54 protein-coding genes, 2 tRNA genes and 1 pseudogene are annotated in these 49,484 nt (G+C 60.6%); 31 read left to right on the forward strand and 26 right to left on the reverse strand.

Annotation, left to right across the window (positions count from 1 at the left end; genetic code table 11):
• Positions 1-127 precede the first annotated feature (127 nt).
• The 5 genes and pseudogenes from O2S87_RS08235 to O2S87_RS08255 form a co-directional block, all read right to left on the reverse strand.
• A pseudogene (locus O2S87_RS08235) lies at positions 128-283 on the reverse strand (peroxiredoxin); the annotation flags it as partial.
• Positions 283-552 (reverse strand): glutathione S-transferase N-terminal domain-containing protein, encoded by a 270-nt coding sequence (locus O2S87_RS08240; protein ID WP_475408315.1) that lies wholly within the window; start codon positions 550-552, stop codon positions 283-285. The pseudogene O2S87_RS08235 and the gene O2S87_RS08240, both read right to left, overlap by 1 nt.
• A 158-nt stretch (positions 553-710) precedes the next feature.
• Entirely contained in the window at positions 711-1,790 is a 1,080-nt protein-coding gene (locus O2S87_RS08245; protein WP_475408316.1) for a tyrosine-type recombinase/integrase, read from the reverse strand.
• Positions 1,787-2,182, reverse strand: coding sequence for a DUF5805 domain-containing protein (locus tag O2S87_RS08250; RefSeq protein ID WP_475408317.1), 396 nt, complete (start codon positions 2,180-2,182; stop codon positions 1,787-1,789). Before O2S87_RS08250 ends, O2S87_RS08245 begins: the two co-directional genes overlap by 4 nt.
• Positions 2,183-2,535: 353 nt before the next feature.
• Entirely contained in the window at positions 2,536-3,351 is an 816-nt protein-coding gene (locus tag O2S87_RS08255; protein WP_475408318.1) for a BtpA/SgcQ family protein, read from the reverse strand.
• A 314-nt stretch (positions 3,352-3,665) separates the two neighbouring features.
• On the opposite strand from O2S87_RS08255, the gene O2S87_RS08260 reads away from it, so the two are divergent.
• Positions 3,666-3,848 (forward strand): hypothetical protein, encoded by a 183-nt coding sequence (locus tag O2S87_RS08260; RefSeq protein ID WP_475408319.1) that lies wholly within the window; start codon positions 3,666-3,668, stop codon positions 3,846-3,848.
• A 23-nt stretch (positions 3,849-3,871) separates the two neighbouring features.
• Here the strand turns inward: O2S87_RS08260 and O2S87_RS08265 are convergent, their stop codons facing one another.
• Positions 3,872-4,720 carry an eIF2B alpha/beta/delta subunit family protein gene (locus O2S87_RS08265; protein WP_475408320.1) on the reverse strand — a complete coding sequence of 283 codons (849 nt, stop codon included), beginning with the start codon at positions 4,718-4,720 and terminating at the stop codon, positions 3,872-3,874.
• Between the two features lie 199 nt (positions 4,721-4,919).
• Between O2S87_RS08265 and O2S87_RS08270 the strand changes: the two genes are divergently transcribed.
• Positions 4,920-6,512, forward strand: coding sequence for a HEAT repeat domain-containing protein (locus tag O2S87_RS08270; protein WP_475408321.1), 1,593 nt, complete (start codon positions 4,920-4,922; stop codon positions 6,510-6,512).
• Positions 6,513-6,555: 43 nt separating this feature from the next.
• Positions 6,556-6,930, forward strand: coding sequence for a DUF7969 family protein (locus O2S87_RS08275; RefSeq protein WP_475408322.1), 375 nt, complete (start codon positions 6,556-6,558; stop codon positions 6,928-6,930).
• Positions 6,931-6,949: 19 nt separating this feature from the next.
• On the opposite strand, the gene O2S87_RS08280 is transcribed toward O2S87_RS08275, so the two are convergent.
• Together O2S87_RS08280 and O2S87_RS08285 are read right to left on the reverse strand one after the other, a co-directional pair.
• The gene (locus O2S87_RS08280) at positions 6,950-8,026 is read right to left on the reverse strand and encodes a glycosyltransferase (RefSeq protein ID WP_475408323.1); all 1,077 of its coding nucleotides are present in this window, start codon (positions 8,024-8,026) and stop codon (positions 6,950-6,952) included.
• Positions 8,027-8,094: 68 nt separating this feature from the next.
• Complete coding sequence (locus tag O2S87_RS08285) at positions 8,095-9,057, reverse strand: glycosyltransferase (RefSeq protein ID WP_475408324.1); 963 nt, start codon at positions 9,055-9,057, stop codon at positions 8,095-8,097.
• Positions 9,058-9,168: 111 nt separating this feature from the next.
• Between O2S87_RS08285 and O2S87_RS08290 the strand changes: the two genes are divergently transcribed.
• Both O2S87_RS08290 and O2S87_RS08295 read left to right on the forward strand, forming a co-directional pair.
• Positions 9,169-10,542 carry a sulfatase gene (locus O2S87_RS08290; protein WP_475408325.1) on the forward strand — a complete coding sequence of 458 codons (1,374 nt, stop codon included), beginning with the start codon at positions 9,169-9,171 and terminating at the stop codon, positions 10,540-10,542.
• 3 nt (positions 10,543-10,545) lie between these two features.
• A complete protein-coding gene (locus tag O2S87_RS08295) occupies positions 10,546-11,616 on the forward strand; it encodes a lysylphosphatidylglycerol synthase transmembrane domain-containing protein (protein WP_475408326.1) in 1,071 nt (356 codons plus the stop codon).
• Between the two features lie 27 nt (positions 11,617-11,643).
• Here the strand turns inward: O2S87_RS08295 and O2S87_RS08300 are convergent, their stop codons facing one another.
• The 3 genes from O2S87_RS08300 to O2S87_RS08310 form a co-directional block, all read right to left on the reverse strand.
• Positions 11,644-13,107, reverse strand: a complete 1,464-nt coding sequence (locus tag O2S87_RS08300; RefSeq protein WP_475408327.1) for an RtcB family protein — start codon at positions 13,105-13,107, stop codon at positions 11,644-11,646.
• 112 nt (positions 13,108-13,219) lie between these two features.
• Positions 13,220-14,362: a DoxX family protein gene (locus tag O2S87_RS08305; RefSeq protein ID WP_475408328.1), complete on the reverse strand. Its 1,143-nt coding sequence runs from the start codon at positions 14,360-14,362 to the stop codon at positions 13,220-13,222.
• Positions 14,363-14,476: 114 nt separating this feature from the next.
• Entirely contained in the window at positions 14,477-14,899 is a 423-nt protein-coding gene (locus tag O2S87_RS08310) for an archease (RefSeq protein ID WP_475408329.1), read from the reverse strand.
• Positions 14,900-15,031: 132 nt separating this feature from the next.
• On the opposite strand from O2S87_RS08310, the gene O2S87_RS08315 reads away from it, so the two are divergent.
• The 9 genes from O2S87_RS08315 (at position 15,032) to O2S87_RS08355 (ending at position 21,941) form a co-directional block, all read left to right on the forward strand.
• On the forward strand, positions 15,032-15,508 hold the full coding sequence (locus O2S87_RS08315; RefSeq protein ID WP_475408368.1) for a GNAT family N-acetyltransferase: 477 nt from the start codon (positions 15,032-15,034) through the stop codon (positions 15,506-15,508).
• 81 nt (positions 15,509-15,589) lie between these two features.
• Positions 15,590-15,880, forward strand: a complete 291-nt coding sequence (locus O2S87_RS08320) for a 50S ribosomal protein L21e (protein WP_475408330.1) — start codon at positions 15,590-15,592, stop codon at positions 15,878-15,880.
• Complete coding sequence (locus O2S87_RS08325; protein WP_475408331.1) at positions 15,880-16,236, forward strand: RNA polymerase Rpb4 family protein; 357 nt, start codon at positions 15,880-15,882, stop codon at positions 16,234-16,236. Before O2S87_RS08320 ends, O2S87_RS08325 begins: the two co-directional genes overlap by 1 nt.
• Before the next feature lie 82 nt (positions 16,237-16,318).
• Positions 16,319-16,903 carry a DUF655 domain-containing protein gene (locus O2S87_RS08330; RefSeq protein WP_475408332.1) on the forward strand — a complete coding sequence of 195 codons (585 nt, stop codon included), beginning with the start codon at positions 16,319-16,321 and terminating at the stop codon, positions 16,901-16,903.
• Between the two features lie 182 nt (positions 16,904-17,085).
• Positions 17,086-17,964, forward strand: a complete 879-nt coding sequence (locus O2S87_RS08335) for a 16S ribosomal RNA methyltransferase A (protein ID WP_475408333.1) — start codon at positions 17,086-17,088, stop codon at positions 17,962-17,964.
• Between the two features lie 3 nt (positions 17,965-17,967).
• Positions 17,968-19,161, forward strand: coding sequence for a mechanosensitive ion channel family protein (locus O2S87_RS08340; RefSeq protein ID WP_475408334.1), 1,194 nt, complete (start codon positions 17,968-17,970; stop codon positions 19,159-19,161).
• Positions 19,154-19,792, forward strand: coding sequence for a HemK2/MTQ2 family protein methyltransferase (locus tag O2S87_RS08345; RefSeq protein ID WP_475408335.1), 639 nt, complete (start codon positions 19,154-19,156; stop codon positions 19,790-19,792). The genes O2S87_RS08340 and O2S87_RS08345 overlap by 8 nt, the downstream gene beginning before the upstream one ends.
• A gap of 71 nt (positions 19,793-19,863) precedes the next feature.
• Positions 19,864-20,871, forward strand: a complete 1,008-nt coding sequence (locus tag O2S87_RS08350; RefSeq protein WP_475408336.1) for a 5-methyltetrahydropteroyltriglutamate--homocysteine methyltransferase — start codon at positions 19,864-19,866, stop codon at positions 20,869-20,871.
• The gene (locus O2S87_RS08355; protein WP_475408337.1) at positions 20,868-21,941 is read left to right on the forward strand and encodes a methionine synthase; all 1,074 of its coding nucleotides are present in this window, start codon (positions 20,868-20,870) and stop codon (positions 21,939-21,941) included. The genes O2S87_RS08350 and O2S87_RS08355 overlap by 4 nt, the downstream gene beginning before the upstream one ends.
• 153 nt (positions 21,942-22,094) lie before the next feature.
• Here O2S87_RS08355 and O2S87_RS08360 read toward each other — a convergent pair whose 3' ends face one another.
• From O2S87_RS08360 to priS, 3 genes are all read right to left on the reverse strand, one after another.
• Positions 22,095-23,288 (reverse strand): Cdc6/Cdc18 family protein, encoded by a 1,194-nt coding sequence (locus O2S87_RS08360; RefSeq protein ID WP_475408338.1) that lies wholly within the window; start codon positions 23,286-23,288, stop codon positions 22,095-22,097.
• 820 nt (positions 23,289-24,108) lie between these two features.
• Positions 24,109-25,080: a DNA replication complex subunit Gins51 gene (locus O2S87_RS08365; protein ID WP_475408339.1), complete on the reverse strand. Its 972-nt coding sequence runs from the start codon at positions 25,078-25,080 to the stop codon at positions 24,109-24,111.
• Positions 25,077-26,231 (reverse strand): DNA primase small subunit PriS, encoded by a 1,155-nt coding sequence (priS, locus tag O2S87_RS08370; protein WP_475408340.1) that lies wholly within the window; start codon positions 26,229-26,231, stop codon positions 25,077-25,079. The genes O2S87_RS08365 and priS overlap by 4 nt, the downstream gene beginning before the upstream one ends.
• A gap of 224 nt (positions 26,232-26,455) precedes the next feature.
• Between priS and O2S87_RS08375 the strand changes: the two genes are divergently transcribed.
• The 5 genes from O2S87_RS08375 (at position 26,456) to O2S87_RS08395 (ending at position 28,606) form a co-directional block, all read left to right on the forward strand.
• Positions 26,456-26,965 (forward strand): YciE/YciF ferroxidase family protein, encoded by a 510-nt coding sequence (locus tag O2S87_RS08375; RefSeq protein WP_475408341.1) that lies wholly within the window; start codon positions 26,456-26,458, stop codon positions 26,963-26,965.
• Positions 26,966-27,044: 79 nt separating this feature from the next.
• Positions 27,045-27,359: a DUF5785 family protein gene (locus O2S87_RS08380; RefSeq protein ID WP_475408342.1), complete on the forward strand. Its 315-nt coding sequence runs from the start codon at positions 27,045-27,047 to the stop codon at positions 27,357-27,359.
• Positions 27,360-27,452: 93 nt separating this feature from the next.
• Positions 27,453-28,028 (forward strand): CBS domain-containing protein, encoded by a 576-nt coding sequence (locus O2S87_RS08385; RefSeq protein WP_475408343.1) that lies wholly within the window; start codon positions 27,453-27,455, stop codon positions 28,026-28,028.
• On the forward strand, positions 28,028-28,519 hold the full coding sequence (locus O2S87_RS08390) for a GNAT family N-acetyltransferase (RefSeq protein WP_475408344.1): 492 nt from the start codon (positions 28,028-28,030) through the stop codon (positions 28,517-28,519). Before O2S87_RS08385 ends, O2S87_RS08390 begins: the two co-directional genes overlap by 1 nt.
• 13 nt (positions 28,520-28,532) lie before the next feature.
• Positions 28,533-28,606: transfer RNA gene (locus tag O2S87_RS08395), tRNA-Thr, on the forward strand.
• 7 nt (positions 28,607-28,613) lie between these two features.
• Here the strand turns inward: O2S87_RS08395 and O2S87_RS08400 are convergent.
• The 5 genes from O2S87_RS08400 to O2S87_RS08420 all read right to left on the reverse strand — a co-directional run bounded on the left by O2S87_RS08400 (position 28,614) and on the right by O2S87_RS08420 (position 34,273).
• Positions 28,614-29,678, reverse strand: coding sequence for an Mrp/NBP35 family ATP-binding protein (locus tag O2S87_RS08400; RefSeq protein WP_475408345.1), 1,065 nt, complete (start codon positions 29,676-29,678; stop codon positions 28,614-28,616).
• A 74-nt stretch (positions 29,679-29,752) separates the two neighbouring features.
• On the reverse strand, positions 29,753-30,517 hold the full coding sequence (locus tag O2S87_RS08405; protein ID WP_475408346.1) for an isopentenyl phosphate kinase: 765 nt from the start codon (positions 30,515-30,517) through the stop codon (positions 29,753-29,755).
• Positions 30,518-31,534, reverse strand: coding sequence for a mevalonate kinase (gene mvk, locus O2S87_RS08410; protein ID WP_475408347.1), 1,017 nt, complete (start codon positions 31,532-31,534; stop codon positions 30,518-30,520). It abuts the gene before it with no gap.
• Positions 31,535-31,764: 230 nt separating this feature from the next.
• Positions 31,765-33,285 (reverse strand): globin-coupled sensor protein, encoded by a 1,521-nt coding sequence (locus O2S87_RS08415; protein WP_475408348.1) that lies wholly within the window; start codon positions 33,283-33,285, stop codon positions 31,765-31,767.
• A 79-nt stretch (positions 33,286-33,364) separates the two neighbouring features.
• Positions 33,365-34,273 (reverse strand): metallophosphoesterase, encoded by a 909-nt coding sequence (locus O2S87_RS08420; protein WP_475408349.1) that lies wholly within the window; start codon positions 34,271-34,273, stop codon positions 33,365-33,367.
• Here O2S87_RS08420 and O2S87_RS08425 point away from each other — a divergent pair.
• The 4 genes from O2S87_RS08425 (at position 34,251) to O2S87_RS08440 (ending at position 37,200) form a co-directional block, all read left to right on the forward strand.
• Positions 34,251-35,204: a hypothetical protein gene (locus O2S87_RS08425; protein WP_475408350.1), complete on the forward strand. Its 954-nt coding sequence runs from the start codon at positions 34,251-34,253 to the stop codon at positions 35,202-35,204. The two genes, O2S87_RS08420 and O2S87_RS08425, sit on opposite strands and share 23 nt — an antisense overlap.
• Positions 35,205-35,303: 99 nt before the next feature.
• On the forward strand, positions 35,304-36,383 hold the full coding sequence (locus O2S87_RS08430) for a phytoene/squalene synthase family protein (protein WP_475408351.1): 1,080 nt from the start codon (positions 35,304-35,306) through the stop codon (positions 36,381-36,383).
• A gap of 100 nt (positions 36,384-36,483) precedes the next feature.
• Positions 36,484-36,690 carry a DUF1918 domain-containing protein gene (locus tag O2S87_RS08435; RefSeq protein WP_475408352.1) on the forward strand — a complete coding sequence of 69 codons (207 nt, stop codon included), beginning with the start codon at positions 36,484-36,486 and terminating at the stop codon, positions 36,688-36,690.
• 78 nt (positions 36,691-36,768) lie between these two features.
• Entirely contained in the window at positions 36,769-37,200 is a 432-nt protein-coding gene (locus tag O2S87_RS08440) for an RNA-binding protein (RefSeq protein ID WP_475408353.1), read from the forward strand.
• Between the two features lie 9 nt (positions 37,201-37,209).
• Here O2S87_RS08440 and O2S87_RS08445 read toward each other — a convergent pair whose 3' ends face one another.
• The gene (locus tag O2S87_RS08445) at positions 37,210-37,773 is read right to left on the reverse strand and encodes a thioredoxin family protein (RefSeq protein WP_475408354.1); all 564 of its coding nucleotides are present in this window, start codon (positions 37,771-37,773) and stop codon (positions 37,210-37,212) included.
• 163 nt (positions 37,774-37,936) lie between these two features.
• Positions 37,937-38,845: an AEC family transporter gene (locus tag O2S87_RS08450; RefSeq protein WP_475408355.1), complete on the reverse strand. Its 909-nt coding sequence runs from the start codon at positions 38,843-38,845 to the stop codon at positions 37,937-37,939.
• A 166-nt stretch (positions 38,846-39,011) separates the two neighbouring features.
• On the opposite strand from O2S87_RS08450, the gene O2S87_RS08455 reads away from it, so the two are divergent.
• On the forward strand, positions 39,012-39,311 hold the full coding sequence (locus tag O2S87_RS08455; protein ID WP_475408356.1) for a winged helix-turn-helix transcriptional regulator: 300 nt from the start codon (positions 39,012-39,014) through the stop codon (positions 39,309-39,311).
• Between the two features lie 65 nt (positions 39,312-39,376).
• Here the strand turns inward: O2S87_RS08455 and O2S87_RS08460 are convergent, their stop codons facing one another.
• Entirely contained in the window at positions 39,377-39,802 is a 426-nt protein-coding gene (locus tag O2S87_RS08460; RefSeq protein ID WP_475408357.1) for an EamA family transporter, read from the reverse strand.
• 114 nt (positions 39,803-39,916) lie between these two features.
• On the opposite strand from O2S87_RS08460, the gene O2S87_RS08465 reads away from it, so the two are divergent.
• Both O2S87_RS08465 and O2S87_RS08470 read left to right on the forward strand, forming a co-directional pair.
• A complete protein-coding gene (locus O2S87_RS08465) occupies positions 39,917-40,405 on the forward strand; it encodes an Lrp/AsnC family transcriptional regulator (protein ID WP_475408358.1) in 489 nt (162 codons plus the stop codon).
• Positions 40,402-41,547 carry a pyridoxal phosphate-dependent aminotransferase gene (locus O2S87_RS08470; protein WP_475408359.1) on the forward strand — a complete coding sequence of 382 codons (1,146 nt, stop codon included), beginning with the start codon at positions 40,402-40,404 and terminating at the stop codon, positions 41,545-41,547. The genes O2S87_RS08465 and O2S87_RS08470 overlap by 4 nt, the downstream gene beginning before the upstream one ends.
• Before the next feature lie 100 nt (positions 41,548-41,647).
• Here O2S87_RS08470 and O2S87_RS08475 read toward each other — a convergent pair whose 3' ends face one another.
• The 3 genes from O2S87_RS08475 to guaB form a co-directional block, all read right to left on the reverse strand.
• Positions 41,648-41,926, reverse strand: a complete 279-nt coding sequence (locus O2S87_RS08475; RefSeq protein WP_475408360.1) for a hypothetical protein — start codon at positions 41,924-41,926, stop codon at positions 41,648-41,650.
• Positions 41,927-42,045: 119 nt separating this feature from the next.
• Complete coding sequence (locus O2S87_RS08480) at positions 42,046-42,648, reverse strand: HalX domain-containing protein (RefSeq protein ID WP_475408361.1); 603 nt, start codon at positions 42,646-42,648, stop codon at positions 42,046-42,048.
• A 234-nt stretch (positions 42,649-42,882) separates the two neighbouring features.
• Positions 42,883-44,373: an IMP dehydrogenase gene (gene guaB / locus O2S87_RS08485; protein ID WP_475408362.1), complete on the reverse strand. Its 1,491-nt coding sequence runs from the start codon at positions 44,371-44,373 to the stop codon at positions 42,883-42,885.
• A 301-nt stretch (positions 44,374-44,674) separates the two neighbouring features.
• Between guaB and O2S87_RS08490 the strand changes: the two genes are divergently transcribed.
• From O2S87_RS08490 to O2S87_RS08510, 5 genes are all read left to right on the forward strand, one after another.
• Positions 44,675-44,875 (forward strand): DUF8099 family protein, encoded by a 201-nt coding sequence (locus O2S87_RS08490; RefSeq protein ID WP_475408363.1) that lies wholly within the window; start codon positions 44,675-44,677, stop codon positions 44,873-44,875.
• Positions 44,876-44,881: 6 nt separating this feature from the next.
• Entirely contained in the window at positions 44,882-45,961 is a 1,080-nt protein-coding gene (locus O2S87_RS08495; protein WP_475408364.1) for a DUF5794 domain-containing protein, read from the forward strand.
• Positions 45,962-46,032: 71 nt separating this feature from the next.
• On the forward strand, positions 46,033-46,257 hold the full coding sequence (locus O2S87_RS08500) for a DUF5795 family protein (RefSeq protein WP_475408365.1): 225 nt from the start codon (positions 46,033-46,035) through the stop codon (positions 46,255-46,257).
• A gap of 79 nt (positions 46,258-46,336) precedes the next feature.
• Positions 46,337-46,515 (forward strand) — tRNA-Trp (locus tag O2S87_RS08505).
• Between the two features lie 327 nt (positions 46,516-46,842).
• The gene (locus O2S87_RS08510; RefSeq protein WP_475408366.1) at positions 46,843-47,379 is read left to right on the forward strand and encodes a GNAT family N-acetyltransferase; all 537 of its coding nucleotides are present in this window, start codon (positions 46,843-46,845) and stop codon (positions 47,377-47,379) included.
• A 148-nt stretch (positions 47,380-47,527) separates the two neighbouring features.
• On the opposite strand, the gene O2S87_RS08515 is transcribed toward O2S87_RS08510, so the two are convergent.
• The gene (locus tag O2S87_RS08515) at positions 47,528-49,027 is read right to left on the reverse strand and encodes a methyl-accepting chemotaxis protein (protein ID WP_475408367.1); all 1,500 of its coding nucleotides are present in this window, start codon (positions 49,025-49,027) and stop codon (positions 47,528-47,530) included.
• Between the last annotated feature and the right edge of the window lie 457 nt (positions 49,028-49,484).

The following is a 49,484-nucleotide window of genomic DNA, read 5'->3' on the forward strand; positions in this document are numbered from 1 at the left end:
TACACTGTCGTATTGTTGACCGCTTCGACTTCATATCGACAGAAGGCGTCCAATTGCATACAACTTTCACGGAAACTGGACGGAGAAAGCACCGAGAGTGCGATTAATTAGCGGCGCAACGAGGCAACACGAGCAGAACTGGACTGTCAGCCACGAGTTCCGAGAGGCTGGCGTCCTCCCACTGTTCGTCGGTCACCAGTGGCCGTGTGAAATCGGGTGCCCGGTCACCCTCGGCAGGATGGTCCGTTGCTGGAAGATCGACCACCTCGAAACCGAGCTCCATCAGTTGGCTCTCCCGTACGTTTTGTCGAGATACTCGACGATGTTCGCGCTTTCGGACATCGTGACACCGGTCGACTCGTCGATGATCGCCGGAACGGTTCGCGACCCACTGACGCGTTTGACGACGTTGCGGTCCGAGTGCATCGGCTCGACGAACCGCGAGTGGTAGTCCAAGTCGTACTCGTCGAGTTTGCGGACAACGCGCTCACAGAACGGACAGGCCTGGAGTCGGTACAGCGTGATCGCTGGCTCGTCAGTTGACTCGCTCATACCTGGTAATTGGTCGACGCACAAGTAAGGACTTCGCTGAGTGGGTTTTGCCCGTCCATCTTCGTACATTCACACTACTCATTCTGTATAGCGAAATGAAGTTTATTTGGTCGAAGCGAACCACGGCCAAACTTTTGTGAACAACCTTTTTCTCGAAATTATATTTGTGACGGAACCAAATTGCGATCAGATAGCGAATAGATGTTTGCTTCGTACGTCTGGCGGACTTGGTCGCCCCAGTTGTGGGTGTACGTGTCGATGATATCGTCGGCGACGTCGCCGCGGAGGTATTTCACGATTCCACGGTCACCGGTCCGCTCGCGGAGATGCGTTGTGAAAAAGTGTCGGAAGTAGTGTGGTGTGACGTTTTCGGACGCATCGCCGCCGGTTCGGTACCACCCCATCTCGCGGGCGTGAGTCGACACCACTGTTCGAACCGCACGTGGAGTGAGTCGCTCGCCCCAGTCGCCGGCGGTGTACACGAACAGCGGCTCGGCGGGCGAGGGGCTGTCGGGTCGAACCGCGAGCCACCGTTTGAGCGCCGTTTTGAGCTCTCGGTCGATCGGTATCACCGTCGACCGTTTACGCTTGTTCGAGGCGGTGCGTTCTTCGCCGTTGGTCGGTTTTCCGCGTGCCGGTTCGCTGTCGACGTAGAGCGAATCGGGCCGTGTGTCGAGCTGTGGCCGTCGAACGGTCTCGAAGGCTGCGTCGACATCCGAATCGTCGAGTGCTAGATCCCGGAGATCAAGGTTACAGAGCTCGCCGACACGCATCCCCGTTTTCAAAAGCGTGATGATCAAGACGCGGTCGAGTGGATGGTTAATCGCCGAGACGAACGCTCGCATCCGGTCGACGCTGATTTCGCGGCGCTGGGGGTCCTTCTCGATGGTTTCGTCCATCTCTTCGACGACCAACGTCATGGGGTTGGCATCGAAGACACCGACGTTGGTCATATACGCGTAAAACCGGTGGAGATAGGCGGCGTAGCTTGCAACCGTGCTGTCGGCGACCGTTCCTCGGAGACTGTGAACCCACGACATGCAATCACGGTGGGTTGCTTCTGCGGGACCGACTGTGTCCGAGGGAATACGGTCGGAATCGCCCAGAAACGACTCGAACTGTCGGAGAACGCGACCGTAGGCCTCTCGGGTTCTGGCTGTTTTCCCGTGGAACGTGAGGTCTTCGAGGAAGTAGGCGATCGGATCCTCGGGTGTGTCCGCGCTGGTGCGTTGGCTCATTGGTCGACCACCGTGTAGCCGCCCTCGCGGCCGCTATACCGAACCCGGTTTGCTTCTTGAAGCGATTCGAGCGTCTCCTCCAATCGATCCTCGAAGTTGCTCGAAAGCGAGTCGACGAGTGCGTCCCAGGACAAAACCCCATCTGAATGAAGCACGTCGAGGACCCGTGTTTCGAGGCCGCTACCCCCAGGGTCAGAGGGGTCAGAAGGCCCCTCCAGATCGGGTCTCTGTGAGTCAAGTTCGAACCCCTTTCGCCCCGCTTGTACCATTGTTCTGACATACTCGGCCTGACTCATTCCGAGCTCCTCGGCATGGTCCTTCCAGGCGGCTTTTTGATACGCCGGCACGTAGGTACTCACAGTCGACCGGCCCGTTTCGGTCTGTTCGCCCATACACTCTCGTTTTCCTACACCCACTTCAGTATGACTGTACAGCAGTTGATAAGGGATCTTATCTTCGCATATGCTAGCATTATATCGGCTTCAGAAGCAGTATATCGTCTACTATATAGTACAAATTCTGTTCTATACCATTATTTGGGTTGATATACACTAATGAGGTTGTGACAGTATCGCAACTGGTTTTCGATTTCGATGGCGATGTACGCAGGCCATCAACAGCAGACATCCGATCATCCGAGCGGTAATTTATCAGTACTCTCGTCCTCGAGTCGGATTGACTCGTCGACGATCGACGATCTGTTTTCACAAATCTCCCTAGATTCTGACAGTGATCTGTAGCTGGGTTACTTGCGTACTGCGTCGACGCGACGCATCAACCTCTCGACGCGCGACGGATCGACGGGATTCGTCGTCTGGGCGTCTTCTTTCAGGGCCGTACCGACAATAGCCCCATCTGCAATCCCGAGCAATCGGTCGACTGAGTCGGCGGTCACGCCACTACCGACGACGATCGGCGTTGAGAACCCTCTCGCATCTCGTATCTCGACCGTTCGTTCGAGCGTCCCCATATCGACACTGTGGCCCGTTTCGCGGCCGCTGACGATCAACGCGTCTGCAAGCCCGCGGTCGACGAGATCACCGATTTCAGCCCCCAGAGAGCGCTCTCGACCGAGTGGGACCGCGTGTTTGACGTCGAGGTCGGTAAAAATCTTGATCTTTGTACCGAGGCGTTTTCGGAGCCGGAGGGTTTCGTGAGCACGGCCTTCGAGTACTCCCTGATCTGTAACCATCGCTCCCGTATGGACGTTGATACGCACAAAGTCGGCCCCAACGGCAGCCGCGATCGATATCGCTGCCTCGGCGTCGTTCCGCAGAACGTTGATTCCAACGGGACAGTCGACCGCAGCGGTGACTGCCGTTGCAACCCGCGTCATCGCCGCCACAGTGTGTTTTGGGACGTGCTCGGGATAGAACGGGCTATCGCCGTAGTTCTCGATGAGGAGGCCGTCGACGGCGCTCGCGAGCCGTTTGGCATCCCTGATAGCCGCTGATTCGACTGCAGAGAGTGCTGCGGTTGACCGTGGCGATCCCGGGAGCGGATCAAGGTGAATCATTCCGATTACCGGCGTGTCGACGCCGAACAGTGTTTTGAATGTCATACCTCCTCGTTTCGAGGCCAGATATCTACATTCTCTGAATCGACTGTCAGAATAAATTTAAAATTGAATATAGTTGTGTGGTCGGCCACGAACAGATGAATCACATGCTGCTATACCGAAACCGAGGGTTGATCGACCGCTACGTCGACTACAATCCGAACAAGTAGCGAAAACAGCTTTGCTACAATTCTGTACCCATACGAAACGGTTCCGCGAACCGGCACCTGATCTTCTCGCCGTCTCGAATCGGAACTTGCCAACGAAGTAGGTACAAAAACCGGAACGGTTTTTCGTGATCCCAGAGAGAGCCATTCATGGTCGAGGTAACCGGAACGGAAATCGTCATCACCAGCCTCGCAATCATGATTCTCGGCGGACTGCTCTCGACGTTCGGCTATCTCGAAGAGGGTTTGACGGTGTTCGTCTTTATGATAATGGGACTGCTCGGCTTTCTGTTCGTTCGGACAGTTCGAGGCCGTAAATTCGATTGGCGTTAGTATTCGATAGCCAATCGGGTAGATTAGTACTCGTGAATCCCGGTTTCGGTGATTAATTTATCGATGTACTCGACCGGCGTGGCATCGTAGGCCGGGTTCTCGATGGCGATTCCCTCGACTGGTTCGAGCATGACTTCTGAGGCCGCGCGGTGCTGATTTTCGAACGCGAAGCCCTCTTCGATTACTTTCGCACCCGAGCCAACGACGACGACCGGCACGCCGAGTTCCTGGGCGGTCGCCGCAAGCGGGAGGGTTCCGATCCGGTTGTAAAGCGTCCCGTCGACGATGCAGTCCATTCCGATCACGACGCGGTCACACTCCGACAGGAAGTGGCCGAGTGCGCTGTCGACCATCAGATGCGGTTCGACCCGGTCGATAGCCGCCAACATCCGAGCGGTGCCACGACCGATGTACCGCGGTCGGGCCTCCATCACGTAGGCAGTCAGATAGTTGCCATCGAGCGCGGCGGCTTCGACAGCGGCGAGTGCAGTCGAAGAGAAGTCGTGTGTCAGAAACGTCTCGCCGTCCTCAAACGTTTCGGCGGCGTTGGCGGCCGCCCGGCGCTTGCCGGTCTCGATATCTTCAACCACTCGGTCGATCATCCCCCGGGTGAACTCCTTGGCCTCCTCGACGGTGTCGGCCACGTCGACCACCGAGCGTTCGATCGCCCAGACCGCATTGTGCAGCGACGCATGTGAGGGATTAGCGCGCCGTAGCGCGCCAGCGTTGCGCTGAAGGTCCTGTTCGAACTCCTCGACGGAGGCGTACTCTCGGCTGAGGAGCTCCGAGAGTGCCTGTGTTGCCTTGATAGCTATCAACGAGGAGCTGTGGCTCTGCATGCCTTGGATTTCCTCGACGGTTTCGTCGATCATACTCCCACCTTTTCGCGTCGGCTGAAATGTGTTCCGGGCGAGGAAGCCCTGACGAGTGTCCGATTATCAGAATTCACTGTTTACCGGGGAAGCTTTTTGAGACAGAGGTCCGTGCGATGGACAACCACAAGCAATGGCCCCAATGCCGACACCCCGACGGCCGTCCTGCAGTATCTGTGGAAACACCGTCGAGTGGAGTATGACCGAGGCCGTCCCAAATCCCGTGTGTCGGGTGTGCGACCGACGTGCTGAGACGGTCGACGGTCGGCTGGCCGAACGAGCCACCGAGCCGAACCCCGTTTTTGTCGACGGCCACCAGTGTTGGCGGCAGTATACAGTACCTACTGACAGACAGCCTAAGGGTGTCGAACACCTAACAGTTCGAGATGTGATCGGCTGCGACTCGGTTAGTGAGTGCCTACGGCGGCACACTGACGAAAATAGCGAGCCGATCAGTTGGTTCGCCCCTGGTCCGACAGGTGAGCCGGTCCAGATTCGGACGGTCGTAGAGTCGGTCGACTCGCTTGAGGCGTTTTTCCACCAGTTCGATAGCTCGACAGCGTTTCGAATCACCACAGAGAAAAAAACAATCGACGCCAACCTCCCGGTTGCGGGGCCTACCCGTCTGCCAGCTGCCGCTGTCGGCCTGACCACCCCGCCGACGTACGAACTCACAACTGTCGAGTCCTCACCCCGGCAAGTTCGCCTTTCGGTGCCGGAGATCCAGGTTGTCGAAGTGGCTGCCCGGAGTTCATTGCCCGGACTCGACGGTGGATCGCTCGACGACCGCGTCGACCGCTATTGGCAGCTTGCAGCGGTTGCGCCCGGTCTGTTGGAAGCCGACTGGCTGTGGCCACTGATCGATGCTGATGATACAACGGTGCGCTACGCCGCGATCCGGGCTGTCCAGTCAGTCGTTTCTGATCGACCTGAAGTCGGTTTGGCTGCCGTCGACCGCCTCGTCGAGCGGCTTGCCGACGACCGGCCGATCCGACTGTATGCCGTGCGGAGTCTGGCTACAGTTGCCGAGCGGTTTCCAGAGGCGGTCGTCGATATCACACCAGAGCTTATTGACGAACTCGATGTCGAGCAGTCGCTGATGAACGCCGCCGTTACTCAGTTTGTTTTGGCGGTTTCCGAACACGATCCAGCAGTTGCCCTCGATGCAACACCGGCAATCGCCTCGTTGCTATCGCCAACACCGACTCGGGCGCGTCGACAGGCGCTTTCGGTGCTGTGTGTCATCGCCGAGCACTTTCCCGAAGAGGTTCGACCGCTCGTACCGACGCTCTGTTCGCTCCTCGAGGCTGACGACGACCCGTATCGGATCAGCTGTACGGCCGCGCTCGGCCACGTCACCTCGGCGTACCCAGATGCGGCCACGCCGGTCGTCCCGACTTTGTTGGATCAGTTGACCGCCTCGGATCCCGAGCTTCGAGGCAACTCCGTCGGTGTGCTCGGCGATATCGCCCAGGAGTTCCCGATGGACGTCGCACCGTACACCGAAGAGATCGCGCCCTTGCTCGACGATTCGGATCCGACCGTTCGTTCGAACACGACAGGCACGCTGGCGCGGATAGCCGAAGCGTATCCCGAACGGATTTCGCCGTTCGTTCCCCGTATTGTCGAGCTTCTCGACGATAGCTGGACGCGCAGCCGGGTGCACGCCTGCTGGGTGTTGGGCCACTGCGAGGCCAGCGAAGCCAGAGAGTCGCTGACCAGACACCGTCGCGAGGACTCCAGCGAGGCGGTCCGATCGCGAGCGGCGTGGGCGCTCGAACGGATCGACTGACGGGCCACCGAAACCCTAACGCGCTCGGTCACCTACCACTTGTATGGGAATTCCGGTTACCTACTACTGCCCGCACTGTGAGGCGCTCGTCGAACTCGAACGCGACGGCTCTCTCGCCGACAAGGCGGTGACGCCGTTTCCGTTCGAGGGGTGGACGTACGTCTCGCCAGACGAGCCGTTCGAAAACCGCGAGAACGTCGACGGCGTCGCTTTCGTCTGCGGCGAGGACGGCACCCTCGTCGACGATACCGAAGGCTGTGGCGAGTCGTTCTATCTGAGCTTCGTCAAATTCGAACACGGAAAGGAACTCGACCCCAGACGGCCGAGCGAACGAGTCGACCTTGCTGGTGAGGGGCCAGCCTCGCCGCAGCATCCCCGTGGGCCAAGCGGGCCGAACGGCCCCGGCGGCTTCTGGTAGGGGTTCGCGTCTCTGGCAATTAGGGTGAGACCGGAGCCGGCGTTTGTGTCGTGTCTCCGGTGTCGGTGTCGACGCCGTAGATCGCTTCGAGTTGATCGACCGTCCGTTCGACCGAAAAGTGCTCGACCGCGCTTCGGGTGTCCCGGTCGATACTGAGACAGTCTGCTATCGCGCACTGCATATCCTCGATATCACGATACGCAAAGCGTGCGCCGTTCTGGTCGCCGATCGTCTGGTCGAACGGCTGGACGTCCGTGGCCGCGACCGGCGTGCCGCAGGCGTTGGCCTCCAGGGTCGACAAACCGAGCGTATCACACGTCGAGGCGGTGACGAACACGTCGAGCGAGGAGTAAAACTGCGGAAGCATCTCTCGCGGCATGAAGTCCCGGAACTCGACGTTCTCGGGCGCGCGCCGTTCGAGGCTCGCTCTGGCTGGCCCCTCGCCGACCAGCACGTAGCGGTACGCCGGGGTTTCGGCGGCGAGTCGGAGGATCTCGTCGACGTTTTTCTTGATCGTCATGCGGCCACTGTAACCGATCACGGTCTCGTCGGGGTCGAACAGCCGGTCGTCGTGTGGTTTGAACAGTTCCATCTCGATACCGACCGGCAGCGCTCGCGGCTCGACATCCCGCCTGATGCGCGAGGTAGAGGCCGTCACGCAGTCGAATGACTGGAGGAACCGGTTCTCGTAGCGGACGTACAGCTGGCCGATTCGCTGCGAGAGGAAGTCGAACTTGAACGCCCGGATCAGGTAGTCCTCGATGGGAGTGTGATGCGTGTAGACGGATTTTGCGCCGTACTTGACGGCATAGCGCCGACCCATGAGTCCCGTCGACGCCGGACCGTGACAGTGGACCACATCGAGCGCCGGTAGTTGTGAGAGCCGTCGATAGGTCGGAAACCGGTACTGCTTATAAAAGGGGTTGGGCAGCGAGCGCACCGGAATCTCGTGTGGCCCTGGCTCGTGGCTGCTGTCGGGGTAGATGACGTACACGTCGTGGCCGCGCGCTTCGAGCCGCTCGCGCCAGGCCTTGATCGTGTAGGTCACCCCGTCGATCCCCGGGAAGTAGCTGTCAGTGAAAAACCCGATGTTCATTCAGATGTCCTACCCATTGTCGACGTCGGTTTTACATCTGCCGAGATACGTTCGACGACCATCGCTGGCTAGCTGTCGTCCAAGACGGCGTCGACGAACGCCTGCGCGCCGTTTTCGTAGCTTGGTTGCTCGTCGCTTCGACAGTAGTACTCGGCGGCGTTGACCGCTTGGGTCACCGAGGTGACTTTCGAAACCCCCTCGATATCCAGGGCCTCGGCCCGGTCGGCGAGCGCCTTCTGGAACGGCAAGAAAGGATAGATAACGCATGGCGTGCCCGCGACGACCGTGTCGGCAATCGAGGAGAACCCCGTACAGATCACGACGTTGGCGGCGGCCGTGTAGGGCGTCATCGCCGGTTTCGTCTCCCAGTCGTCGTCGCCGACCGTTCGGACATCGTAGCCCTCGGCTTCGAGTTGCTCGCGTATCTCCGCGAAGTTCTCGCCGTGGGTTCCCGGATTCAACAGCACGTCGTAGGGCTCGACTTCGTTTTCGCTATCCGGGTCGCCCTCCTGGGCGAGCGGGCCCACGCGAGTGATTCCCTCGGGGTCGGGTTCGTCGGCCCACAGCGAGGTGACGATGATGCCCTCGGCAAAGCGAAGCGAGACCTCGTTGTAGAGTGTGAGTGGCGTTCCCCACACCGGACCGAACAGGTCGGTCGTGAGGTGGTCGATCCGGTAGAAATCGAGCCCCCGACGTGCGGCTGCAATCGCCGCAAAGATGTCGTCGGTCACGAGCAGATCCGGGTCGACTTCGCGAAGCCACTGGTCGACCTCCCGGTACCGTCGAACCGACGAAGGGATGAGATCGAACAGGGTGTGCCGGGCGAACGCCAGCGGTGTCGAGCCGGCGACTGAGACTTTCGTGAACTCGGGCTGGTCGAAGCCGTTCATGTCGACGAACGGCTCGCCCTGGCCGCCGCCGCCGATCGCCACCTCGATGCCGCGGGATTCGAACTCCTTGGCGACCGGGATGCTTCTGGCCGCGTGGCCGGCTCCGTCACACCAGTAGACGATCGCTACCGTTTCAATCATGGACAGTTCTTGACGTTCTGTTCAGTTGCATGGATATAAACAAACCGTGATCACCCGGTGGCTGCGATGTAGATCAGAGTTACTAACTTGGGGGCGGTTCTGCAAGCGCGTATGAACGACTCTGTTTCGGGCCAACGGAACGTCCTGTTTCTCGTGTTGGACTCGCTACGAACGGACAGAGTATCCGCCTACAACGACGAGGTCGACTTCACCGAGAACATCCAGGCGATCGCCAACTCGTCGGTCGTCTTCGAGAACGCGGTGACACAGGCACCGTGGACGCTGCCCTCACACGCCTCGATGTTCACCGGCGAGTACCCGTGGGAGCACGGAACGACGCATGCGCGGAGCTACGCCCCGGCCGACCAGTCGACGTTCGTCTCACGGTTCGTCGACGCGGGCTACCGGACCGGCGCGATCACCTCGAACATCTGGATCACACCCCACAAGGGAATGACCACGGATTTCCAGTACGTCGAGAACTTCCTCGGCTCGGCCGACAACTCGGTCAGCCAGCGGATCTCGAAGCTCGTGACAAAAGTGTACGACAGCTTCGGGACGCTCACCAAACGCGTACTCGGCCGACAGCTCGACCGCGCGTTCCGGCTGTTCGGCGTCGACGATTCGTGTAAATCCGAAGAGACGGTCGCAGCTACCGAAGCATATCTCGACGCCCACGACCCCGACGAGCGCTTCTTTTTATATGTGAACCTGATGGAGCCCCACGAGCCGTATCATCCGCCGCGCGAGTACGTCGAGAAACACGGGGTGACCGACGAGTCGGTCATTCCCCACAGGCAGAAAGACCTGTTCACCAAGGATAATATCGACTTCGACGAACTCGCCAAGATGTACGACGCCTCGGTCGACTACACCGACGATCTGGTCGGCCGGATCACTGCCGCGCTCGAACACAATGGGCTCGACGACGACACCGTGGTGGTGCTGCTGTCGGACCACGGCCAGGCGCTCGGCGAGAACGACGGTCTCTTCGGCCACCAGTTTACGGTGATCGAGTCGGTGATCAATCCGGTACTGCTGGTCGACCACCCCGATATCGCCGCGGGCCGCGAGTCCCGGCCGTTCGAACTTCGTCGGCTCGCCGAGTTGGTTCCGTTCTACGCGGGCATCGAGTCGGATCGCCCGGACGTGTTTTCGGAGACTGTCAGGGGTGGCTACGAGTTCCCCGAGAACTTCACCGGCTACATTCCGAAAGCCGAGTGGGACGACTACTACAGACAGAAGAGATACGTCAAGCGCGACGGAACGAAAGTCGTTAAATCCACTGACCAACACGGGGAGGTAGCGTACGAGGCGTACGATCTCGAAACCGGCTCGAAGATCGAGGTTCCGGCCGATCTCCGCCGAGCGGTCGACGCGATCGGCGAGGCCGACGTCGGCGATGGAGTCGACGAGAACGCCAAGGGTGGCCCCGACGAGAACGATGAGATACACCAGCGACTCGAAGCGTTAGGATACAAATAACGAATGAAACTCTCGATCCGCGACGGCTGGCAGAACCGCGAGTGGCTCTGGTACGGAGTCGCTGGACTTCTTTTCGCGGTGCTGCTCTACTTCGCTGATCTCGATTCGATCGTGACCGCGATCCAAACGGTCGACCCCGCGCTGTTCGGCGCAGCCGTGGTGATCGGGTTTTCCTCGCTGCTCGTCTGGGCGTGGGTCTGGCACCGGTTTTTCGGTCAGCTATCGATCCGATCGACGCCCTCGCGGACCGTTCGGATGTTCCTGACGGGCCATTTCCTCAACTCGATCACTCCGCTCGGCCAGTTCGGCGGCGAGCCCGTGATGGCCTACATCATCTCCGAGACAACTGGGAGTGACTACGAACCCTCGCTGGCAAGCGTGGTGTCGTCCGACATTATCAATGCACTTCCGTTTTTTACCTTCTCGCTCGGTGGGATCGTTTACGTTGCACTGTTCGGCACGCTCGACGGCTTTCTGATCGAGGTGGGCCTGATTGCAGGGATCATTCTCGTGCTGGGCGGGGCGATTGCCTACCTGTTGTGGTCGACCAACGGCGCAGTCGGCCACACGATAACCGCAATCATCGACCGACTCGACGGCGTGACCGATAGGGCCGACGGCGTCTTTCGGTCGCTCAAAGAGAGCGTCCACCAGGTCGAATCGGCCTTCGAGGAGGCCGGAAGCGATCGGCGGTTCCTACTCGAAACGGCGACCATTTCGCATCTGGCGATCGTCGCCCAGATCGTCTCGCTGTACGCGGTGTTTCTCTCGATGGGAATCGAGACGCGGTTCGTCCCCATCTACTTCATCGTCACCCTGTCGACGATCGCCACGCTGTCACCGACGCCCGGCGGCTCGGGCACCTACGAGGCTGCCTTTTCGGGGCTGATGACCGCCTTTTATTCGGTCGAACTGGCGACCGCGCTGACCGCCGCGGTGCTGTTTCGACTCACCACCTACTGGCCGGGGCTCGTTGTGGGCTACCTCTCGCTGTTGACGCTCAAGCGCCGGTCGGGATCGACCGACCAGGCCGACGGCGTCAAGCAGGCAGACCAGGTCGACAATCGCGAATAGTGGGCGAATACTGTCGTCGAGACCACCTCAGCCTTTGATGTTGCAGACCGGGAACGTTCGGGCAACTGCATCCCCAATGCCGAGTTCCTCGGAGACGCGGACGACCTCGTCGACGTCCTTGTAGACGCCTGGTGCTTCCTCGGCGATCGTCGCACCGCTTTGGGCTTTGACGTAGATCTGCTGTTGATCCTGTAGTTCGTCCTGTACCGTTTCACCCCAGTAGTCCTTTTTCGCTTGCGTGCGGCTCATCACGCGACCCGCGCCGTGGGCCGTCGAGCCGAACGTCTGACCCATTGACTGCTCGCCGCCGCGGAGAACGTAGCTCCCCGTGCCCATACTTCCCGGAATAATGACCGGCTGGCCCACGTCGCGGTAGGCCCGCGGGACCTCCGCTCTACCGGCCGGGAACGCCCGAGTCGCGCCCTTGCGGTGGACGTACAGTTCGCGGGTCTCGCCGTCGACGTCGTGGGGCTCCTTTTTGGCGATGTTATGGGCCACGTCGTACAGCAGTTCCATCTCCATGGCTTCCCAGTCACGACCGAACACACGCTCGAAGACCTTGCGCGTCTGGTGGGTGATCAGCTGGCGGTTGACCCACGCGAAGTTGATTGCGGCACCCATCGCGCCGTAGTACTCCGCCGCGAGCTGGCTCCGAGCGGGCGCAGCCGCGAGATCCTTGTCCGGCAGCGATTCCAGCAGGTCGCCGTGTCGCTGTTCGATTTTTCGAACGTAGTCAGAACAGACCTGATGGCCCAACCCCCTGCTGCCGCAGTGGATCAAGACGACGATCTGGTTGGGTTGAAGGCCGTAGGCCTCGGCCACGTCGTCTTTATATATGTCAGTCACACGCTGGACTTCCAGAAAGTGGTTACCCGACCCTAGACTGCCAAGCTGGTTTCTACCCCGATTCTTGGCCTTCTCGGAAACGTAGTCGGCGTTGGCGTTCGGTCTGCGTCCTTCGTCCTCGCAGTGAAGCCGGTCGTCTTCGGTGGCGTATCCCGCCTCGATCGCCCAATCGAGACCGCGTTCGAGGACTTGGTCGACGGTTTCGATGTCGGTCTGGACGACGCCACCGCCGCCGAGCCCCGAGGGAACGTTTTCGAAAAGCGAGTCGACGAGTTCCTCCTCGCGTCCGTGCAGCTCCTCGTAGGTGAGGTTCGTCCGGATCATGCGAACGCCGCAGTTGATGTCGAACCCCACCGCACCGGGCGAGATACAGCCGGTTTCGGCGTCGATCGCGCCCACACCACCGACCGGAAAGCCGTAGCCCTGGTGGCCGTCGGGCATACAGAGGGCGTACTTCGTCATTCCCGGCAGTTGGGTGGCGTTTTTGAGCTGTTGGAGGGTCTTGTCGTCACCGATCTGTTCAAGAAGGCTCTCGCTCGCGAGCACACGCGCGGGCACGCGCATTGCACCCGATTTGGGTATCTCCCAGACGTGTTCGCGGATTCGTTCCAGTGTAATCCCCTGGAACTCACGTGTCGTGGTCATAGGCCTATATCCACGGTACGGGTGAAAGAGGATTGCGTCCCGCTCGTGACGGTGGGTCGACCGGAAACTGTCGACGATGGTGATAGCAACGTCGACGGCGATGACTCGTTACTCAGTCGTCGGTCGGCGTTTCCTCGACGCGTTCGCGCTCAGTGCCACCGACAGCCTGTCGTTTGGCGACCGTCGCGGCAGTTCGCACGCGCTCTTCGAGCCAGGCGTCGACCGAGTACGGACCGGCACCCGTAATCAGGAGCGCCGAGACGAGGCCGAACAGCGAGATGTGGGCGACCACAGGATCGTCAGGTAGGCCGAACAGCGTGGTCGTAAACAGGACGAACGCGACCAGCGAGAACCCGCGCGTGAACGCCCCGAGGATGAGCATCACGCCGACGAGCGCTTCAGTGAGCCCCGCGCCGATCACCCACAGCGCGGGGTCGACCGGGACGACTGCAGTGAGGTCGTATTTGTCGACGACCGCCAGCGCGTCACCTGGGCGCATCAGCTTCTGGGTAATACCGAGGTAAATAAACACGACCCCGATCCCGGCTCGGAGGATCACTGGAGCCAGTTGCTTGTACGGTTTGATCCGCTCAGCGAAGGGAACTGACACCCGGCGGTAGAAGGGGTCGATCCGCGAGTAGAACGTCTTGTCGTCGTCGGCTATCCGGGAGATGACGGCGTCGGCGCTGGGTCGACCGCCGCCGACGAGCGCGACCGCCAGCAGGCCGGGAACGTACTCGAACGCCAAAAGTAACGAAGGGTACGACGGCAGCGCGACCAGATAGACGAACAGCGCCCACACCGCGGTGACGCGCGTCGCGAGGCCGAACAGCAGGAAAAAGCCGACGGAGATGCCGAACAGCCGCAGGGCAGTGGGATACGGTAGCGTCACCGAAGGGCTAAACAGGTAGCCTTCGAAACCCGCGGCGATCAGCGGCATCCCCATCGACAGCCGAAGCAGCCAGCCCAGCAGATCTCGGTAGTCGTTCATCGCCGCCCGGAACGCCGCGATGTCGGCCGGAAACGGCCGGAGATACAGGTAGGCTGCCAGACCAGCGACGGTCATGAGAAAGCCGCCGACCAGCGTCGCAAAGATGATCGGAGTGGTGAACGCCCCGACGAGGAAGTCGACGATCGCGATCGGATCGCCACCCGGCGTGACGTACTCCACGTGTGCGCTCGCCGAGCCGACAAAGGCGACGAGTACTCCCGCGATGGCCGCACAGAGCCCGAGTAACCGACGGTTGATGCGCATACTAACACGTAGGTGCTTGATGTTTCTAACTGCAGCGATTTTCTCAGTTTATTTATAATTATGGTTCGTTAGTATATGCGTTTGAACGGTGGACGTTGCTCGGTCGACAGGCCGCTAGACGTCGAAGACGACGTAGCCGTACCAGCGATCATCGCGCCGGTCGACAACCATCTCCGAGTAGGTGACTGCCTTGATCTCACGGGCCGAAATCTCGTCGAGTGGGACGCCGCGCGCGCTGGCGGTGAGCGACCATTCGCCCTCTTTTTCTGTTGGCTTGTGAACGGTCACTTCGTTGTCGACCGGCAGAACCAATCGGACGTCACGCTCGTAGATGAGTTGGTCGAGATACTCATACAGCAGCGCTTCACGGCTTTCGGCGCGCGAGACGATCTCGAAGCGGTCGCCACCCTCGTCGGGAATCGACTCACACATCGCGGCGGCCAACCCGTCGGCGACCGATGCAAACAGCTCACCGAGCCCAGCTGCGGTCGCTTCGACGGCGATATCGGCGGTGTGCTCCCGGAGCCTGAAGCTCATTGCTGATCATTGGGCCGCCGTCGACATGATCGCTTCGGCTCCGGTTGCAGTCGACCGCTGGCCTTGGTGACTTACAGCGCCCGCCACCCCGGTGGAGTTAATATGGTTGTAGGCCGTATAACCGGCATACCAGTGAGCGCCACGGTCGAAAAGCGAGTCGACGAGGCCGGTCAGACCGACTACGTCGACGCCGCGTGGCAGTTGAAAGAACACATCCACCGGACAGAAGGTGTCCTCAAACAGCGACGCGGCTTTTTCATCGATGCCTACCGCCGGTCGACCACGCACCTGTTTTTCGAGGACAACGACCTCGTCGCGTTCGCGTCGGTTCGTCGTGACGGCTACATTCTCTTTTTGGCGGTCAGGCCCGACGCCCGCGGCCGCGGCTACGGCCAGCGACTCATCGCCGAGATCGCCGCCGACTACCAAACCGTGACCTGTCACGCCAGAACCACCAACGAGGAGGCGCTCGGATTCTACGAACACCTCGGCTTTCGCGTCTGTCGACATATAGACAACTACTATGAAGACAATGGCAACGCCTACTACCTGAAATTGGGCGAAAACAGCAGCTTTCGCGAACGGTTCTCCGAGTTTTTCGGTCGGTGAGCGCCTCCGTGTGAGCGGTTGCCGTGGCAGTCGCGGAACGCACGTTTTATAAGTAGACCGCAAGTATTCGAACCCACGACTATGCCGAGTTCCAATGGGCCCATGAAGGGGACGCGAGGAAAGCTATCCAACCACCCGCGAAAACGTGGCACGTCGCCACCACAGCGGGCCATCCAAGAGTTCGAGGCGGGCCAGAAGGTCCACCTCACGCTCGACCCGAGTATTCGTGAAGGCCGCTTCCACCCGCGATTCAACGGACTGACCGGTGAAGTTACCGGCAAGCAGGGTGCAGCCTTTACCGTCTCGATCAACGACGGCGGCAAGGAAAAGACGGTCATCGCTCGCGCCGCCCACCTTCGCGCTCAGCAGTAATGACGATCTTCAAGGAGAAAGTCGACGAGGAGTACATCACGATCTCGGAGGTCAAACCGCTCCTCAGCGAGGTCGAAGCCGAGCGCGCAGCCGACGAGGACCGCGAGCTTCGCTACGAGCTCGCGCGAGCGATCGAACACGTCAACCGCTATGCGGTGTTGGAGCCAGCCGAGGCCCGCGAACTCGTCGAGAAACTCACCGAACTTGAGAAGGTCAACGAGAAAACAGCCCACAAGATCGTCGACATCCTCCCGCAGGACCGAACCGAACTGCGGTCGATCTACGCCAAAGAGCGCTTCGCGCTCGACGGCGACGAACTCGACGAGATCCTGAACCTCGTCGCCCAGTACGTCTAACTACGGGTCTGTTCGGTCTGCGTTCGCTGGTTTCGGTCGACGACGGGCGATTTTTAAGTAGCTCGTTCTCGTAGCGTTGGGTATGTCTTCCCCCGAGAACGGAAACGGTGATGGCGAGTCGACGACACATGCCGTTGTTCTCGACTACTTCCCCCACGGCCGGTCGAACGACAACCGCCCCCAGTACCAAAAAGAGCCGCTCGCCTACGCGCTCACTGAGGACAGCTTCGATCTTCTCGAGCTCACGTTGACCGACGAGGCCGACATCAACATCGTCGACCGGGTGGCGGTCGATCCGGCCGACGAGACCGAGATTGCTTCGGTTCGATCGGTCGACTTCGACGAGCTGTCGAGTTCTGCGGTCGCCGAACTGGAGTACGCCATCGATGCGATTATCGACGACAACGAAGAACGCTTCGTCGACTTCTACAACGAGGCCCAGCCGATCACGCTCCGACTCCACCAGCTAAACCTGTTGCCTGGAATCGGCAAGAAGCTCCGCAACAAGATCCTCGACGAACGAAAACGCGGGCCGTTCGAGAGTTTCGAGGAGCTCTCCGAGCGCGTCGGCGGCCTTCACCGACCAAAAGAGGTGTTGGCAGAGCGGGTGCTCGAAGAGCTCCGGGACGACGATTTGAAGTACAAGATCTTCGTTCGCCCAGAGTAACGAGCGCGCCGCCGGGTTCAACGACGAGTTTCGAACCGCGGTTGACTAGGTTGTTTGGCGCTCCACCGTGTGGAGGTCTCGTTCGTGGTAGATTTTGTGGAGGTCTCGTTCGTGGTGGAGGCGTTCCACCGGAACCACCAAGAAGCGAGATGTTTACGCCGCCAGGGTCGAAAGCCCCTGCAATGACCCTCTCGGACCGATCAGACGCTGGCAGCCGCGATCCGGACGCCCTCATCCGCCGGGCTGGCGAGCGCGGTAACCCGGATTTCGACCAACATTTTCTGGTCGACGACCGCGTCGTCGACCGAATCCCTGGCTTTCTCCCCGCGGACTGTGACACCTCCAACATCCTCGAAATCGGCGGCGGACCGGGCGTGCTCACTGATCGCCTGCTCGCAGTTGCCGACCACGTCACCGTCATCGAGCGTGATCCGACGTTTGCAGCCCACCTCCGCGAGGAGTTCGTCGACGCCGTCGAAGATGGCCAACTCACGGTGATCGAGGGCGATGCGCTAGAGGTCGACCTGCCCGACGTTTCGGCCTGCGTCTCGAATCTCCCCTACAGCGCCTCCAGCGAGATCGCCTTTCGGCTGCTCCCGCTCGGCAAGCCACTGATCTTGATGTTTCAAAAAGAGTTCGCCGACCGGATGGTCGCCGAGAGCGGAACCGACGACTACGGTCGACTCTCGGTGAGCACCCAACATTTCGCCGAGGCCGAGGTCGTCGAGTACGTCCCGAATACCGCGTTCGATCCCCAGCCAGCCGTCCAAAGTGCGGTGGTTCGCTTGCTGCCGCGAGCGCCCGACTACGAGGTCGACGACGAGACGTTTTTCCTTGATTTCGTGAAAGCCCTCTTTACGCAGCGTCGCAAGACGATCCGAAACGCGATTCGAAACACCGCTCACATCTCGGGGCTCGACGACCCCGAGGCGGTCGTCGAGAAAGCCGACGAGGAGTTGCTACGTCGACGAGCGGGCAACGTCGCGCCCGCCGAGTTCGCCGCGCTTGCGTCGGTGGCCGCAGCGCACGGAGTTGCGGAGCCTGACAGGACTGCGGAGTAAGTAATGGGTGCGAAAATCGTCGTTGGGACGGGAAGCTGGCTGCTTGGTAACGCCGAGCAACTGCTCATTACTATCGGCGTTCTCGGCGGCCTGATCGTCGCCAAACAGCTCGTTAATCGCTGGCGTAACAACCGCGAGGTCAGTTCACGGTTTGCACTGTTTGTTTCGGGAATCGTCGCGCTGTTGATCACCGGTGGACTCTTTTCGCTTATCGTTGTCTGGGAGCTCACCGAACCGCTGTACAGCGCCTACAACGGTCTCGATCTCTCCCGGCAGGTCACCAACATCGTGCTTTCGTTCGCGATTCTCGGCGGGGCCTACGCGCTGTCGGATTTCGTCGGCCACGTAATCAAAGATCTCGCCAGAGAGCAAGAGGCGATCAGCGAACACGAACGCGAGATCCTCCACCGACTCATGCAGGTGTCGATCTACACCCTCGCGCTGTTGGTCGTCATCGGCCTGTTTACCGACAACATCGGTAGCCTGCTGGTTGGCGCTGGCTTTCTCGGTATCGTCGTCGGGATGGCCGCCCGTCAGACGCTCGGCGCGGTGCTTGCGGGGTTCGTTATCATGTTCTCGAAACCATTCGAGGTCGGCGACTGGGTCATCATCGGCGACAACGAGGGCACAGTCACGGAGATCACGATCGCAAACACACGGATTCTGTCGTTCGACGGCGAGTACGTGATGGTGCCGAACGATCTGGTCACCAGCACCTCGGTAATAAACCGGACGCGACGGGGTCGACTCCGGATCGAAGTCGACGTCGGCGTCGACTACCGAACCGACCCAGACCATGCGAGCGAGGTAGCCACCGAGGCCATCTCGGAGGTCGACCGTGTCCTGGACGTGCCGAGCCCGCAAGTCGTCGGCAAGGAGTTCGGCGAGTCGTCGATCGTGCTGGGCGTCCGCGGCTGGATCGACAACCCAAGCGCCCGGCGACGATGGGCGGCCCGAACCGAGATGATGGCCGCGATCAGACAGGCGTTCGCCGACCACGAGATCAAGATCCCGTTCCCGCAGCGCGAGCTGTCGGGGCGTGCCGAAACCGGGGGCCTCCGGATTGCAGATGGAGACGCGTCGACGTCAGCCGGTCGGAGTCAAGATGGTGAGTCGAGCCCGACTGGTAACGGCCAGTCGACGAAACCGACTCCGGTCGAATCAAGCGAGCCACGCGAGAGGGGTGACAATGACTGATTCCGAGGACGACCAGCCGGTCGACGAAGATAGCGATACCCAGGTGTCCGACTCCCGCTCGCAGTTGGCCGAGCGTCGCGGCCTTGAACCCGACGTGTATCAGCCCGCCGAGGATTCGGGGCTGTTGGCCGAGGCGGCGATCGATTCGCTGGTCGACCCGGAACTCGTGCTCGAAGTCGGCACCGGCTCCGGATGGGTTGCCCAACAGGTCGCGGCCCAGACCGGCAGTCGAGTGATCGGGAGCGATCTCAACCCACACGCCTGTCGACAGGCTCATGAACGTGGGGTCGAAGCCGTCCAAGCCGATCTCCTTTCTGGCTTTACCGATGGGGTGTTCGATGCCGTCCTGTTCAACCCGCCGTACCTGCCGACCGACCCCGAAAACGAGTGGGACGACTGGATGGAACACGCGCTGTCGGGTGGCGAAAACGGCCGTCGACTCATCGTTCCCTTTTTAAATACTGTAGGGCGCGTGTTGGCTCCCGACGGCGAGGTGTATCTGCTGGTGAGCAGTCTTACCGGGTACGATATCGTCGTCGAGTTGGCCGAGAACGCAGGCTTCTCGGTCGACGAAGTTGCCCAAGAATCCTACCCGTTCGAGGTACTGTCGATACTCAAACTCACGTTGTAGCTCGATAATAACTATTAAGCATATTTTACATTAGTAAATATTAAGCGGCGTCATCACTAATTCGGCTGTATATGACCGAACGAGTTGCGACGACACCGGGGCTGTTCCCGCTTCCCGATCCAGCGAAACAACAGCTCTCGGACCTCAAGGGCCACCAGAAACACGATCTGATCTCGGGTTCTGAGAGCCAGCAGATCGCAGGGGCCTACGAAACGTATCGAAGCGAAGTCATCGGCGAACAGCAATCAACCGGGCTCGACCGCATCGTCGAAGGCCAGTTGCGGTGGGACGACATGCTGGCCCACCCGCTGACGACCCACGAGAACGTCAATCCCGATGGGATCGTCCGCTACTACGACAACAACAACTTCTACCGCGACCCAGTCGTCGAGGGAGAGCTGACGTTCTCGGGTGACGTCGCTACTGAGCTTACGGCCGCAGTCGACTACCTTGGCGAGGGTGACGCCCTACAGGCGGTCCTCCCCGGCCCGTACTCGCTGTTCGACCTCGCGACCGACGACCACTACGGCGACGACGGCGAGTTTTTCGAGGCTATTGCCGACTTCCTCGCCAGCGAAGTCGAGGCGTTCCCGGACCACGAAACGCTGTTCCTGCTCGAACCGTCGTTAGTCGAGAACGCGCCGAACGAGGACCTCCAGAATCAGCTCGCCGAGGCCGTCGACACCGTCGCCGACGAGACTGACGCCGACGTCGTCGTCCACACCTACTTCGGTGCGCTCGACGAGAAGACCTACGCCCACCTGATGGACGCCGATGTCGAGGCCCTCGGCTTCGATCTCGTTGCGGGCGACCGCGACCAGACGCTCTCGAACATCAACGAGTTCGGCACGAAGAACGCCGCCGCACTCGGCATTGCGGATGGCCAAAACACCCTCGTGGAGTCGGCCGAAACGCTCGAAAAGCGCGTCGACTGGTTCGAAGAGCAGATTCCGGTCCAGGAGTTCGACCGACTCTACTTGACGACCAACACCGAACCGTTCTATCTACCCGTGAACAAACACCGCGAAAAACTCGCCGCCATCGCTGCAGCAGCCGTTGACAAGGAGGTAACCGCATGAGCCGACCAGCCGACAACCGCGAACAGTTCCGCCCCGACGACCACCCGACCGACCACTTCCTGCTGACGACCGTCGTCGGCTCGTACCCCAAGCCCAAGTGGCTCAACCGCGCCGACGAACTCGTCGACGACGCGGATTCGAAGTTCAGCGTCGAGGATCTTAAAGAGGCCCACGATGACGCTGCTCGCGTGATTACCCACGAACACGAGCGTGCCCAACTCGACACCGTGGTCGACGGCGAGGTCAGACGAAACGAGATGGTCGAGTTCTTCGCCGACCGAATCGACGGCTACGAGTTCAATGGCCCGGTCAAGGTCTGGGGCCACAACTACTTCGACAAGCCCTCGGTTTCGGCCCCGGTGAGCTACGACGAACCGTGGCTCGTCGAGGAGTTCGAGTTCACCAACGAGGTCGCCAGCAAGCCGGTCAAAGTGCCGATTACGGGCCCCTACACCCTTGGCAACTGGGCATTCAACGAGGCTTACGACACCGAAGAAGAACTCGTCTACGACCTCGCAGATCTCGTGAATATCGAGATCGAGCGACTCGTCGAGGCCGGAGCCAAATACATCCAGATCGACGAGCCCGCGCTCGCGACCACGCCGGATGACCACGCCATCGTTGGCGAGGCGCTCGACCGCATCGTCAGCGGGATTCCCGAAGACGTGCGGATCGGACTCCACGTCTGTTACGGCGACTACTCACGGATCTACCCCGAACTCAACGATTACCCGATCGATGAGTTCGATCTGGAACTCTGCAACGGCGGCTACGAACAGATCGATGTCTTCACCGAGCCCGACTTCGTGCCTGATCTCGCGCTTGGGGTTGTCGACGTTCACACTGCCGAAATCGAGACAGTCGACGAGATCAAAGAAAACATCAAACAGGGCCTCAAGGTCGTTCCGCCGGAGCGACTCACCATCAGCCCCGACTGTGGCGTCAAACTCCTGCCCCGAGAGATCGCCTACGGCAAGATGGCAAACATGGTGAAAGCTACCCGCGAAATCGAAGCCGAACTCGACGCTGGCGAGATCGATCTCGATGAGCCGATCCCGCTGGCTGATTAGTTGAGTGGCTGACGAGTGGCTGGTGAGTAACTGTCTGGCTACCCTGCACAGCTTTTTTCAGCAGAATAGGGATCGTCCTATAGAACAACCGATAGATCGACCAGACGTATCGAAGAACGTGTCGACGAACGTCCGAGGGCCGTCGCGATGATGCTACGAGATCAGGACGTCTTTGACGACTTCTGGGTCTTCGAGCAGTTGGTGGTTGGTGTAGCTGCCTTCGGCGCTGCCGCCGCTGTGTCTGGACTGTTCGAGAATGTCGAGAAACGCGTGTTCTTTCAGGAGGTCACGCACGCGCCGGAGCGAGAGGCTGTCCGAACCCTCCTGTCGACAGATGTTTTCGTAGATCTCGTAGACGCGACTCGTTCGGAATCCGTCCTCGTCGGGCTCCGAGAGCGACAAAAGCGCGAGCGCCTGCAAGACGTACCGCGAGTGGGGCGTCGAGCCACGGATTAGCTCCCGGAAACGGTCGGTTTCGGCCCGCTGGCGGGCTTGGGTGACAAACTCCTCTTTGACCGTCGTTGAGCCGGTCGACTGGGCAATCTCGCCGGCGTATCGCAGCATGTCGATCGCCTTGCGCGCGTCCCCGTGCTCTCTTGCGGCGAGCGCCGCGGCCCGAGGGATCGTCGACGGTTCAAGCACGCCCTCATGGAACGCGTCGCTCCGGGCATTCATGATGTTCCGAAGCTGGTTGGCGTCGTACGGCGGGAAGACAAACTCCCGCTCGCAGAGGCTGGATTTGACGCGCTCGTCCATCCGGTCTTTGTACTGGATCTTGTTGCTGATTCCCACCACGCCGAGCTTGCAGTCGGTGATCTTGCCGGCCTCGCCCGCCCGCGAGAGCTGCATGAGAATGTCGTCGTCGCTGAGTTTGTCGATCTCGTCGAGGATGATCACGACAACGTCGAAACGCTGGTCGAGAATGCGCCACAGGCGCTTGTAGTACGTCGACGTGCTCAGGCCTTTATCGGGGACGTTGATCGCGGTCGATTCGACGTCGTTGACGCTCGCGGCGATCGTCTGGACCGCCTGGGTTTCGGTCGTATCCTGGGCGCAGTCGACGTAGGCGAACGTCGCGGTGACGCCTTCGTCGCCCGCCGTCTCGATGAGTCGGCGTGAGACGTACTTCGCGCAGAGCGATTTACCGGTGCCCGTTTTGCCGTAGATCAGTACGTTGCTCGGACTCTGGCCGAAAATGGCGGGGTTGACCGCGGTCGCGAGCTGCGAGATCTCGTTGTCGCGGCCGACGATACGCCCCTCGCCCGGGAGGTGGCTGATCTCTAACAGCTCCTTGTTAGCAAAGATAGGGTCCTCACGGGTAAATAGATCGTCGGCAGTCTCAGGCATACATGGAGACACCGGGTTTCCGGTGAAATGGGTTTCTTTTTCGCGGCGGAGACACACACCACGTTTCCGGTGAAACGGCGTTCGAAGGTGGGGGTCGACCTGAAACCGTGGTCGACGGTGGACGATCAGTCTGACCAGTCAGGGTCGGTCGGTGTGCAGAGAGTCGGCTTGAGAGTGGTAGACGCAAGAATAACGATCAGGCACAGCCCAACCACAATCTCCATATTTGTTATAAGATTGGACGGAAACTGCATCTGATTCTCATGACAGAGACCGTTGCTTCAATTCGAAGCTACTGAGCAACTAGTAATAATATGTTTGCGAGCAATTTAATGAACTGTTCTCAGGACTAGTATATAAAAGAACCTATGATAGTTGGATTAATGGTTAGAGGATTAAATTAATCTATTTATAAGTAAGCCGATTTTCCGGATGGATTTCTCACTCGCGATTGTGTTGTGGCCTGTTTCACCGGAAACGTGGTGTGTGACTCTCACCGTATCTAACTGCTGTTTTGACTCTCTGGACCGAGTACCGTCGACGGATTCTGGTCGATTGGCTATCACGATATTTCACCGGAAACGTGGTGTGGCTGTCAGGTGCCGGTACGTGATCGGTAGCTACGAATCAACCTTATCGACACTCATTCGTTTCACCGGAAACCCGGTGTGGGTTCGTTCGCTTAGGCACCACACGTTGGCTATTGGCGTACCAGGGTTCGGACGGTTTGCGGCTCGATAGAAACAGATCGTGAGTGAGGATGAAGTGTAATACTGACCAGACCTCGAATCTCCAGCCGAAATAGACTGCTACTATGCGATCAATCGAGTCTCAGTGCAGCGTCTCGCTCCACGAGCGGGTCCGCGTTTGCTTTCGGTAGCGTGACGACATCCTCGGATCGAAGCGTGTACTCGCGGCCGTCGACGCCGAATATCTCGCCGACGTCTCGCGTGATACGGAGCGTGGTTCGATCGTCGGTTTCCTCGGTTGTTGCTTCGCGTGACGAGGTCGACTCGGTCGCTTCGGGTTCACGAGCTATCGACTCCGATTGGGTCGACTCGGAAGGTACATCGGTTGTCCGTTCGGCGTTGGTAGTTTCTGCGACGGGATCGGGTTCTGACGAGAGTTCGTCAGCGTTCTGACCCGACGTTTGTTCGTTGTCAACCGTTGACCTGTTTTCGGCCGGCAAATCAGTGGTTATCGACTCGGCCGGTTCAGAATCAGACCTCATCGCGTCGGCGAGCAGACTGTCCGTCGACGAGCTATTCGTCGAAGTGTCTTGAGAGTCATCCTGCGAATTGCCCGGAGGAGTTTCCGGTGAGTCGACCGATGACGGCTTGACGCTGTCACGCGGCTCAGGAGATGGCGTCGTCGACGCAGCCGTCGACGTCTCGGCCGGGGAGTGGTTGCCCGAAAGCACGTCGAGCACGGACCGTTTGTTTTCGGTGATTCGGTCGACTAGGTCCTCGAACAGCGCGCGCTCCTCGCCGGTCATCCCCTCGTCGTCGACCGGCATCTCGGCGGCGGCGAAACTGGCGAGTTTGACTACCTTGCCGACGCGGCGTTCGTACACCGCTTCGGCGACCTCTTCGGCGGTTTCGAGCTCGTCGGAAAGCCGTCTGACCTCGTTGTCCGAAAAGGGATTGTCGACCTGTTCGGCGCGACGGTCACGGCTGGCCTGCAGATCCTGAATGTAGGCCGCAACGTCGCCATAAAACGAATCGCGCAGCTGCTGGAGGCTGTCCTTGCGGCGTTCTTTCGATTGGACCGTCCGAAGCTCGTCGAGATTCATTGTTTGTCCGCCTCGCCGCGCGCCATCAGAAAGACGCCGACGAACTCTGTTACTTCGTGCTCACCCGGCTCCAACTTAGTTATATCGCCGTCGAGTTCGACGCGACACGGCTCGTCGACCGTGATCTCGACCTCTCGACTCCGGAACGGCTCGGGAATCGCATCGCGAAGCGGATCAAAGCCGTCGAGCTCGTCGCGTGCGAGCGGTTTGACGACCAGCCCACTTCCACCGTGAAGGGTTTTCGGTAATCGGATGAGTCGGTGCGTATCGGTCGTTACCGGTTCGTCGATCGGCGCGGTTTCGGTCTCGATCACGCTGGCGATGAGTTCCTTCGTGAACTTTCGGATTCCGGGGCCACCAGCCTCCATATTCCCCGTTCGAATCGCATCCGGGTTTTTCTCCAGTGCAGTGAGGATCGTCTCGGCGCTTTTGTCGCCGATTCCGTCGATCTCTTTGAGTCGACTCGCTGCCTCGGTTTCGTCGAGCGATTGTAACTCCGCAGTGAGTTCGAGTAGCTGCTGATGGACTCTGCGGCCCCAGCCACCGGCTGTTTTCAACATGCGTTGGTTCGTCGGCCCCGGAGAGACCGTCCGAATCAGCCCATCCGTATCGAGATCGTTCGCGAGCACGTAGTCGACGATCTCCCGACGAGCGTCGCTGTCGAGGTCCTGAATCCCCTCGTCGCGGACGTGGACGTGGTAGCCACGACCACCTGAGAAGACGACCTCGACGTCCTCGAAGCCGAAGTCGTCTTCGACGAACGCCAGCAGCCGAAACAGGGCGTCCTTGCACGCCGCCAGCATCTCGGCGTACGTCGACTCGTCGGGGTCGATGCTGGGCAGGTGGTCGGCATCCAGATCGAAGACGAGATCAGCCCCGCGCCACCCTTTTTGTGCCATCGTGCTGGCGCTCGGGTCGGTGTAGCGGGCGGCCGAAAAGTAGGCGTGCCTCGGGGCAGTTCGAGCGAGAAAATCGTCAACGTCGCCGAGGTCCAACTGGGACTGGTGGCGAACCATCGTCGTGCCGGTGCCGGGCGTCCACGGGATGTGGCCCCACTCGCGCTCGTTTGCGGCCGGCGGCAACCGCACTGTCGACTGGCTGTAGTAGTCGCCAAATCGGTCGCTGAGGTACTCTCGGGTGCGGTCGTCCATTACGGTCGACCACCGGTTGCTGTGGACGGGCTAAAGTCGTTACCGTTCGGCTTTCGAGAGCGTCTGTCGACGTGATCGCTTGTGTTCATAATTAAAAGGATACGGCATACCAGATACATACCGGGTCGACTGGCTACCAAGAACCGATAGCCGGTAACCGACTGCCGAGAAAGCTGGCTGAACACTTACCCACCGAAGCGTGGAGTAGTTGAGATGTGGTCCACATGACCGTTGAAACCCTCCACGACAAGTTCGTGTACGAACTCCAGCAACTGTACTACATCGAGAGCGAACTGGTCGACATCCTCGACGAGATGGAACAGTCGACGACTGACGACGAGATCGCCACGGGCTTCCAGAAGCACCAACGCGAGACCGCCGAGCAGGCCCAGCGGCTCGAAGCTGTCTTCGAGGCCCTCGATGAACAACCCGAACCACGTCAGTGTTACGGCCTCGATGGGCTCATCGAAGACCGCCAGGAGTTCCTCGACAACGCGGCCGAAGACGAGGACCTGATCGACCTCTACAACGTCGGCGCGGGGATGAAAGTCGAGCGCCTCGAAATCACCGCCTACGAAGGTCTCCAGAACCACGCCGACCGCCTCGACCTCCCAAACGAGGTCACCGAACCGCTCGACGAGAACCTCGACGAGGAGAAATCGACGCTTAAAGAACTCAACGGAACCATGAGCGGCTCGACGATTCAACAGCTCTTCGGTCGACTGACCGGCTGAACGAAGGGTGCAACATTTTTTGAGCCGAGCCAACGGGTTCGAGCGTAAGACTAACCATCCACCGTGGGAATGAGTGTGTATGGATTGGCCACACGATCCCGATGGCGAACAGGGCAGCGAGGGCGGACGCCAGTACGGCCACGCAGTAATCGCAAAGAAAGTCGACGAAGAAGGCGACTTCCCGCTCGATAGCGAGGCGTTCGTTGCCGAGTTCGGTGATGACCCGATCCGGATCGACCACGAGACGGTCGTCTCGCTCCGCGAGATCTTCGAGCACGTCGAGGAGTCGGAGTTCAGCGATATCGTCGACATGCACCAGGCCGTCGGCCGGGCGATGCGCCGCGGTGGCTACTGGTTCTACGAGGGCGCAGACCAGTTCAGCCGAACCCGATAACTCGGGGACAGCGGCCCAACTACCCTGTTTCGATCGACTCATTATTAATGGTTCTGCATGGGGATTTTAGCCAGTTCGAACGAACAGGTAGCCATGCGCAATGGAATCACTGTCCGTGACGTGATGAACCGCGAGTTCGTCGGTGTCAGCGAGTCGGACACGCTCGCCGAAGCCGCCGAACTGATGGCAACCGAGCCAGCCGAGGCTGTCGTCGTGCTCCGGGGTGCCGAACCGATCGGAAGCCTGTCGACCGCGACGGCGATGGCGGCGATGCTCGAAGGCGATCCTAACGAGCGGGCGGTCGGCGAAGTGATGGAGCCCACGGTGTCGACCGTCGAGCCGACAGCGCCGTTGTCGGATGCCGCTAGACAGCTCGTCGAACGGGGGACAACGCACGTGCTGGTGGTCGACGATAACCAGGCAGTCGGTCTGCTCACCGAGCGCGACGTGCTAGCCGCGAGCGAACCCGGGGACGCTACAGGTCGACCGGCGACCGCCGAGGCCATGGTTACTGGTGAGCCAGAGATAGGCGAGGTGACCGGCGAACCGGCAGATGAACCCGTTTCGGAGGGCTCGCTCCAGAGCATCTGTGAGGTCTGTGGCTCGCTAACCCCTGAGCTGTCGACGGTCAACGGCCAACTCATCTGCCCGGACTGCCGCGCCTACTGATGGAGATCGAACGGCCAACGATCAACGATGTTCCAACGCTCGTCGACTACTGGGTCGAACTGGCGGCCGACCAGCGACAGTACGGCTCGCGACTCCTTACTGACCCAAACCGCAATGCGGTCAGAGACGCCATCGCCCGCCACGTCGTCACCAACGGCCTGCTGGTCGCCCGCCGAGAGAACTCATCGGACGAGATAGTTGGCTTTGTGATGTACCACATCGAGGATGGACGCTACCAACAGGACCGGACGACCGGCGTCATCGTCAACCTCTATGTCAGACCCGACACGAGAAACGAACGAATCGGGAGTGCGCTGCTCAAAGCCGCCGAGGCCAATCTCGCCGGCGAGGGTGTCGACACGGTTCGGTTAGAAGTGCTCGCGTCCAACGACGCCGCCCGGCGGTTTTACGACCGCCACGGCTACCGGGATCACCGGATCGAACTGGCAAAGTCGATTCAAAACGATACACACTCAAAGGGGGGCCCGTAATCGTTGGATGCGTGCTAGGAGAGCATGGGGGGTTCATGCACTCGACTTGTAATCGAGACTTCCGGGGTTCAAATCCCCGTCCTAGCTTCTGATTCTACGGCGAGTTCGACGGCGCGTTGACCGCTTGGACGTGTCGACGCCGAATGATTCCGACGTTGTTCGCAACGTTTTCGGTGAGCGTCCTGAAGGCGTCGGCCGTTTCGCCCTCGTCGAGAACGACCGGCTCGCCGCCGTCGCCACCGGCCCGGACGGCCGGATCGAGCGGGATCGACCCTAAAAACGGAAGCTGTTCGTCCTCGGCGAACTCCTCGCCACCGCCGCTACCGAAGATGTCGTGTCGACCGCCGCAGTCGGGACACCGGAACTCGGACATGTTTTCGGCGATTCCCAACACGGGCGTTTCGTGTTGGCCGAACATCCGCAGGCCCTTGAGTGCATCATCCAGTGCGACCTGTTGTGGCGTCGTGACGATCACCGCGCCCGTCAGCGGGAGCGTCTGGAGGACGGTCAGTTGGGTGTCGCCCGTTCCTGGTGGGAGGTCGAGCACGAGGTAGTCGAGCTCACCCCAGTCGACGTCATCGACGAGTTGGGTGAGGATCTTGTGGACCATCGGCCCGCGCCAGATAACTGGGTCGTCGGCGCCAACCAGAAAGTCCATGCTCATCAGCTTCATCCCGTAGCGCTCGGGCGGAATGAGCGTTTTGTCCTCGGTGGCCTCGGGGCCCTCGTCGCTTTTGACCATCCGAGGGACGTTGGGACCATAGATGTCGGCGTCAAAGAGACCGACCCGTGCGCCGAGTTGCGAGAGTCCTGCGGCGAGATTCACCGCCACGGTCGACTTGCCGACACCACCCTTGCCCGAAGCGACCGCGATGATGTTCTGGACGTTCGGCAGCACCTCGTCGTCAGAGCCGAGCGACTTGGGGAGTCCGGCGCTGATCTGGAGGTCGACATCGGGTGCTTTCTCGGCGAACACATCGCGGACAGCGTTGGCGATCTGCGATTCGTGTGGCGAAAAGGGCGCGCCGAGGGCGAGCGAGATCTTGACTTCGTCCCCATCGGCGTCGACCGCGTTGACCAAGCCAAGCGAGACGATGTCGTCACCGAGATCAGGGTCCGAAACCGTCGACAGGAGTTCGAAAACGGCGTCGTCGTTCATGTCGGAGAGTCGGTGCGACCGCTGAATAAGGATTTGGTACGCACCTTCGACAGACGGTCGACCGCGATAGTCGATTAGTGGCCGTCGACCAGCGTCCCTGCTGACTCTCTATTTAAAAAGGCCGCAACCGCGTCAGGTCCAAACACGTGCGCTGGGGCACCCAGCGCGAGGAGTTCGCGAACTTTGGCTGCCATCCCGCCGCTGACGTCGGTCGACTCGCTTTCGCCGAGCACCGACTCGACCTGCTCGAACGAGCTGATCTCCTCGATTACGTCGCCGTCGTCGTCCAATACGCCCGGGACGGTCGAACACAGGCCTACGCGGCTCGCACCGAGCGAGTCGGCGAGGCTGGTCACGATCTCATCGCCGCTGAGGACCGTCACGCCTTCGCCTGCGTGGGCGATCACATCGCCGTGCAGAACCGGGACGAACCCCTCACCCAGCAGGCCCTCAGTGGCCGTCGCGGGCAACGAAAGCCGGCCGTCGACATCGCGCGCCGCAACCGACAGTGGATGAACCGGCACGGCAGCCACGTCGCGCGCCAAAAGGCGGTCGACCACAGTCCGATTGAGCCGCTTCATCGCGCCGTGAATCTCGTTTGCTGCGTTCGCGTCGGTGGTTCCATCGGTCGTCGACACGTCATGCTCAGCGGCGTGGACGTGGCCGAAACTCCCGCCGCCGTGGACGAGCACCAGCCGGGGATGTGTCTCTTTGTCAAATGCGGCTGCGACCGCATCGAGGACAGTCTCTAACTGCTTTTCGTCGACCGTCTCCGGTTCGTCTTTATTAGTGATCACGCTGCCGCCGAGTTTGAGCACGACCAGTTCGTCTCCGGCCATCTATGGCTCCTCGACGCGCGCGCCGTCCTCGGCGAGCTCCGCACGGAAGGTGTCTTCGCACCCCGGCGTGTACCGGAGGCTGGTCTGGGTCTCCTCGGTCGCATCGAGGGCGACGATACAGCCGCCGCCGCCCGCACCGGTCAGCTTCGCGCCCTCCGCACCGGCCTCTCTGGCAGCCCACACCATCGTGTCCAGCGAGCGCGAGGAAACACCGAGTGCCGAAAGCAAGCCGTGGTTGATGTTCATCAGATCACCGAGTTCGTCGACTAACTCGTCGCTCGCTTCAGCGTCTGGGTCGGCCGCTCGGAGCAGTTGTTCACCCGTCGAGACGATGTCGCCGATCGCCTCGACTGTCTCGGCCGCAAAGTCGTAGCGATCCCGTAGCGCGCGCACGTCGGCGACCAGCTTGCCGGTGTCGCCTGCACCACCGTCGAAGCCGACGACGAACGGGAGCGTGGGCGTCGACAGCGTCGAACAGTCGTCGCCTTCGACCCGGACCGCCCCGCCCATCGTCGAACAGAACGTGTCCGCACGCGAGGCCTGGCCGTCCTGCACCGCGAACTCGGCTTTGTACGCTCGGTCGGCGAGTTCGCGACGGTCGAGTCGGGTGCCAAGCGCCCGCGTGGCGGCGTCGATTCCAGCGACGATAACCGCCGCCGAAGAGCCGAGTCCCGCACCGATCGGAATCTCGCTTTCGATGGTGATGTCGAAACCGGCGTCGGGCACGTCGGCCGCCTCGCGGGCCTGCTGGACCGCGGCGTCGACGTAGCCCATTGCCGCATCGAGAAGGGGTTTCGGCACGTCGACGTCCGGTCGGTCGTTGGTCGACCCGGCGTACTCGACGACGAATCCATCGAGCGTGAGGTCTGCGGCCTCAACGCGGACGTGGCCGTCGTCGCGCGGCTCGGCAGTCACGGTCGCTCGCTTCTCGATCGCACACGGCACCGCCGGTTCGCCGTAGACGACCGCGTGCTCGCCGAACAGATACACTTTCCCCGGCGCGCTGACCGTCGTCATCTCGGCCCCCTGTCGGCTCGCTCAAGCTGCCGGTTTCGATTCATGCTGTATAAATAGGTTACTATGCCGAGGGTTTTTATATGTCCCTATAGAATATCCGGTACGCGAGCGGCGACCCGACTCTCGGGTGGTCACCGCGGTTGAGGTACGGCACTCGCCCTCCTCAAGGGAATTTGGGAATGGACGTCAGATCCGCCATCGGCGCGGATTGTCGTTTTTGAAAGTATGGATCACTCGGTGAGTCGTTGGACTGTCGCCGAGATCTCCTCGATCGTCGCGGCCTGTTGTTCGTTCGCTCGGGCGATTTCTTCGGCTTCGTTCGAAACGGTGTTGGCCTTGTCGACGAGTTGGTCGAGCATGCTGGCGACCTCCTCGGAGCTGGCGGCCTGTTCATCAGTTGCGTCGGAGACCTCTCGGATGCCATGAGCGGTTTCTTCGACCGCGCTGGCGATGTCGTCGAGTAGCTCCATCGCCTCGGTGACCCGATCGACGCCACGCTCGATCTGCTCGGTCGTCTCGTCGAGGCTTTTTACAGTCTGTTCGGTGTCGCTCTCGATCGCCGACACCAGCGATTCGATCTCTTGGGCGCGTTCTTGTGAGTCGCCAGCCAGCGATTTGACCTCGTCGGCGACCACGGCGAACCCCGAGCCCGCTTCGCCAGCTCTGGCGGCTTCGATCGAGGCGTTCAGCGCGAGGATGTTGGTCTGTTCGGCGATATCGTTTATTACCTCGACGACCGAGTCGATCTCGCCGACCCGGTCTTGCAGCTCGTCGACGTCGGCCGAGACCTCTTCGACGGCATCGCCGACGTCGTCCATCACACCGAGTGTGTCGTCGGCTGCCTCCTGGCCGTCTTCGGCGAGCGCTTGGGCACGCTGGCTGTTGTGCTCGACTTCGGTCGCACTGGAGGCGATCTCCTCGACGGTCGCACTCATGTTCGAGACCTCGCCAGCGATCGACTGAATCCGCTCGGACTGCTCGCTTGTGAGCTGGGAGATCTGTTGTGAGGAGCCAGCAACCTCGTCGGACGAGCGACCGAGTTCACTCATCGGCATTTCGAGATCGTCTCTGACTTCTGCGGCCAGTCGCTCGCGTCGGTCGACCTCTTCGGCCAGTCGTGTGCTGTAGGAGTGGATGTAGGTATCAGCGACGACTTGCATATCGAGGTTAATAACCCGCAACACTGCCATAATTTCCGCCCGCAGTTCAGTGAGTTCGTCCTCGACGATCCGGTCGATGTGGTCGACGTCGGCTGCATCGAGGTTCGACCGGAGCCGCTCGCGAAGCCGCTCGGTCGTTTCGCCGGTGAGCAACGGCAAGATGAGGTCGTAGTAGACGCCATACTGGCCGATGTACTGTTTCATCGGCATCTGGAGGATGTCGTGGAGTTTGCCGATCCGCGCCCGGTTGGCGAAGTACTCCCGGCCGTAGTCGCCATCGGCGAGCGTTACGAAGTACGCCTGCTGGGTCTGTTTGAGTGCCTCGACGTTCTTGGGCGACCGCTCGATAACCTCGACGGTCTGGTCGTACTGCAGGAGGTTTTCGTAGAACCGCTCGCCGATCTCCGCGGCGTACTCTTCGAACAGCGGTTGGAGGCTGTTGAGTCGCTCGGCGTCCTCGGGGCCGAAGTTCACGAACTCCTTTCGCCACTCGATTTCCTCCATATCGAGGCCGATCTCACGGACAAGCGATTCGATGTCGACCTGGTCGTTGAGCCCGCCACTGCCGAACACCGCTGCATAGTCAGTCATATCGCTACAATGCTGGATGCGGTATTTATACTTACAGCAAAGATATTCAGTTTTGATACTTGGAATGGCTGTTCTCGCGCTATGAACCGAGCCGACGGTCTCGAACGCTGCCGTCGGCGCGGCGAACAAGTGCAACCAGCCGCTCGGGTGTTTCGACGAACACCGCCTCGCCGCCCGGCGAGTCGAGGCTGTTACGGATGACGTTCTGGCAGTACACCCTCCCGTCGACCGCGGGGCTGTCGTGGCGCGTGTGGCCGACGACCTGCGGCGGCCCATCGCTTGACAGGTGGTCGAAATGGAGCCAGACGAGCCCAGCCTCGGGCCCTTTGAGGTGGTTTCGGCCGACGCCTAACACCACCGGATAATTGTCGACCAGATCGGTCTGCGCCGCCTGATCCGCGTCGGTGCCGATCGCGGCTTGAAGCTCCTTCGTGGCCGCGATCAGCGACTCGTTGACCGTCGACGCGTCGTAGGGGTCGACCGAGCCCGCGTGGGCGTAGGTAACGCTGTGGCCCTCGTAGGCCGCCACCACGTGGCCCGCCGCAATCGCCCGACAGAGCTGCCGCCGGTCGGCGTCGTCGACCTGCCCCGAGTACCAGTCGGTGAAGCCGAACAGGTCCGGCGAGAGCATGAGTGCCTCGTGGTTGCCAAGCGTCACCCGGACGCGCCCCGGAGGGGCCTCGGCGATCAGGCGGCCCACCAGCGCCAGCACCTCGTCGTTGGCAGGCCCGCGGTCGACCAGATCGCCGTTGAACACGAGAACGTAGTCGTTGTCGGCCCAGTGAAGGGTTCCGTCGGCGTCGGCGACCACGACCGGTTCGTAGTCGGGATGGTCGCCGAGCGTTGTCAGCGCGCTGCGGGCCGCGTCGAGATAGCCGTGGATATCGCTGATCGAGACGATCGCGGGTGGTTCAACGTCGGTCGAGAGGGCGTCTACACTATCGCGCAGCGGTGGCTCCACCGCAATGTCGGGGATCGAAATCGGCATTCACCACTGTAGAGGAGGCCACAACACTAATGGCCTGCGGAGCAACCGGTCAGCTACCCCGGCAGTGACGACCGCCGATCACCCTACGATGAAATCCTTCCCTTCGCTTCCCCACGTCGACGACGCGCCTGCCGAACTCCGCGAGTCTGGCCACCTCTGGCTGCTCGAATCCGTCAACGGCGCGTCATTTCGCTTCCGCCTGCTGGAATCAGGACTGCTTCAGTTCGGCGACGCCGAGTGCGTCTACGACGATCCCGACGACCTTCCGGTGCAGTACAGCCACGCCGTCCGGCACATCCGGGAACGACTCGACCGCGAGGCGCTCCGGGCGGCGGTCGACGACGTCGAGGCGATCGTCTTCTTCGGTACGGCGATGCAGTACCGGGGGACCGAATACGACTGGGGCCGAACGCCCTCGTTTCTCGGTTCCGATGTCTGGTCGGCCGACGCCAAGCGGTTCCGGCCGCCGGATGCGGTCGACGGCATCTTTCGACGCCTCGGCCTCGAACCGATCAACGCGGTCGATCAGGAACTGCCTGCCCGTGATTTCCATCCCAGGCGGTACGAAATACCGGCTTCAGCGTGGTATGATGGCCCCGCTGCGGGCGTCGTGATCCGGGACAAACAGGGCCACCGCGCGGAACTCCCCCATCCCGACGCTGGCGTCGACGAGCTACCATCGTCACCGACGCCGACCGAGGTGACGGCTGCCGACCTCGCCGCTAGCCACGCGACCGACCACCGGTTGAGGTCACTCGCCGACGAGTTGACCGAGCACAACCGGCCGGTGACCGTCGACGCGCTCTACGAGCGAACCTGCGAGGCCATCTTCCGCGTGGTCGACCCGCGATTGTTCGAACGCGGCGCGGTCGATCGCGCGTCGCTTGGCTCGGAACTCGCTGCGCTCACACGGCAATTTATTAATAAATAATAATGGTAATCCGACGGACCGTCGGCCTTATTTCGGCTTCGGTCACGAGTCAACCCCAAGAGACTTTTTATGCCCCATACCCAATAGAGGTATACTTGAATGACGGGACACGAATCAAGACCCCCCGGTGTGGATCACGAGGCTGACCTCGAGTGGTGCCACGAGGCGGTCCAAGGGGTCTCTCGGACGTTCGCGCTGACTATCGACGTGTTGGACGAGCCGATGTCGACACACATCTGTCTGGGCTACCTCCTCTGCCGCATTGCCGATACGGTTGAGGACGCAGGCCACATTCCGCCGGAGCCACAGGCAGCCCTGCTCCGGACGTACGACGCGGCGCTCGATCCCGACGACGAGACCGGAATCGAGGCGTTCAACGCCGACGTCGCCGAGTGGCTTCCGCCAGCCGACGGGCGGTCGGCCGACTGGGAGGTCGTCGCCAACGCGCCGCGCGTGATGGCGACGTTCGACGAGCTTCCGGCCGACGTCAAAGACGCGATCATCCCCCCGGTCAGAGAGCTCGTCGACGGGATGGCGATGTTCGTCGACCGCTACGCCAACGCGGGTGGGCTCCGGATCGACAGCCGCGACGAACTCGAAGAGTACTGTTACTACGCGGCCGGGACGGTCGGCACGCTCATTACGAACCTGCTCACGCGAGGCAACCTCGCCGCCGAGCGGCGCCAACAGCTGTACGATACAGCGGTCGACTTCGGCCTGCTTCTCCAACTGGTCAACATTTCGAAGGACGTCTACGACGACTATACCGAGGAGAACAACGTCTATCTGCCCGCCGAATGGCTCGCGGCCGAAGGGATCGGTCAGGACGAAATCGTCGACCCTGAAAAGCGCGACGAGGCTGCCGAAGTCGTCAGCCGTACCGCGAGCCACGCTCAGTCGTTTCTCGGCGATGCCGAGGGCTATCTCCAAGCGATGCCGCTTCGACACGGCAATACGCTGGCAGCATGGGGCGTTCCGTTCCTGTTGGCAGTCGGTACACTGCGGGAACTCACCGCGCGACCCGAAGACGCACTCACCGAACGCGGCGTGAAGATCTCGCGTCAAGAGGTGTTCGCGGTGATGGGGGCGATGCGAACCGGCGGCAAGGAGTCACTGAGCGAACTTCGAAAGACGATCTCGAGACAACCGTACCACCGGGTCGCGAACAAGGCCGACTGAGCCAGGTCGACTGGATTTCAAAACACGGGCTCCGGCTGTCCCACCGGAGTCGACAGTACGAATCCGCGCGCTTTTATTCGTGGTTCCGGAACTGGTAGCTATGAGCTTTGAGAAAGACGACCAGGCCGTGCTGCACGACAAACACAGCGAGTACGACGGCGAGACCGGGACGATCACCCAGGTCATCGAGAACATGTTCGGCGATGCGACCTACACGATCAGCTTCGACGAAGGCCAAGAGACCGGCGTTCCCGAAGACGACCTCGAAGCCGTCGACGGTGCGGCCGACGACGAAGCCGACGAATAGTCCCCGACGACGAAGCCGACGAATAGTCCCCGACCACGAGCCGAGCGCTTTTTCCCTCCAGTCGCCAAGAAGCCAGTAATGCCGAGAGTGCCGTTTCACTACATCGATCTCCGGACCTTCTGCTATGCCACTGAGGACGAAAAACGGGTCGAGGAGGCGATTCGGGCGTTCCTTCCAGATGAGTTCGAGCTCGACCGGATGACCAACACCGGCCACCACGGCGACCGGATCGTGGTGCTCTCGGTGCGCGTCGACACCGCCGACGAGATGCGGCACGTGCTCGACCGGCTGGCCGAGCTCGAAGAGATCGATCGTATACTCGACGAGCTCGACGAGCGCGTCGACGACAACTGCTCGTTTTTCCTCCGGCTCGACAAACAGGCAGCGTTCGGCGACGAGATTCGACTGGGCCCAGGAATTACGCTCCGCGCGAAAGTCGAGGCCTACCCCGCCAAACACGAGGCCGCAGTCGAAAACGCGCGCGAAGCCATTCTCCAATCGTGCCAGTAAGCTCCGGATTTACTCGTCGACCCACTTGATTGAACAGCCGCGCGACGGCAGGTCGTCGTGGTTGACGGCCTCGCCAGCCAGCACGGATTCGATGGCTTCGCGGGCGTAGAACTCGGTCGGCTCGTCGTCGGGATTCAGCGCGTCGTCGAGGCGACCGTGGTAGGCCAGTTGCCACTCGCCGTTCTCGCGGCGGAAGACGAACGGATCGGGCGTGCAGACCGCCCCGTACGCGCGGGCAATATCCTGGGTTTCGTCGTAGAGGTAGGCGTCGTAGGCGATGGTTCCGTCGTCGACCAAGTCGACCATGTGGTCGAAGTCGTCCTCGGGGTATTCGGGGTTGGCGTTGGAGTTGATGCCGACGACGGCGGCGTCGTCGAACTCGGCGGCCAGTTCGTTGAGGTGGTCGAACTTGGCCTGGGCGTACGGGCAGTGGTTGCAGGTAAAGACGATCAACAGGGCGTCGCTGTCGGCGAACGAATCGAGGGTGTAGCTCTCGCCGTCGGTGCCTGTCAGTTCGAACTCGGGGGCCACATCGCCCCGGCTCAGTTGGGAGTCGGATTCTTTGAGTACCATACTCAAGCTACGAACTCGCCGATCAAATCGATTTGGGGTTCGTGTCGATCGATCTGAGCGTTCTGTCGGTCGGCCGATCGGAGGGTTCAGCCGGTCGACCGATCGGAGGATTCTGTCGGTCGACCGATCGGAGGATTCTGTCGGTCGACCCATTGCAGGAGAGTCAGGAGACGAGTGTGATCAACACGAACAGCGAGCCGACAGAGGCGAGGGTGGTTGCAAACACGTTGAGCGAGGCGAACTGGCTGTCGCCGCCGAGTTCACTCGCGAACACGTAGGTCGAGACGGCCGTCGGCGTTCCGAGCATGACGATTGCGGCCGTGAACGTCGCGGTGTCGACGCCGAGCGCCGAGAACGCGATCCACGCCAGCGCGGGCATGACAACGAGTTTGAGGCCGATTACCGAGCCGGTCGCCCGGGGATCGAGCGACGGACCGTCGACCTCCAAGGTCGCCCCAACACAGAGCAACGCCAGCGGAAGCGCCAGCGCGGCCAGTACATCGAGACCGACCGTGATAGGTTGGGCGACAGGCAGCCCAAGTGAGCCGATCGTGATTCCAGCCACCAGGGCAACCAACACTGGATTCGACAGGAGTTCGAGAAGTTGAGCCCGAAGCTGTGTGTCGACGCCGGTGATCGTGATCAACAGGAGGATCGTAATCGGCACCTGTGTGAGCGAGCCGATACCGAGAACCACACTGGCAATCGCGGTCACCTCGGCCTCAAACGTCGCGGCCACAAGCGGAAGGCCGAGATAGCCGAGATTCGAATGGTATGACTGGACCATCGCGACGCTCCGACGGGCAGGGGCGGCACGGTGAGCGTTGACGAGCCACGCGAGTCCGGCAGTCGCACAGAGAACACCAACCACGCCGACAAAGAGCGAGGGCGTCAACAACGCGGCGATGTTCTGGTCGTAGGTTGCCGTAAAGACGAGCGCTGGCAGCGCACCGTAGTAGGCGACGGTGTTGAGCCGCGCCGTCCGGTATGTGTTTAGAATGCCAACCTGACGCAGTCCGGTCCCCACGAGCAGCAGCGCGAGGAGCCCAAGCAGCCGGACGAGAACCTCCATACCCACGTTGGGTGGGTCGAAGGTATGACCTTCTCGATTCGCTCGAATACCCTGCCAGTCTCGGCACCGTCGACAGTTCTGCGTGTGCACGAACTCACAATAATGCATTATAGTAATATACAAAAGAAAAATATTATTATAGTGAATCCCTAAAGGAGAGGTAGCGATGAGTGCTCACGACGATTCGAGACCACAGGCAGTCCGATCACGAGAAACTGCGAGGAACCAGAACCCGGACCGCGTCGACCGATGGGCGGCTGTTCGAGCGCTTCCACCGAGTTCGAAACTCGTCGCGAAGATCCTCGACCGTCACGACTCACTCACACAGACTGAACTCGCCGAGGAGACGTTGTTGTCGACACGAACGGTCAGGGAGGCCGTCACTCGGCTCGAAGAAATCGACGCCGTTGAGTCGCGCGTGTCGTTCCGTGATGCCAGAAAACAGCTATATCGGCTGACTATTTAATATGGCTCTCGTAGCCGTCGACGGCTATCACAAGTTCTCTTTCGATCGCCAGTCGCTTCACGTGCTCACTCGACGGTCACGAGATACACCGCGAGCACTGCGAACCCGATGCCAGCGATTTTTCGTGCCGTGACTGGCTCGTCGAGAAGCGCCATTCCGAGCACCGAACTCGAGACCAAAAACAGCCCGAACACGGGTGTGACAACGCTCACTGGACCGAGTGCAAGTGCCCGGTAGTACGCCAAAATCCCGATAGCGAGAAAGACGCCGGCAGCGACCACATACGAGAGCTTCGAACTGCTGAGATACGGCGTGATAGGCTGGTCCGTCCCAACGACGACGGCCACCGCGGCGACGATCAGGATCGTATTCGAAATGATCGTCGCCACGTCGCTCGGTATCGCATCCGCTCCGGTCGTCGCGATACGCATCAACAATGGGACGAGCGTGTAGGCCGCCAGCGCGACGATAGCCCATGGGAGATAGCTCATGCGAGTAGTCGACTGTACGGGAAGTTATCGGTTCTGAACGGCCACCATCCGTTCGTGATCCTGACACACATCCAGTGTCGCAAATCATATGCGGTCGGAACGGACAGAGATGGTATGGACGCCAAACGCGAACTGCTGGCGCTGCTGTCGACCGACGCCCGCGAGTCGACCGAAGACATCGCCCGACAGCTTGGGGTCGAGGCCGAAACCGTCGAGCAACTCCTCGACGAACTCGAAGCCGAAGGCACCGTCCGCGGCTATCAGGCGGTCGTCGACTGGGACAACACCGACGAACAGCGCGTGGCGGCCTTTGTCGAACTCAACGTCGAACTCGACCGCGAAACGGGGTACGAGGAGATCGCCGACCGCATCGCCCGATTTGACGAAGTCGAGTCGCTCCGACTCGTGTCGGGCGATTACGATTTCGCCATCGAGGTCACCGGCGAGTCGATGCAGGACGTCTCGCGGTTCATCTCGAACCAGATCGCGCCGATTCCGGAGATCACCCAGACGGTGACCCATTTCATCATGCAGACGTACAAGGAGGCGGGCATCGATTTCGGTGATCGTGACGACGACGATCGACTGTCGATCTCACCATGACACTGGGGGCCAACGACCGTGTCGCGGGCGTTCTCGAGTCGGGAATACGGAAATTCTTCGAGCTGGCCGAAGAGCGCGACGACGTGATCTCGCTGGGGGTCGGCGAGCCCGACTTCTCGACGCCGTGGGCCGCTCGCAGCGCCGCCATCCACTCGCTCGAAGCGGGCCGAACCTCGTATACCTCGAACCGGGGGATGAAAGAGCTACGCGAGCTGATCGCGGGCTACAGCCAGCGGTGGGGCCACGAGTACGACCCCGACAGCGAGATCATTGTGACGACCGGCGCGAGCGAGGCCGTCGACCTCGCGCTTCGAACGTTCATCTCGCCGGGTGACACGGTCGCGATTCACCAGCCGAACTATATTTCGTACCGACCGGGCATCGAGTTCGCCGGCGGCATCCCGCTCGGCGTCACGACGACGGCCGAAAACGACTTCGTGCTGACGCCGGCCGCACTGGAAGACGCAGGTGCGGCCGACGCCGACCTGCTCGTACTCTGTTATCCAAACAATCCGACCGGCGCAGTGATGACCGAATCGGAGGTACGTGCAGTCGCCGAGTTCTGTGTCGACAACGACGTCGACGTGATCGCCGACGAGATCTACGCTGCGCTGACCTACGACGACGAGCACACCTCGATCGCGTCGATGCCGGGAATGCGCGAGCGGACGATCGTTATCAACGGCTTTTCGAAGGCTTACGCAATGACCGGGCTTCGGCTCGGCTACGCGCTCGGGCCAGCCGAGGCGGTCGACTCACTGAATCGGGTTCATCAGTACACCATGCTCTCGGCACCGACAACCGCCCAGTATGCCGCCATCGAGGCGCTGCGGAGTTGTGACGATGCAGTCACCGAGATGGCCGCCGAGTACAACCGTCGCCGCCGGTTCGTCCTCTCGCGGTTCGACGAAATGGGACTCGACTGTTTCACCGCCCGCGGGGCGTTCTATGCGTTCCCAGAGTGCGGCGGCGATGACGAAGCGTTCGCCGAGGCGCTTCTCGAACAGGAAGGCGTGGCAGTTGTCCCTGGCAGCGTGTTCGGCGAAGGTGGAACGGGTCACCTCCGCGTTTCGTATGCGACGAGCATGCGGGAACTCAAAGCGGCGATGAATCGGATCGAGTCGTTCACCCAGCGATGGTGAACACACCGGCAAACTGTCGATTTACTGGCACTGGTAGTTTGTAGTAGTACCTTCATACTACGAGTAAGGGGTTCCTAACCCGCCGCTACCGGTCGACCTGTTATAAATCGGGGGCAGTGGTTGTCGTGCGTCGACAGATTTCAGTTCCGATCTGTCGCACCTCGTGATTTGCGGGGAGTCGACCGGTGGATCGAATCTCACGTTCGATCCACGCTGCCAACGTATGCATCGCTTCGGTTCCAGCGACCCGATTGACGTCGGCAAGCGTCTGTTCGTAGACACTCCGTCGACACTGGGCAGTCTGCCGTTCTGTGCTGTGAGTCGGATTCGAAAGCACGTCGTCGATCGCACTCTCGATCTCCCACAGTGCATCACTCACACCCATCGTACATCCGATACTCCGAAGTACCGCAAAAGCGTTCTCACCGGTTTCCTACCAGCTACAGAGTTATCAGAACCGATACATTCTGGAGCTAACTAGGGAGAAGTCGGCTGCAGTCAGTCGAAATCGAACGATTCGTCGGTGGAGTCAGGGGTATCGAACGCCTCATAAAAGCTGACGAACTCATCGTGGTCTCCGAGAGAACCGAGCGTTTCGTCGAGTTCGGCCCGAAGTTCGTCAAGCCGTCGCGAGAGTTCCTGATACTCTTCGTTCTCTTCAAGCGACGAGCGGCCCTTTTCGGATTCGAGCAGTGCCTTTTTTGACGCCAACGAATAGAGTTCCTGAACCCCTTCGTCGTAGGTGGTCCGCGAAAGCAGATCCTCGACCGTCTCTATGAGTGTTTCTCGAGTGACAGGTTTGACGAGATAGGTGTCGAATCCCATCTCGATGATATCGAAGTCGGGTTCAACGGCGGTCACCATCGACACTGGACAGTCGATACCTCGTTCTCTGGCAGCGTCAAGTACTTCATCGCCCGAGAGGCCCGGCATCCGTCGGTCTAACAGCATCACTGATATGTCGTCGCTGAGCTTTTCGAGTGCCTCTTCGCCGCCATAGGCAGTTCGAACACGATAGTTCGCCTTCAGCCACGTGGCATACAGGTCTGCTAAATCTGGCTCGTCCTCTACGACGAGAACGAGTGGACGGTCATCATTCATATCTCCCTAGATCCCTCAGCGCTCACGTTCGTTGTCTGGTAGCCCAAGACATATGAAAATACCTCTTTGATTCTCAGAGTTGTCGACTTGGAGGGCGGATCGGAGTGAGCATACATAGCTTCGGAAGTAGGCGTAGGACTGTGCCAATTTATAGCATGCAACTAGTGATTATAAACGTACTGGTTGGGTTGTCTTTTTCGTAGTAGTTTGTGGCTACCAGAGAGTATGAGTCACCTACTCCGGACTGTAGTTGGGTGCTTCGTCAGTGATCATCACGTCGTGTGGATGGCCTTCGGTCTGGCCAGCCGACGAGATCCGGACGAACTCGGCGCGCTTTTTGAACGCGGGGAGCGTTTCGGCACCGACGTATCCCATGCCTGACTGCATCCCACCGGTCAGCTGGTGGAGTTCCGAGGCGAGCGTTCCTTTGTAGGGAGTTGCGGCTTCGACACCCTCGGGGACGAACTCCTCGTCCTCGTCGGCATCCTTGAGATAGCGGTCACCGCCACCGGATTTCATTGCGCCGACACTCCCCATTCCGCGGTACTGTTTGTATTTTTTGCCGTTCATCGTGATGACGCGGCCGGGTGCCTCCTTAGTGCCCGCAAAGTACGACCCGAGCATGACCGCATCAGCGCCCGCGGCGACGGCCTTGATTGCATCCCCAGAGTAGCGAATCCCGCCATCGGCGATCACGGGGACGTCTTCGGGAGCCGCGACATCGGCGACTTCCGCAATCGCGCTGATCTGGGGCATTCCGGCTCCGGTGACGACGCGGGTCGTACAAATGGATCCCGGACCGATACCGACCTTGATGCCGTCGGCGAAGTCGACGACTTCTTCGGCGGCCTCTCGGGTGCCGACGTTGCCGACGACCACATCGCTTTCGACGAGTTCCTTGATTTCGCGGGCCGATTCGATCACGTTGAGATTGTGCGCGTGTGCGCAGTCGATAAACAGGACGTCAGCCCCAGCCTCGTCAGCGGCGGTCGCACGGTCCGTCTCGAAGGGACCGACGGCGACCCCACAGACCAGCCGTCCGTTCTCGTCGCGGGCGGCGTCCTGATGTTCGCGGCGCTGGAGCACGCCCTGCATCGTAATCAGACCCACGAGATGGTTCTCGTCGTCGACGATCGGGACGCGCTCTATTTTGTACTCGTACATGAGTTCGAGCGCTTCGCGGGCCTCGACGTCGTCGCTGGCGGTAATGACCTCGTCGGTCATCGCCTCCTCGACGGTGTCGGTCTCGCCGACTTCGAGGAACGGTCGGATATCTGTCCCGGAGATAATGCCCAGAACGGTGTCATCATCGTCGACAACCGGCGCACCCGAGACGCCCTCGCGGCTCATCATTCGGTCAACGTCGCTGATCGTCTGTTCGGGGCTGGCGGTCACAACGCTCTCGCGACGAATCATCAGCTCGTCGGCGCGTTTGACACGCTTTACTTCGGCAGCGGTCTCCTCGATGGTCATGTTCCGGTGGAGCACACCCATCCCACCCTCGCGGGCCATCCCGATTGCGGTGTCGCTCTCGGTCACCGTATCCATCGCTGCCGAAAGGATTGGGATCGTTAGCTCGACGTTACGCGAGACACGCGTCGAGAGATCCGCACCGTCGGGCTCGACACGGCTCTCCATCGGGCGGAGCAACACATCGTCGAACGTCAACGCCTCCGGTACCTGTAGCTTCTGAGAGAAAGAACCCTCTGAACTCTGGTTCGCCATATAAATCGTCATCGTGGATTGGGCAAAAACGTTGCGAGTCAGCACGCCCATGGGGATCCAACACACGTAACTTCTGTCAGTATACATCCCTGTGCACCACAACTCTACATGGACAATCATGTAGTTTCTCGAATCTAGCCGTATATTTGTGTGGCGTTTGTCCAAGATATAGCGCTTTATTAGTTCATATGCAGTTTAATTCTGCGTTAATATTTAAGTATAAGGTAGTTATTGGCTGGTAATTGTGCGTGTTTCGCACACCCACACAACGTTTAAGCAGACTGCCCGTTTATTTACAGCCATGAACTCCCAGTGGAACACCGCATCGCGTACGGCCGGTATCGAGCAGCAGCGCTCCGGCATTCGCTTTACAAAGATGTGGACTGAGTTCGCGGTATCCACACTGGGAGCCGCTTTTGGCGGCTGCTTTGGCGGGCGTGTCGACCCTGTTGCCGGGGGCTTGCCTTCATATCGCCGTTTGGTCGATGGTGACGGCCACTAGTTCGAAATGAGTGTCTCACAACACCCGGTCGCACTCCAGTTGGAGCGACGCGTCGGTGGTGCGACGCGCCTGTTGGCGACGGTGATGGCCCTGCCGTTGGTCGACGGCATCTTTGTCGCGCTGCTACTGGCGGGCACGCTGAACACGACGATGGGTATGCTCGAAACCGGGCTGCTCATATTTGGCGGGTCGGCCACGTTGGCAGTGATTCTCGCAGAGATGGACGACAGTCCGCGCGAGATGGTCACCTCGATCCTCATCATTGGGGCCGTGATCGTTCCGTTGGCGGCCCTGCAAGCCGTCTTCGCGCTGACCATCGAGAGCGTGCTCAACATGGTCATCTTCGAACGATTCGCGGGGCTCGTTATTCTGGCGATCGCTGCCCAGACCGCCAGCTCGAAGATCGGCGAGCTGTTGCCCGGTCCGGGTGTGATCATCGCTCTCGGGCTGGTCGCCAGTATCCAGCCCGACGGGTTGGTTTTTGAGTTGTTGGTCGACCCCGAGCTGATCGCGCGAGCGGCCGCAACCGCAGCCATCGGTGTCGGCTTCGCGCTCGTGGTGGCGTTGACCGCCCCACAGCTCCGGGGAAACGTCGACCTCGATCGGTTCCGGTTCGGAAGCTCGGTCGCGCTTGGCGTGCTCGCCCTCCCGATTCTTGGCGTGTTGGAAACCGATGCACCGATCGCGCTGGCCGTGTTGGTCGTCACTGCGCTGTTCGCCTACGACCCCGAGGCTGGAGCGAGCGAGGCTGGCGGCCCATTCGACGAACCTCGCCCGTCTGTGACTCGGCGTCGGTATCGAAGCCGTTCCACCGGGTCAAGCGATCGGACCGCAACGAAGCGATCGTCCGAGTCGACTCGGAATGCGGAACCGATCGGCGAACGAACTGGCAGTAGTCCAGAGTCTACGGTCTCGCGAATCGGCGAGGACGAACACGGAGTCGACGACCGACCGGCACCTGAGGGTGCCGTGATGGCTGGAACCGAATTCGAGACGGACACCGACACCGACGAGATCGCTGTCGAAGGTGGCGATGTGGCCACTGGAACGCCCCGTACCGACGGCTCTCGTGCGCCGTGGCTCTGAGTGTTTCGGCTGATCAGTCGTCGAGAGACGTGTACGGGAAGTTCTTAGGTGGTGTGTCGACAAGGCAGGATATGAGCAACCGTGTCGTCGAAGGACGGATGGTAACCCCCGAAACGCTCGCCGAGCTGATCGAGGGCGATCGACCGATGGAAGCGACCGAGATCGAAGACGCCGACCGTGCGTGTCCGGCGTGTGGCGGCAACGTCATCAGCGTCGGGTATATGCCAAGTGTGACTGCGTTCGTGACGGGCTACAAATGCCAGGACTGCGAGTGGAGTGAGAAAGACGATCAGTAGCTAGAGACCGAAACGTTGGTCGTCGTCTCGGAGTCTGTATCGAAACCTCTTTACAACCGATGCCGAAAGTAGGAGGCGAGGGGACGTGGCCAAGCCAGGTATGGCGACTGACTCCAGAGGCCACGCGCCCGGGACGATACTCCAGACTGATATACCGAGCGACCGACTGATCATCGGCTCGCGTTGACGACCCTCTGGAGTTCCGAGGCGCAGACCGGAGATATCAGTCGATCGGGGGTTCAAATCCCTCCGTCCCCATACCCCCGTTCTCTGAACGGTAAAACCACCTGAGAGCGGAGCCTTGTGTTTTTATTTTATAAGGGAGAATCAAGACTTCAGGTTTGATTTGAACCCCTGATCGACTCCACCTCGGAGCAGTGTTGCGATCAAATAGACTTCACTCCCCGCCGAGCCATACTCGCCAACAATGTCACGCAGTAGCTACCACTGCTGATCGGCTCAGTCGAGTGGTATCTTCGAGATCGTGCCGTGGTGGTACGATCTCTTGATGATCAAGTGGTCGACCTGCAGGCGGGTCGACGTCGATAGATAGTTTCGAGTCGTCAGCAAACAGACTGGAAACTGATGCCACCAATCGTTCGGATCGCTAGCCCGACGGCAGATGCGATCGACCAGTCACAGGCGGTTGCCGACAGCGGTATCGACGCGGCCGCAAAACGAGTCGGTGGCACACCAGCCGACGGTGCAGTCGGCTCGCTGGCCACCATCGCTGCGATCCGCTACGCGGTCTTCGTCGTCGAGCAGGGCATCGACGTAGCGATCGAGTGGGACGGTTACGAGACCCTCGCCGAGCATGTCCTCTTGATCGATGGGGAGCGACCGATCGGAACGGCACGGGTTCGGTGCGTCGACAACGCATTGAAATGTGAGCGAATCGCCGTCAGAGCCTCGGCTCGAGGTGCTGGCTGGGGCGAACGGCTTATGGATATCTGTCGGACGATTGCGCGCGAACGCGGGACCGATGCGTGCGTTCTCCACGCCCAACAGCGTGTCGTGGAGTTCTACAGGCGACAGGGATACAGCGTCGTCAGCGAGCCGTTCGAGGAGGCAGGTATTCTACACGTCGAAATGCGACTCCAGTTGAACGGCAGCAGTAACTAACGTACAGCTATTAGAAAACCAAGGAAAACACAACGGCGAGACGCATGGAGACGGTTTTCAGCGCCGTGTCGACGGCGTTACTCTCCGATCTGAACATCGATTTTCCGGGTGTGGTGACGCGAAACCGATTAGATCGCCGCCCACGGAGCTAATCCAGCCGACAGACGTTGTCGGCCGCCCCGACGTAGAACGATTCGAGCTGGTTCGGAACGCTCGTCACGTCGACGACGTTTACCACGAGGTCCTCGTCGCTGAGGGCCTCGCCGTCGTTGGCGTACGTGTTCTCGCGGACCGCCTGCTCGCCCATCAGATCGAGTTCGCCCGCGATGTTGCCGATCACTACACAGGGACGGTCACGCTTGGCGTCAACCTGGCTGTTGGCCCGCGAGAGGCCGCTGGTCGTCACGTCGATCACGTTCTCTTCGGACCGCCACGAGCCGAACAGGTCGAGGACGAACAGTCGGTTGCTCGCCAGCGCATCGGTGAGCGTGATCCCCGTCTCGCGGTCGAGCGTCGCCCGGAGCGCCGACCGATCGAGTGTTGTGGTCGGTGATAGCGAGACCGCCCACCCGGCGTCGATCGCCGCCGCACAGAAGCCCGCAATCGCCTCGTCGACGCTCGATTCGGCACTTGGGCTGTCGGGTTCGGTCCGGATGACGTTGCGCGAACCGACGGGGAGCCCGCCGGTCGCATCGAACGCGCGGATCCCGGTCGGAACGGTCTCGGCCGCCGCGAGCCGCTCGTCGCGATGTTTGCGGGCCGTCGACAGCGCGTCGTCGATTTCGGCGAGCAGGTCGGTCGTCTGTGCGCGTTCGTCGTGGATATCGCCGACCGACTGCTCGATCTCGCGGGCCGCATCGGAAGTCGTGCGCGTGACGTTCGCCACCCGACTGCTCGCCTCTGCGCCCTCGGTGACCGCCGCAGACACCTCGTCGACGCCGCCAGCTGCTGACGCCATCTCGTTGTCGACGATATCGAGCTGGGATTCGGCAGCTTCGATCTCTGTTGCGCCGGTTTCGACCGCGCCGACCGCCGAATCGAGTGCCTCTGACACCTCATCGGTGACTGTCTGTATCTCGGTGACGGCGGTTTCGATCTCCTCAGTTCGAGACCGCGACTCCTCAGCCAGCGATTTGATCTCGTCGGCGACGACCGCAAAGCCCGCACCTTCGTCGCCGGCTCTGGCGGCCTCGATGCTTGCGTTGAGCGCCAGCAGGTTCGTTTCGCTGGCGATCTGGTCGATCACGTCGACCACCGTGTCGATCCGGTCGATCTGTGCTTCGAGCGTTTCGACCTGGGTTTGGACCTGTTGGGTCGCCTCGGAGGCGCTCGTCATCGCGTCGGTCGCCTCGGTCGTTGCCTCACGGCCGTCGCTCGCCGCCGTTGCCGCGCGATCGGTCGTCTGGCTGACCTCGTCGGCGCTGGCAGCGACCTCCTCGATCGTCGCACTCAGTTCGGTGACGTCCTCGGCGACGTCCTCCATGTCTTCTACCTGCGTCGACGCGGCATCCCTGATCAGCGAGAGCCGCTCGTCGACCGATTCGGCGGTCGAATGGACGACTCCCACCGCACCCTGTGCGTTCGCAATAAGCCCGTCTTCGATGCCGTCGTCGCCTTGTTGTGCCACGTTCGACTGCTCTGGTGCCATTTGTTGCCATGACAAACACAAACGGTACACAAAAACTTTGGTATGGAATACAAAAAATAACGTATTTTAACCGACTAAAGAACGTGAACAAACTAGAGAACCTACGGTTATATTCATTTATTCGATCTTAGTTCTGTACTCTTTAGACAAATGTTTATCTCAATTACTCGGCTCTGCACGTTTAAGTAGGCCCCAACTATACACCGTATTGACAGCAAATGCTGCCGATCACGGACTTCCTATCGTGTACTGATCCGCTGGACGACTTCGACTCGCTGTCATATCACCAGACTCATCACGCCAAAACGTACGTGACAGGTCTTGCTGCGGGGAGTGGTCTGCGCTATGTTTGAATCTACGGAGCGCGTATAGGCGCTAATGAAGGCTTCTCGTCGGACCAAGTTGGTGAAACATCTGTCGGAAAAAGAGCTTGATGACGCGATCAATGAAGCACAAA

Source organism: Halohasta sp. A2, assembly GCF_056175805.1.

Bases quoted from the DNA above. Each gene is read 5' to 3' on its own strand.
- O2S87_RS08240 (WP_475408315.1), bottom strand. From the start codon at position 552: ATGAGCGAGTCAACTGACGAGCCAGCGATCACGCTGTACCGACTCCAG.
- O2S87_RS08245 (WP_475408316.1), bottom strand. From the start codon at position 1,790: ATGAGCCAACGCACCAGCGCGGACACACCCGAGGATCCGATCGCCTAC.
- O2S87_RS08250 (WP_475408317.1), bottom strand. From the start codon at position 2,182: ATGGGCGAACAGACCGAAACGGGCCGGTCGACTGTGAGTACCTACGTG.
- O2S87_RS08255 (WP_475408318.1), bottom strand. From the start codon at position 3,351: ATGACATTCAAAACACTGTTCGGCGTCGACACGCCGGTAATCGGAATG.
- O2S87_RS08260 (WP_475408319.1), top strand. From the start codon at position 3,666: ATGGTCGAGGTAACCGGAACGGAAATCGTCATCACCAGCCTCGCAATC.
- O2S87_RS08265 (WP_475408320.1), bottom strand. From the start codon at position 4,720: ATGATCGACGAAACCGTCGAGGAAATCCAAGGCATGCAGAGCCACAGC.
- O2S87_RS08270 (WP_475408321.1), top strand. From the start codon at position 4,920: ATGACCGAGGCCGTCCCAAATCCCGTGTGTCGGGTGTGCGACCGACGT.
- O2S87_RS08275 (WP_475408322.1), top strand. From the start codon at position 6,556: ATGGGAATTCCGGTTACCTACTACTGCCCGCACTGTGAGGCGCTCGTC.
- O2S87_RS08280 (WP_475408323.1), bottom strand. From the start codon at position 8,026: ATGAACATCGGGTTTTTCACTGACAGCTACTTCCCGGGGATCGACGGG.
- O2S87_RS08285 (WP_475408324.1), bottom strand. From the start codon at position 9,057: ATGATTGAAACGGTAGCGATCGTCTACTGGTGTGACGGAGCCGGCCAC.
- O2S87_RS08290 (WP_475408325.1), top strand. From the start codon at position 9,169: ATGAACGACTCTGTTTCGGGCCAACGGAACGTCCTGTTTCTCGTGTTG.
- O2S87_RS08295 (WP_475408326.1), top strand. From the start codon at position 10,546: ATGAAACTCTCGATCCGCGACGGCTGGCAGAACCGCGAGTGGCTCTGG.
- O2S87_RS08300 (WP_475408327.1), bottom strand. From the start codon at position 13,107: ATGACCACGACACGTGAGTTCCAGGGGATTACACTGGAACGAATCCGC.
- O2S87_RS08305 (WP_475408328.1), bottom strand. From the start codon at position 14,362: ATGCGCATCAACCGTCGGTTACTCGGGCTCTGTGCGGCCATCGCGGGA.
- O2S87_RS08310 (WP_475408329.1), bottom strand. From the start codon at position 14,899: ATGAGCTTCAGGCTCCGGGAGCACACCGCCGATATCGCCGTCGAAGCG.
- O2S87_RS08320 (WP_475408330.1), top strand. From the start codon at position 15,590: ATGCCGAGTTCCAATGGGCCCATGAAGGGGACGCGAGGAAAGCTATCC.
- O2S87_RS08325 (WP_475408331.1), top strand. From the start codon at position 15,880: ATGACGATCTTCAAGGAGAAAGTCGACGAGGAGTACATCACGATCTCG.
- O2S87_RS08330 (WP_475408332.1), top strand. From the start codon at position 16,319: ATGTCTTCCCCCGAGAACGGAAACGGTGATGGCGAGTCGACGACACAT.
- O2S87_RS08335 (WP_475408333.1), top strand. From the start codon at position 17,086: ATGACCCTCTCGGACCGATCAGACGCTGGCAGCCGCGATCCGGACGCC.
- O2S87_RS08340 (WP_475408334.1), top strand. From the start codon at position 17,968: ATGGGTGCGAAAATCGTCGTTGGGACGGGAAGCTGGCTGCTTGGTAAC.
- O2S87_RS08345 (WP_475408335.1), top strand. From the start codon at position 19,154: ATGACTGATTCCGAGGACGACCAGCCGGTCGACGAAGATAGCGATACC.
- O2S87_RS08350 (WP_475408336.1), top strand. From the start codon at position 19,864: ATGACCGAACGAGTTGCGACGACACCGGGGCTGTTCCCGCTTCCCGAT.
- O2S87_RS08355 (WP_475408337.1), top strand. From the start codon at position 20,868: ATGAGCCGACCAGCCGACAACCGCGAACAGTTCCGCCCCGACGACCAC.
- O2S87_RS08360 (WP_475408338.1), bottom strand. From the start codon at position 23,288: ATGCCTGAGACTGCCGACGATCTATTTACCCGTGAGGACCCTATCTTT.
- O2S87_RS08365 (WP_475408339.1), bottom strand. From the start codon at position 25,080: ATGAATCTCGACGAGCTTCGGACGGTCCAATCGAAAGAACGCCGCAAG.
- priS (WP_475408340.1), bottom strand. From the start codon at position 26,231: ATGGACGACCGCACCCGAGAGTACCTCAGCGACCGATTTGGCGACTAC.
- O2S87_RS08375 (WP_475408341.1), top strand. From the start codon at position 26,456: ATGACCGTTGAAACCCTCCACGACAAGTTCGTGTACGAACTCCAGCAA.
- O2S87_RS08380 (WP_475408342.1), top strand. From the start codon at position 27,045: ATGGATTGGCCACACGATCCCGATGGCGAACAGGGCAGCGAGGGCGGA.
- O2S87_RS08385 (WP_475408343.1), top strand. From the start codon at position 27,453: ATGCGCAATGGAATCACTGTCCGTGACGTGATGAACCGCGAGTTCGTC.
- O2S87_RS08390 (WP_475408344.1), top strand. From the start codon at position 28,028: ATGGAGATCGAACGGCCAACGATCAACGATGTTCCAACGCTCGTCGAC.
- O2S87_RS08400 (WP_475408345.1), bottom strand. From the start codon at position 29,678: ATGAACGACGACGCCGTTTTCGAACTCCTGTCGACGGTTTCGGACCCT.
- O2S87_RS08405 (WP_475408346.1), bottom strand. From the start codon at position 30,517: ATGGCCGGAGACGAACTGGTCGTGCTCAAACTCGGCGGCAGCGTGATC.
- mvk (WP_475408347.1), bottom strand. From the start codon at position 31,534: ATGACGACGGTCAGCGCGCCGGGGAAAGTGTATCTGTTCGGCGAGCAC.
- O2S87_RS08415 (WP_475408348.1), bottom strand. From the start codon at position 33,285: ATGACTGACTATGCAGCGGTGTTCGGCAGTGGCGGGCTCAACGACCAG.
- O2S87_RS08425 (WP_475408350.1), top strand. From the start codon at position 34,251: ATGTCGGGGATCGAAATCGGCATTCACCACTGTAGAGGAGGCCACAAC.
- O2S87_RS08420 (WP_475408349.1), bottom strand. From the start codon at position 34,273: ATGCCGATTTCGATCCCCGACATTGCGGTGGAGCCACCGCTGCGCGAT.
- O2S87_RS08430 (WP_475408351.1), top strand. From the start codon at position 35,304: ATGACGGGACACGAATCAAGACCCCCCGGTGTGGATCACGAGGCTGAC.
- O2S87_RS08435 (WP_475408352.1), top strand. From the start codon at position 36,484: ATGAGCTTTGAGAAAGACGACCAGGCCGTGCTGCACGACAAACACAGC.
- O2S87_RS08440 (WP_475408353.1), top strand. From the start codon at position 36,769: ATGCCGAGAGTGCCGTTTCACTACATCGATCTCCGGACCTTCTGCTAT.
- O2S87_RS08445 (WP_475408354.1), bottom strand. From the start codon at position 37,773: ATGGTACTCAAAGAATCCGACTCCCAACTGAGCCGGGGCGATGTGGCC.
- O2S87_RS08450 (WP_475408355.1), bottom strand. From the start codon at position 38,845: ATGGAGGTTCTCGTCCGGCTGCTTGGGCTCCTCGCGCTGCTGCTCGTG.
- O2S87_RS08455 (WP_475408356.1), top strand. From the start codon at position 39,012: ATGAGTGCTCACGACGATTCGAGACCACAGGCAGTCCGATCACGAGAA.
- O2S87_RS08460 (WP_475408357.1), bottom strand. From the start codon at position 39,802: ATGAGCTATCTCCCATGGGCTATCGTCGCGCTGGCGGCCTACACGCTC.
- O2S87_RS08465 (WP_475408358.1), top strand. From the start codon at position 39,917: ATGGACGCCAAACGCGAACTGCTGGCGCTGCTGTCGACCGACGCCCGC.
- O2S87_RS08470 (WP_475408359.1), top strand. From the start codon at position 40,402: ATGACACTGGGGGCCAACGACCGTGTCGCGGGCGTTCTCGAGTCGGGA.
- O2S87_RS08480 (WP_475408361.1), bottom strand. From the start codon at position 42,648: ATGAATGATGACCGTCCACTCGTTCTCGTCGTAGAGGACGAGCCAGAT.
- guaB (WP_475408362.1), bottom strand. From the start codon at position 44,373: ATGGCGAACCAGAGTTCAGAGGGTTCTTTCTCTCAGAAGCTACAGGTA.
- O2S87_RS08490 (WP_475408363.1), top strand. From the start codon at position 44,675: ATGAACTCCCAGTGGAACACCGCATCGCGTACGGCCGGTATCGAGCAG.
- O2S87_RS08495 (WP_475408364.1), top strand. From the start codon at position 44,882: ATGAGTGTCTCACAACACCCGGTCGCACTCCAGTTGGAGCGACGCGTC.
- O2S87_RS08500 (WP_475408365.1), top strand. From the start codon at position 46,033: ATGAGCAACCGTGTCGTCGAAGGACGGATGGTAACCCCCGAAACGCTC.
- O2S87_RS08510 (WP_475408366.1), top strand. From the start codon at position 46,843: ATGCCACCAATCGTTCGGATCGCTAGCCCGACGGCAGATGCGATCGAC.
- O2S87_RS08515 (WP_475408367.1), bottom strand. From the start codon at position 49,027: ATGGCACCAGAGCAGTCGAACGTGGCACAACAAGGCGACGACGGCATC.